At 37.3% G+C, this 57671-nt stretch carries 68 protein-coding genes and 1 tRNA gene; 4 read left to right on the forward strand and 65 right to left on the reverse strand.

Annotated features, from left to right (window positions below; translation table 11 throughout):
- Positions 1–223 precede the first annotated feature (223 nt).
- From SBH76_RS09375 to SBH76_RS09465, 19 genes are all read right to left on the reverse strand, one after another.
- Positions 224–493, reverse strand: coding sequence for a type II toxin-antitoxin system RelE family toxin (locus SBH76_RS09375; RefSeq protein WP_317977600.1), 270 nt, complete (start codon positions 491–493; stop codon positions 224–226).
- Positions 490–714 (reverse strand): type II toxin-antitoxin system RelB family antitoxin, encoded by a 225-nt coding sequence (gene relB, locus SBH76_RS09380; protein ID WP_317977601.1) that lies wholly within the window; start codon positions 712–714, stop codon positions 490–492. The genes SBH76_RS09375 and relB overlap by 4 nt, the downstream gene beginning before the upstream one ends.
- Positions 715–812: 98 nt before the next feature.
- A complete protein-coding gene (locus tag SBH76_RS09385) occupies positions 813–1451 on the reverse strand; it encodes a DarT1-associated NADAR antitoxin family protein (protein ID WP_317977602.1) in 639 nt (212 codons plus the stop codon).
- A 24-nt stretch (positions 1452–1475) separates the two neighbouring features.
- Positions 1476–2024 carry a PIN domain-containing protein gene (locus SBH76_RS09390; protein WP_317977603.1) on the reverse strand — a complete coding sequence of 183 codons (549 nt, stop codon included), beginning with the start codon at positions 2022–2024 and terminating at the stop codon, positions 1476–1478.
- Positions 2017–2763 carry an ImmA/IrrE family metallo-endopeptidase gene (locus SBH76_RS09395; protein WP_317977604.1) on the reverse strand — a complete coding sequence of 249 codons (747 nt, stop codon included), beginning with the start codon at positions 2761–2763 and terminating at the stop codon, positions 2017–2019. Before SBH76_RS09395 ends, SBH76_RS09390 begins: the two co-directional genes overlap by 8 nt.
- A gap of 12 nt (positions 2764–2775) precedes the next feature.
- Positions 2776–3111, reverse strand: a complete 336-nt coding sequence (locus tag SBH76_RS09400; protein WP_317977605.1) for a helix-turn-helix domain-containing protein — start codon at positions 3109–3111, stop codon at positions 2776–2778.
- A 181-nt stretch (positions 3112–3292) separates the two neighbouring features.
- Complete coding sequence (locus SBH76_RS09405; RefSeq protein WP_317977606.1) at positions 3293–7741, reverse strand: PolC-type DNA polymerase III; 4449 nt, start codon at positions 7739–7741, stop codon at positions 3293–3295.
- Between the two features lies 1 nt (position 7742).
- Entirely contained in the window at positions 7743–8801 is a 1059-nt protein-coding gene (gene ispG, locus SBH76_RS09410; RefSeq protein ID WP_317977607.1) for a flavodoxin-dependent (E)-4-hydroxy-3-methylbut-2-enyl-diphosphate synthase, read from the reverse strand.
- A 24-nt stretch (positions 8802–8825) separates the two neighbouring features.
- Positions 8826–9857 (reverse strand): RIP metalloprotease RseP, encoded by a 1032-nt coding sequence (gene rseP, locus SBH76_RS09415; protein ID WP_317977608.1) that lies wholly within the window; start codon positions 9855–9857, stop codon positions 8826–8828.
- Positions 9854–10993 carry a 1-deoxy-D-xylulose-5-phosphate reductoisomerase gene (dxr, locus tag SBH76_RS09420; RefSeq protein WP_317977609.1) on the reverse strand — a complete coding sequence of 380 codons (1140 nt, stop codon included), beginning with the start codon at positions 10991–10993 and terminating at the stop codon, positions 9854–9856. Before dxr ends, rseP begins: the two co-directional genes overlap by 4 nt.
- A gap of 4 nt (positions 10994–10997) precedes the next feature.
- Positions 10998–11798, reverse strand: coding sequence for a phosphatidate cytidylyltransferase (locus SBH76_RS09425; RefSeq protein WP_317977610.1), 801 nt, complete (start codon positions 11796–11798; stop codon positions 10998–11000).
- A complete protein-coding gene (uppS, locus tag SBH76_RS09430; protein ID WP_317977611.1) occupies positions 11798–12505 on the reverse strand; it encodes an undecaprenyl pyrophosphate synthase in 708 nt (235 codons plus the stop codon). Before uppS ends, SBH76_RS09425 begins: the two co-directional genes overlap by 1 nt.
- Before the next feature lie 100 nt (positions 12506–12605).
- Positions 12606–13160: a ribosome recycling factor gene (frr, locus tag SBH76_RS09435; RefSeq protein ID WP_315085432.1), complete on the reverse strand. Its 555-nt coding sequence runs from the start codon at positions 13158–13160 to the stop codon at positions 12606–12608.
- A gap of 40 nt (positions 13161–13200) precedes the next feature.
- Positions 13201–13899, reverse strand: a complete 699-nt coding sequence (pyrH, locus tag SBH76_RS09440; RefSeq protein WP_317977612.1) for a UMP kinase — start codon at positions 13897–13899, stop codon at positions 13201–13203.
- A 103-nt stretch (positions 13900–14002) separates the two neighbouring features.
- A complete protein-coding gene (locus SBH76_RS09445) occupies positions 14003–14596 on the reverse strand; it encodes a hypothetical protein (RefSeq protein WP_317977613.1) in 594 nt (197 codons plus the stop codon).
- A gap of 67 nt (positions 14597–14663) precedes the next feature.
- The gene (locus tag SBH76_RS09450; protein WP_317977677.1) at positions 14664–15368 is read right to left on the reverse strand and encodes a ComF family protein; all 705 of its coding nucleotides are present in this window, start codon (positions 15366–15368) and stop codon (positions 14664–14666) included.
- A 3-nt stretch (positions 15369–15371) separates the two neighbouring features.
- Positions 15372–17606 carry an SF1B family DNA helicase RecD2 gene (recD2, locus tag SBH76_RS09455; protein ID WP_317977614.1) on the reverse strand — a complete coding sequence of 745 codons (2235 nt, stop codon included), beginning with the start codon at positions 17604–17606 and terminating at the stop codon, positions 15372–15374.
- Position 17607: 1 nt separating this feature from the next.
- Entirely contained in the window at positions 17608–18618 is a 1011-nt protein-coding gene (locus SBH76_RS09460; protein ID WP_007591892.1) for a rod shape-determining protein, read from the reverse strand.
- A 147-nt stretch (positions 18619–18765) separates the two neighbouring features.
- On the reverse strand, positions 18766–20556 hold the full coding sequence (locus tag SBH76_RS09465; protein WP_317977615.1) for a DNA-directed RNA polymerase subunit alpha C-terminal domain-containing protein: 1791 nt from the start codon (positions 20554–20556) through the stop codon (positions 18766–18768).
- A gap of 387 nt (positions 20557–20943) precedes the next feature.
- On the opposite strand from SBH76_RS09465, the gene SBH76_RS09470 reads away from it, so the two are divergent.
- Positions 20944–21354 (forward strand): PaaI family thioesterase, encoded by a 411-nt coding sequence (locus SBH76_RS09470; RefSeq protein ID WP_317977616.1) that lies wholly within the window; start codon positions 20944–20946, stop codon positions 21352–21354.
- Positions 21355–21452: 98 nt separating this feature from the next.
- Here SBH76_RS09470 and SBH76_RS09475 read toward each other — a convergent pair whose 3' ends face one another.
- From SBH76_RS09475 to SBH76_RS09510, 8 genes are all read right to left on the reverse strand, one after another.
- Positions 21453–22505 (reverse strand): zinc ribbon domain-containing protein, encoded by a 1053-nt coding sequence (locus SBH76_RS09475; protein ID WP_317977617.1) that lies wholly within the window; start codon positions 22503–22505, stop codon positions 21453–21455.
- 50 nt (positions 22506–22555) lie between these two features.
- Positions 22556–24454, reverse strand: coding sequence for an ABC transporter ATP-binding protein (locus SBH76_RS09480; RefSeq protein WP_317977618.1), 1899 nt, complete (start codon positions 24452–24454; stop codon positions 22556–22558).
- Positions 24454–26199, reverse strand: a complete 1746-nt coding sequence (locus SBH76_RS09485) for an ABC transporter ATP-binding protein (RefSeq protein ID WP_317977619.1) — start codon at positions 26197–26199, stop codon at positions 24454–24456. Before SBH76_RS09485 ends, SBH76_RS09480 begins: the two co-directional genes overlap by 1 nt.
- A 90-nt stretch (positions 26200–26289) precedes the next feature.
- Positions 26290–26373: transfer RNA gene (locus SBH76_RS09490), tRNA-Leu, on the reverse strand.
- 54 nt (positions 26374–26427) lie between these two features.
- Positions 26428–26784 carry a 50S ribosomal protein L20 gene (gene rplT, locus SBH76_RS09495; RefSeq protein ID WP_007591881.1) on the reverse strand — a complete coding sequence of 119 codons (357 nt, stop codon included), beginning with the start codon at positions 26782–26784 and terminating at the stop codon, positions 26428–26430.
- A 27-nt stretch (positions 26785–26811) separates the two neighbouring features.
- Positions 26812–27009 (reverse strand): 50S ribosomal protein L35, encoded by a 198-nt coding sequence (rpmI, locus tag SBH76_RS09500; protein WP_007591879.1) that lies wholly within the window; start codon positions 27007–27009, stop codon positions 26812–26814.
- 28 nt (positions 27010–27037) lie between these two features.
- Positions 27038–27535, reverse strand: coding sequence for a translation initiation factor IF-3 (gene infC / locus SBH76_RS09505; RefSeq protein ID WP_007591878.1), 498 nt, complete (start codon positions 27533–27535; stop codon positions 27038–27040).
- Between the two features lie 348 nt (positions 27536–27883).
- Complete coding sequence (locus SBH76_RS09510) at positions 27884–28927, reverse strand: IS30 family transposase (RefSeq protein ID WP_317977620.1); 1044 nt, start codon at positions 28925–28927, stop codon at positions 27884–27886.
- 198 nt (positions 28928–29125) lie between these two features.
- Here SBH76_RS09510 and SBH76_RS09515 point away from each other — a divergent pair, with 198 nt between their 5' ends.
- From SBH76_RS09515 to SBH76_RS09525, 3 genes are all read left to right on the forward strand, one after another.
- Positions 29126–29380 carry a hypothetical protein gene (locus SBH76_RS09515; RefSeq protein WP_317977621.1) on the forward strand — a complete coding sequence of 85 codons (255 nt, stop codon included), beginning with the start codon at positions 29126–29128 and terminating at the stop codon, positions 29378–29380.
- Positions 29381–29410: 30 nt separating this feature from the next.
- Positions 29411–29632: a hypothetical protein gene (locus tag SBH76_RS09520; RefSeq protein ID WP_317977622.1), complete on the forward strand. Its 222-nt coding sequence runs from the start codon at positions 29411–29413 to the stop codon at positions 29630–29632.
- A 403-nt stretch (positions 29633–30035) separates the two neighbouring features.
- Positions 30036–30248 carry a helix-turn-helix domain-containing protein gene (locus SBH76_RS09525; RefSeq protein ID WP_317977623.1) on the forward strand — a complete coding sequence of 71 codons (213 nt, stop codon included), beginning with the start codon at positions 30036–30038 and terminating at the stop codon, positions 30246–30248.
- 85 nt (positions 30249–30333) lie between these two features.
- Here the strand turns inward: SBH76_RS09525 and SBH76_RS09530 are convergent, their stop codons facing one another.
- The 38 genes from SBH76_RS09530 to SBH76_RS09715 form a co-directional block, all read right to left on the reverse strand.
- The gene (locus SBH76_RS09530; RefSeq protein WP_317977624.1) at positions 30334–30762 is read right to left on the reverse strand and encodes a phage holin family protein; all 429 of its coding nucleotides are present in this window, start codon (positions 30760–30762) and stop codon (positions 30334–30336) included.
- 11 nt (positions 30763–30773) lie between these two features.
- Entirely contained in the window at positions 30774–31688 is a 915-nt protein-coding gene (locus tag SBH76_RS09535) for an endolysin-like domain-containing protein (protein WP_317977625.1), read from the reverse strand.
- A gap of 66 nt (positions 31689–31754) precedes the next feature.
- A complete protein-coding gene (locus SBH76_RS09540) occupies positions 31755–31937 on the reverse strand; it encodes a hypothetical protein (RefSeq protein ID WP_298053765.1) in 183 nt (60 codons plus the stop codon).
- A gap of 77 nt (positions 31938–32014) precedes the next feature.
- Positions 32015–32293 (reverse strand): hypothetical protein, encoded by a 279-nt coding sequence (locus tag SBH76_RS09545; RefSeq protein WP_317977626.1) that lies wholly within the window; start codon positions 32291–32293, stop codon positions 32015–32017.
- A 10-nt stretch (positions 32294–32303) separates the two neighbouring features.
- Positions 32304–33515 carry a hypothetical protein gene (locus SBH76_RS09550; RefSeq protein ID WP_317977627.1) on the reverse strand — a complete coding sequence of 404 codons (1212 nt, stop codon included), beginning with the start codon at positions 33513–33515 and terminating at the stop codon, positions 32304–32306.
- 3 nt (positions 33516–33518) lie between these two features.
- The gene (locus SBH76_RS09555) at positions 33519–34427 is read right to left on the reverse strand and encodes a phage tail-collar fiber domain-containing protein (RefSeq protein WP_317977628.1); all 909 of its coding nucleotides are present in this window, start codon (positions 34425–34427) and stop codon (positions 33519–33521) included.
- A gap of 9 nt (positions 34428–34436) precedes the next feature.
- A complete protein-coding gene (locus tag SBH76_RS09560) occupies positions 34437–34988 on the reverse strand; it encodes a phage tail protein I (RefSeq protein ID WP_317977629.1) in 552 nt (183 codons plus the stop codon).
- On the reverse strand, positions 34981–36138 hold the full coding sequence (locus tag SBH76_RS09565) for a baseplate assembly protein (protein ID WP_317977630.1): 1158 nt from the start codon (positions 36136–36138) through the stop codon (positions 34981–34983). The genes SBH76_RS09560 and SBH76_RS09565 overlap by 8 nt, the downstream gene beginning before the upstream one ends.
- Positions 36125–36439 carry a hypothetical protein gene (locus SBH76_RS09570; RefSeq protein WP_317977631.1) on the reverse strand — a complete coding sequence of 105 codons (315 nt, stop codon included), beginning with the start codon at positions 36437–36439 and terminating at the stop codon, positions 36125–36127. The genes SBH76_RS09565 and SBH76_RS09570 overlap by 14 nt, the downstream gene beginning before the upstream one ends.
- Before the next feature lie 8 nt (positions 36440–36447).
- Positions 36448–36843, reverse strand: coding sequence for a phage tail protein (locus tag SBH76_RS09575; protein WP_317977632.1), 396 nt, complete (start codon positions 36841–36843; stop codon positions 36448–36450).
- A gap of 8 nt (positions 36844–36851) precedes the next feature.
- Positions 36852–37151, reverse strand: coding sequence for a hypothetical protein (locus tag SBH76_RS09580; RefSeq protein ID WP_317977633.1), 300 nt, complete (start codon positions 37149–37151; stop codon positions 36852–36854).
- 8 nt (positions 37152–37159) lie between these two features.
- A complete protein-coding gene (locus tag SBH76_RS09585; protein WP_317977634.1) occupies positions 37160–38194 on the reverse strand; it encodes a phage late control D family protein in 1035 nt (344 codons plus the stop codon).
- On the reverse strand, positions 38181–38411 hold the full coding sequence (locus SBH76_RS09590) for a tail protein X (RefSeq protein WP_317977635.1): 231 nt from the start codon (positions 38409–38411) through the stop codon (positions 38181–38183). The genes SBH76_RS09585 and SBH76_RS09590 overlap by 14 nt, the downstream gene beginning before the upstream one ends.
- A 9-nt stretch (positions 38412–38420) precedes the next feature.
- Positions 38421–41477 carry a phage tail tape measure protein gene (locus SBH76_RS09595; protein ID WP_317977636.1) on the reverse strand — a complete coding sequence of 1019 codons (3057 nt, stop codon included), beginning with the start codon at positions 41475–41477 and terminating at the stop codon, positions 38421–38423.
- Between the two features lie 129 nt (positions 41478–41606).
- Positions 41607–41960, reverse strand: coding sequence for a phage tail assembly protein (locus SBH76_RS09600; RefSeq protein ID WP_298053734.1), 354 nt, complete (start codon positions 41958–41960; stop codon positions 41607–41609).
- Positions 41961–41971: 11 nt separating this feature from the next.
- Positions 41972–42499, reverse strand: a complete 528-nt coding sequence (locus SBH76_RS09605; RefSeq protein WP_317977637.1) for a phage major tail tube protein — start codon at positions 42497–42499, stop codon at positions 41972–41974.
- Positions 42500–42501: 2 nt separating this feature from the next.
- Complete coding sequence (locus tag SBH76_RS09610) at positions 42502–43962, reverse strand: phage tail sheath family protein (RefSeq protein ID WP_317977638.1); 1461 nt, start codon at positions 43960–43962, stop codon at positions 42502–42504.
- An 11-nt stretch (positions 43963–43973) separates the two neighbouring features.
- On the reverse strand, positions 43974–44270 hold the full coding sequence (locus tag SBH76_RS09615) for a hypothetical protein (protein WP_317977639.1): 297 nt from the start codon (positions 44268–44270) through the stop codon (positions 43974–43976).
- Complete coding sequence (locus tag SBH76_RS09620; protein WP_317977640.1) at positions 44267–44743, reverse strand: hypothetical protein; 477 nt, start codon at positions 44741–44743, stop codon at positions 44267–44269. Before SBH76_RS09620 ends, SBH76_RS09615 begins: the two co-directional genes overlap by 4 nt.
- The gene (locus SBH76_RS09625; RefSeq protein WP_317977641.1) at positions 44743–45357 is read right to left on the reverse strand and encodes a hypothetical protein; all 615 of its coding nucleotides are present in this window, start codon (positions 45355–45357) and stop codon (positions 44743–44745) included. The genes SBH76_RS09620 and SBH76_RS09625 overlap by 1 nt, the downstream gene beginning before the upstream one ends.
- Entirely contained in the window at positions 45354–45689 is a 336-nt protein-coding gene (locus tag SBH76_RS09630; protein ID WP_317977642.1) for a hypothetical protein, read from the reverse strand. The genes SBH76_RS09625 and SBH76_RS09630 overlap by 4 nt, the downstream gene beginning before the upstream one ends.
- A 5-nt stretch (positions 45690–45694) precedes the next feature.
- Positions 45695–46006, reverse strand: a complete 312-nt coding sequence (locus SBH76_RS09635; protein ID WP_317977643.1) for a hypothetical protein — start codon at positions 46004–46006, stop codon at positions 45695–45697.
- Between the two features lie 9 nt (positions 46007–46015).
- Entirely contained in the window at positions 46016–46342 is a 327-nt protein-coding gene (locus tag SBH76_RS09640) for a DUF2190 family protein (protein ID WP_317977644.1), read from the reverse strand.
- Between the two features lie 17 nt (positions 46343–46359).
- A complete protein-coding gene (locus SBH76_RS09645; protein ID WP_317977645.1) occupies positions 46360–47886 on the reverse strand; it encodes a phage major capsid protein in 1527 nt (508 codons plus the stop codon).
- Between the two features lie 2 nt (positions 47887–47888).
- Positions 47889–48536: an HK97 family phage prohead protease gene (locus tag SBH76_RS09650; protein ID WP_317977646.1), complete on the reverse strand. Its 648-nt coding sequence runs from the start codon at positions 48534–48536 to the stop codon at positions 47889–47891.
- Positions 48499–49593 (reverse strand): phage portal protein, encoded by a 1095-nt coding sequence (locus SBH76_RS09655; RefSeq protein WP_317977647.1) that lies wholly within the window; start codon positions 49591–49593, stop codon positions 48499–48501. Before SBH76_RS09655 ends, SBH76_RS09650 begins: the two co-directional genes overlap by 38 nt.
- On the reverse strand, positions 49572–49994 hold the full coding sequence (locus SBH76_RS09660) for a phage portal protein (protein WP_317977648.1): 423 nt from the start codon (positions 49992–49994) through the stop codon (positions 49572–49574). Before SBH76_RS09660 ends, SBH76_RS09655 begins: the two co-directional genes overlap by 22 nt.
- Positions 49995–49999: 5 nt before the next feature.
- Complete coding sequence (locus SBH76_RS09665) at positions 50000–50224, reverse strand: DUF6148 family protein (RefSeq protein WP_060930358.1); 225 nt, start codon at positions 50222–50224, stop codon at positions 50000–50002.
- A 17-nt stretch (positions 50225–50241) separates the two neighbouring features.
- Positions 50242–52107: a phage terminase large subunit family protein gene (locus SBH76_RS09670; RefSeq protein WP_317977649.1), complete on the reverse strand. Its 1866-nt coding sequence runs from the start codon at positions 52105–52107 to the stop codon at positions 50242–50244.
- Entirely contained in the window at positions 52061–52621 is a 561-nt protein-coding gene (locus SBH76_RS09675; RefSeq protein ID WP_317977650.1) for a hypothetical protein, read from the reverse strand. Before SBH76_RS09675 ends, SBH76_RS09670 begins: the two co-directional genes overlap by 47 nt.
- The gene (locus SBH76_RS09680; protein ID WP_317977651.1) at positions 52621–53976 is read right to left on the reverse strand and encodes a site-specific DNA-methyltransferase; all 1356 of its coding nucleotides are present in this window, start codon (positions 53974–53976) and stop codon (positions 52621–52623) included. The genes SBH76_RS09675 and SBH76_RS09680 overlap by 1 nt, the downstream gene beginning before the upstream one ends.
- Before the next feature lie 9 nt (positions 53977–53985).
- Entirely contained in the window at positions 53986–54630 is a 645-nt protein-coding gene (locus tag SBH76_RS09685) for a DNA-methyltransferase (protein ID WP_317977652.1), read from the reverse strand.
- A 323-nt stretch (positions 54631–54953) separates the two neighbouring features.
- Positions 54954–55478: a hypothetical protein gene (locus SBH76_RS09690; RefSeq protein ID WP_317977653.1), complete on the reverse strand. Its 525-nt coding sequence runs from the start codon at positions 55476–55478 to the stop codon at positions 54954–54956.
- Positions 55479–55546: 68 nt separating this feature from the next.
- On the reverse strand, positions 55547–56032 hold the full coding sequence (locus SBH76_RS09695; protein ID WP_317977654.1) for a hypothetical protein: 486 nt from the start codon (positions 56030–56032) through the stop codon (positions 55547–55549).
- Entirely contained in the window at positions 56022–56252 is a 231-nt protein-coding gene (locus tag SBH76_RS09700) for a hypothetical protein (protein WP_298053695.1), read from the reverse strand. Before SBH76_RS09700 ends, SBH76_RS09695 begins: the two co-directional genes overlap by 11 nt.
- Positions 56230–56733, reverse strand: coding sequence for a VRR-NUC domain-containing protein (locus tag SBH76_RS09705; protein WP_317977655.1), 504 nt, complete (start codon positions 56731–56733; stop codon positions 56230–56232). The genes SBH76_RS09700 and SBH76_RS09705 overlap by 23 nt, the downstream gene beginning before the upstream one ends.
- Positions 56723–56896 (reverse strand): hypothetical protein, encoded by a 174-nt coding sequence (locus SBH76_RS09710; protein WP_317977656.1) that lies wholly within the window; start codon positions 56894–56896, stop codon positions 56723–56725. Before SBH76_RS09710 ends, SBH76_RS09705 begins: the two co-directional genes overlap by 11 nt.
- Positions 56893–57279, reverse strand: coding sequence for a hypothetical protein (locus SBH76_RS09715; RefSeq protein WP_317977657.1), 387 nt, complete (start codon positions 57277–57279; stop codon positions 56893–56895). The genes SBH76_RS09710 and SBH76_RS09715 overlap by 4 nt, the downstream gene beginning before the upstream one ends.
- Positions 57280–57671: the final 392 nt, after the last annotated feature.

Below are 57671 nucleotides of genomic sequence, written 5' to 3' on the forward strand. Positions count from 1 at the left end.
AAAAAACTGGTTGGTTTTAGTAACCTTGATGCCCTCTATTTAACCAAAGCTGAAGTCGACAATTTCTTTCAAAACTGCATGCTCTTGGATACCTAGAGTACTAGGTTTTGAGAGAAACGACGGAAGTCAGGTATCATTATTTTCCATACTGTGAGAGTATAACAGCATAAAAAGAAGCTGTCAAGTGTTTTTACTTGACAGCTTGAAAATAAATACACATGCCTTAAAACAAATAGATATCTTTTCTATGTCCGACATCAATAAAGATTAAAACAAGTTTATCATCTTGTATTTCGGCTAAAATACGATAGTCTCCAACTCTATATCTCCATTGTCCGCTCCTGTTTGCAGTGAGAGCTTTACCGTGTATTCTTGGATTTTCACAGTTTATCAGATTTTTTTCAATCCATGCTTTGATTATCCTTTGAGTTTGCCTATCTAATTTTTTAAATGATTTATCAAATTTTTCTGTTGTACTTATTTCATAAATCATAAGTCAAGGTCTTTCCAAAGTTCACTGATTGGTCTTGTTTTTAGTGTACCTGACTTTTTATCAGCCTCATATTCTTCAAAAATTTTAAGATCATATTCGTCTTCAATACGTTCAAGCATAGCAATTCGGATTATCTCAGACAGAGACTTATTATTATGTTTTGCATATGATTTAAAAATATTCAATTCATTTTCCGGAACTCTTAAACTAATTACAGACATAACAATCTCCTTTCTCGTGTAATACAATTGTATTACTACATTTGTATTTTGTCAAATATGAATTATTAAAATAAAAGTATAAGTTATAAGTTATCTATTTATTTATAAACTTCACTTAAGAAAACTTTTTCATCCGAAATACATTTTTCCAATATACCGGCTTTTTTTAATCCGACTGCAATTGCAACAGATCTGGCCTGGCAGTTGATGGATTTATTCGGATTAAACTCAATATCTGTAAATGCCTCATACATATCAAGTTCTTCCAAATATTTCTTATTTTTAGCTAAGGCATTTATGTAGATCCAATTATAGAAAAAATCTTTAGGTTCGCTTTTAAAATCTTTTCCGAACAACTTAAATCCTATTACCTTTCCACTTTCTCTTAAGCGGCTATCTTTCTTTGCCTCCCACGGTTTTACATCATATAAATCTGTATACGGTCCACCATGTTCAAACACTTTACTTCCTTGAAATACACATTCAAGTTTATATTGACTCCCGTTTATACAGGTCAACAAGTTAAAGGCACTTAGGTTTATTCCAAGTTTATTATCTCCCTTAGTTGAAATCTCTAAAACATTACCTCCACCTTGTTCTTTGTAAGAATTGTGAAGAGAGTTAATTGATTTTTTCTTTTGAGTTTCAGAAAATCCTGCAAAATACTCAAATTCAATTGTTTTCTCCGTATAAAAAGGATACTTATCCTTTGCAATAAATATAGGTCTTTTTGCCATAAATTCCCCCTTATAAATTGTTTTCTATAAATTATCATTAGATTTTTTTATCTTTAAAAATTCGGTAAATGAATTAGCTCCTATTCTTCTTCTCTTAGACAACATATCTGACCATATAATATTACCTTGATCTTCTGTTATTAAATTGTCTTCGTATGCCTTAACAAGTATATCTCCCGTTGTAATATGTTTTAATGAAAATTTATCAACATAATATTTAATATCTCTTAGGTTATTACTACCCAATATTCCATTATACTTTTTGGCCAATGAAATAGATGCAGCCTCACCTTTACCTATTACTTTGTGATTATATTCAGATATTGTCGTGAGATTCCTATATAAATCGTATTCCTCTGTCATAATGTCCATTGTCATTATTTTAGCAGAACCTCTTGAAATAAGTTGATCGATTCTATGTTTTAAATGTAGAATTGAAGGCTTATTAAGTTCATCATAAACTTCCTTAGGAATAACAATTTTTCCTGAATACATTGTTTCGAGTAAACTTTCATTTTTAACCCATAAAAAAGCACTTATACAATCCGTATCAAAAAATATAGAATCAATCAAGAATAACACCGTCCTCCCCTTCAATTCCATAAACTATATCATCTCTAAAACCGTCCAACAGTATTTCTTCATATTTACCATATGAAATATATTCTTCATCTAAAAGCTTTTCGGCCAAAGCTATATAATGTCCCAATACCATTTTCTTTTTATCTTTCACTGAAGGATAATAAATTGTTGTGTCATACCCTAATCTGGCAGCGAGTATGATAACGCCTATTTCCATTGATTTTATATCTTCAGAATCAATTTCTCCTTCTTCCATCAGTCTATATAATATTGCTTTATGACTGACCCCGTAGTACTGTTCAATTTTAATAACATCTTCTATATTAAGCTTATCATTTTTATTTTTTTCCTTAATAGATTCAATCATTCCGTACAAAGATGATTGAGGTATTAAAAAATATGATGCGAATTGATCGGCTTTTCTCTCGTTTTCATCTCCCTTACCTATAGTTGTTAAACTTGCCGAACTAATACCGCTTTCATCAAAATATAAATGATAAAGCTCATGTGCAAGAGAAAATCTTTGCCTTCCTATAGACATATCCGAATTAACTACAATTACGTTTGAACTTTTTCCTTTGTAGCAAATTCCACTTATATTATTATTCAGAGGGTAAAAAACAAGTGTAAGTTTATCTATTGTCTGCACCAGTTGAAATATATCAATAGGTGATGATTCATCTTCTCCCAATTTCTTTCTAAGAAGTGCAGCTTTACTACTTATTTCCATTTTATTAATCATCTATTGCCTCGCAATTTTATCCATCTCAAATTGATTTAAAACTATCTTATTAATTATTGTCAATGATTCCAAGTCGCTCTCTGTGATATCACCGGACCTGAAGGAAATCATACATTTTTGTTCCGGATCCTCACCTGTCAAAATATAATTTGTTGTACAACAAAAAAGATAAGAAAGTTTTTCAATAACATCCGAGCTTACACTTCTATCTCCTCTTTCTATTTTTGCTATCATACTTTGATCTAATGATAAAAACTCTGCAACTTTATTTTGTGTAAGATTGGCATCTTTCCTAAGACTTTTTATTCTTTTTCCAATATCAATCAAATCCATCATAAATTACTCCTCCAATTAGATATAAATATTATAGCAATTCTTTGTCATAAAGTAAAGGTAATTAACTTTTAAAAATATGACAAGTTTTATATTTCATAAATATTTATAATAAGAAGCTATAAACAAACTTATAAAAAGCGACCGAAATCACCTTCAGTCGCTTTCATGTAATCATTACATTTTACCCCATCAAATCAAAAAACGATATCTGATTGCTCTCCGGCAAATCACCCAGTAAGTTCAAGCTGTCAAGAAGTTCGCATGTACTCTTTCCGACCTTGGCTCTTGACATAAAATCATCTTTTGAAATGAAAGGTCCGGCCTTTGTTGCATTGACTATGGACGTTGCGGCAGTCTCGCCAAGGCCTTCAATACTTGAAAGAGAAGGCATTATCTTGCCGTCATCCATTATTTGAAACTTTGTAGGATGCACTTTGAAAAGATCAATCTTTGCAAACTCAAAACCTCTTGCGTACATCTCCTGCGCTATTCTCATATCACGAAGAGTATCCGCATATTTGGCTGTGGTATCGGGATTTTTCTTATACTGAGCAATATTAAACTCAAGCTTATCCTTTCCCATACACATAAGAGAATAGTTAAATCCTGTAGCTCTTATAGTAAAGTATGCCGTATAATATGCCAAAGGATAAAATATCTTACAGTAAGCAATTCTCCATGCCATCATAACATAGGCCGCCGCATGGGCTTTAGGGAACATATACTTTATTTTCTTACAGGACCAGATATACCAATCGGGTACACCCTTTTCCTCCATATGTTCCACCCATTCGTCTGTAAGTCCCTTACCCTTTCTTACACTCTCCATTATCTTAAAGGATTCACCCTCATCAAGTCCCTGTTCTATAAGATAAATCATGATATCATCTCTGGTACAGATGGCCGTTCTGATGGTTGCCTTGCCTTCAAGTATCAAGGTCTGTGCATTTCCAAGCCAAACATCGGTACCATGTGCAAGTCCTGCAATTCTTACAAGGTCTGAAAGTCCCTGTGGCTTGGTGTCAATTAACATTTGCATAGCAAAGTCGGTACCAAACTCCGGTACTCCTAAAGCACCAAGCGGACAGTCAAGTATATCCTTCGGCTCAATACCAAGTGCCGAAGTGTTTTGGAAAAGACTCATAGTCTCCTTTGAATCCAGTGGAATATCTTTAACAGGGTCAATACCTGTAAGGTCTTGAAGCATTCTGATCATTGTAGGATCCTGATGCCCCAGTATATCAAGTTTCAAAAGATTGTGGTCAATAGCATGATAATCAAAATGTGTGGTAATGGTCTTTGTTGTCATATCATTTGCCGGTCTTTGTACCGGTGTAAATGTGTAGATTTCTTCACCATGAGGCAATACTATGATACCTCCCGGGTGCTGACCTGTAGTTCTTCTTACACCTTCACAGCCTACAGCAAGTCTGTTTATTTCACATTTTCTCTTGCTCTCATTTTTATCATCAAAATAATGCTTTACATAACCGTATGCCGTCTTGTTTGCCAGAGTACCGACTGTTCCTGCTCTGTAGGTATAACCCTTACCGAATATAACCTCGGTATATTCATGGGCATTTGGCTGATATTCTCCTGAGAAGTTTAGGTCTATATCGGGCTCTTTATCTCCCTTAAATCCAAGGAATGTCTCAAAAGGAATGTCAAATCCGTCTTTTTTTAGCTTCTTACCGCATTTCGGACAAATCTTATCAGGCATATCACAGCCTGCCATTCCTGCAAACGCCTTTACCTCAGGTGAATCAAAGTCCACATATTTACAATCACAGTAATAATGTGCCGGTAGCGGATTAACCTCTGTTATTCCTGAGGTATATGCTGCAAAGGAAGAACCTACAGATCCTCTTGAACCTACTAGGTAGCCGTCTTCATTGCTCTTTTCCACCAGCTTTTTTGCTATAATGTACATAACCGCAAATCCGTTTGAAATAATGGAATTCAGCTCTTTTTTCAGTCTGTCTTCCACTATCTTAGGCAATACTTCACCGTACTGCTCATGTGCTTTTTTATAGCAGGCATTGGTCAGATCTTCATCCGAATTTTCTATAACAGGCGGACATTTATCAGGTCTTACCGGTGATATCACCTCCACCATATCCGCAATCATTCTTGTATTTGTAACAACCACTTCATAGGCTTTTTCACTGCCGAGGTACTCAAACTCATCAAGCATCTCTCTAGTTGTACGAAGATATAGAGGCGGCTGTGTATCCGCATCCTTATATCCCTTTCCATAGAATATAATTCTTCGATATATTTCATCCTCAGGATTTAAAAAATGCACATCACAGGTGGCAGCTACAGGCTTTTCATATACATTTCCAAGCTCTACAATCCTTCTGTTGATATCCTGAAGATCCTCTATTGAATGAATATCATTTTGTTCATCTTCCAAAAGGAACATATTGTTGCCTATAGGTTGAATCTCAAGATAATCATAGAATGATACTATTCTGTTTAATTCATCATCTGTAGCATCATCTAAAATAGCCTTATAAACCTCTCCCTGTTCACAGGCGCTTCCTATAATAAGTCCCTCTCTCATCTTTGAAAGAATTGACTTAGGTATTCTTGGTCTTTTATTAAAGAAATCAATATGTGATAATGAAATTAATTTATAAAGATTTATTCTTCCGATATCATTCTTTGCAAGTATTATTACATGATTGTATTTGGTTTTCTTTACAATATCCGCATTTGTCTCACCTAAACTTGCTACCTCTGCTAATTTTGACAGCCCCCTTGCTTTAAGTCTTTTTATAAACTCCACCCATATCTGTGCCGTAGCTTCGGCATCATTTACTGCTCTATGGTGACCTTCAAGTGATATATTCAAAGCCTTACATACCGTATCCAGCTTAAATCTATTAAGATCCGGTAAAAGAAGTCTTGCCATTGCTACGGTATCTATTATAGAAGGATTGTACTCTCTGTTTATCCTCTTTGCATTCTCACGTATAAAGCCGGTATCAAAGCCTGCATTATGTGCGACTATAATATAGTCCTCGCAAAAATCCAAAAACTCCGGAAGTATATCTTCGATAACAGGGGCATTCATTACCATTGCATCGTTTATATGTGTAAGTTCCTCTATCTTAAAAGGAATAGGTCTTCTTGGATTTACAAATGTAGAGAACCTGTCAACTATCTCTCCCTTTACAACCTTTACAGCACCAATCTCTGTGATGGCATCGTTTTTGGCGGAAAAACCTGTGGTCTCTATATCAAATACTATAAAACCGTCATCCAAGGTTTTATCCATAGGATTGGTCACAAGTTCTTTTAAATCATCTACCAGATAACCCTCTACGCCATATATTATCTTAGGTGGATTCTTCACATGGCTGGCTTCTGTAAAGCCTTGAATATTTCCATGATCTGTAATTGCAATTGCATCCATACCCCAGTTTTTAACCTGATTTATGATATCGGAAGCTGAAGAAACACCGTCAAAATCGCTCATCTTTGTGTGACAATGAAGCTCCACTCTTTTTACAGGCTCATTATCTGTTCTGATATTTTCTTCAAACTTCTCACATTTTTTAATTCCCTTTATAGAAGATATAGTAAGCTCGCTGTCAAATTTATCAATCAGAGCCATACCGTTTACTTTTATGTAATTTCCCTTGACTATATTTGCCTTAACAGCATCCAACTGCTCGCCACGAACAAACATCTTTACATAAATAGAATCGCTGAAATCTGTAATTGCAAAAATATAAAGTGTGGAATCACTTCTTTCAAGATATCTGCTTTCAACTTCTATTATCTTTCCTCTGACAGTGACTTCTCCAATCTCCCCGATAAGGTCTGAGAGTTTTATAAAATTGTCCTCAAAATCTCTTCCATAAATAACATCCGGATTATCCGGCTTTTGCTTTGTATATTTAGGAGTATATCCTTTTTTGTCAAAGCCTTTGTTTCCGAACTTTTTCTTACCGTTATCATTTTGTGAAGTTGACTTGGCTGTAGCTTCATTTGGTTTTGCAGCTTCATTATTTTCACCGCTTTCCCAGGCCGCATTTGCATTTCCGGTAACAAAATCACTGTTGTCGCTTTTCTTTGTAACAGTTCGCTCGGCATACTCTATCTCTTCATTCTTTTCTTTTCTTGCAATAAACTTATGCCTTACAGTACAAAGTATTCCACATCTTTCATTAAATATTTTTTCAAGTATTCTTACAAGCTCATCAATTACACTTTCATTTAAAGGATTTTTCTCAACCGTCATGTCCATGTATGAACCGTCAAATGTTATACAGGCATTGTTTAAAATAACATACTGAGATATCTTATAGTTTTTTATTTCCAGAAGTATGCTCTCTCTATATGCCTCAAAAAGGTTCTTGGCGGTATATTGGCTTGAGAGTTTGAATTTTTCAAATATTTTAATTTTAACATTCTTCTTTGGAAACATCTTATCCTTTATAAGCTTTTCCAAATCAAGGATTGTTTTCTTCTCTATTATTCTCTCGGCAATGATATTTATTTTTATCAAAGACATATCATTGCTGGCGCTTACTTTTTCCACAAAAACAAAGTTTAAAAGTTCATCAATATGTCCTGAACACTCTAAACTTTGAAAAACATCTTTGAATTTTTTTAACATTCTATGCCTCTTTTGACAATATATCAAGCTCCTCTTTAAGGGCTGCTAAAAGTTCATTCTCAGGCAATTTCTTTACCACCTTGCCCTTCTTTATCAAAAGCCCCTCGCCTATTCCACCGGCAATTCCTATGTCGGCTTCCTTTGCTTCTCCCGGTCCGTTTACCACACATCCCATTACAGCGACCTTTATATTAAGATCATAGCCTTCTACAAGCTTTTCAACTTTACCTGCAAGACCTATCAGATCAATATTTGTTCTTCCGCATGTAGGACAGGATACAACTTCAATACCGCCTTTTCTCAGCCCGAGATTGTTTAATATAAGCTTTGCCGCAAAGATTTCTTCTACCGGATCACCTGTTAGTGAAACTCTGATAGTATCACCGATTCCCTGATACAATATAATACCTAGGCCGAGAGATGACTTTATCATACCTCTTTTTACCGTTCCGGATTCCGTAATACCTATATGAAGAGGATAGTCGGTCTTTTGTGAAATAAGCTCATGTGCCTTTACACACATCATTACATCGGAAGACTTAATACTTATAACCAGATTGTTATAATCCATATCCTCTATAATTTTAACCTTATCAAGTGCAGACTCTACAATACCTTCAGCAGTGACACCGCCATATTTTTCTATAAGATTTTTCTCCAAAGAGCCTGAGTTTACACCTACTCTTATAGGAAGATTTCTTTCTTTGCAGGCATCCACTACAGCCTTTATTCTTTCACTGCTTCCGATATTTCCGGGATTAATCCTTATCTTATCACAACCTGACTTTATAGCCTCAAGTGCCAGTCTGTAGTCAAAATGAATATCTGCAACAAGAGGTATATGTATCTGCTTTTTGATCTCGGAGATTGCCGAAGCGGCCTCCGAATTTGGCACTGCAACTCTTATTATGTCACAACCTGCATCCTCAAGTCTTAAAATCTGATCTACAGTTGCTTTAACATCCTCAGTCTTTGTATTACACATTGACTGTATAAGAATAGGCATGTCACCGCCTATATATTTATCTCCTATTTGTACTAATCTTTTTTTCTTTCTCATTATTTACTCCAATGATGTTTAGCATCATATAATCTTTCTTATATCATTAAACATTACAAAAACCATCAAAAGCATTAAGAGAGCAAAACCTGCAAAATGGATATATCCTTCCACTTTTCTGTTTAAAGGTCGTCTGAATATCGCCTCAAGGAATAAAAAGATAAGTCTTCCACCGTCAAGTGCAGGTAGTGGAAGTAAATTCATTACTCCAAGGTTTGCACTTAAAAGTAAAACCATCTGTGACAATGAAAGCAGCACAACAAATATTCCGTACGGTTTTGACTCATTCACCGTAGTCCCAATCATATTTACAATACCTACAGGACCGCTTATCTCACTAGCTCTTGCTCTACCTCTAAGAAGGTATATAAGTGAATCAACAGTCATGGAAATGGTATATTTCACTTCCAAAACAGAATACTTAAGTACAGAAAAAGGATTTTTCAGCTTTTCATATCCCGAGCTTTTTATACCTATCATATATTGAGAGTATTCCTCATTATACACAGGTGTAACGGTTATTGTTTGTTTTTCATTATTTCTTTTTACTGTAAGTGTAATATCCTTACCCTGATTCATAAACAGATATGTGGAAACACTTCTGTAAAAGTCAATATCTCTTCCGTTGATTTTTTCTATCTCATCGCCTACCATAAGCCCTGAGCTCTCAGCCGGAAGTCCTGATACAAATCCGCTTATAACAGGTTTATCCACGCCTACATTTGCAACTATAAATATGGCAACTAAAAATGCCAAAATAAAGTTAAAAAAAGGTCCTGCCGCAATAGTGGCAATTCTACCTAAAAGCGGTGCACTGTTAAAGCTTCCCGATGCATCTTCATCCTCATCTTCTCCATACATGGCACAGGAACCGCCAAGCGGTAAGAGTTTCAGTGAGTACCTGGTCTCTTTCCCATTTACAGAAAAAATTCTAGGTCCCATACCTACAGAAAACTCTACAACTTTTACTCCTGAGAGTTTGGCAAAAAGAAAATGTCCAAACTCATGTATTAATACTATTATTCCAAAAATAATCAGTGCAATAACTATATTCAAATTTTTATCCTTTCCAGATATTCTTCGGTACATTGTTTCAATGATAGGATATCCTCAAGAGACGGATTCTCCTTGAACTGATGATTTTCTATAGCAAGACCTATGAGACGCGGTATATCTGTAAATCCAATCTTTTTATTTAAGAATTTATCTACAGCCCATTCATTGGCGGCATTTAAAACTGTAGGTGCACTTCCACCCTGTTTGCCTGCCGATATAGCCATCTTAAGTCCTTCAAATACATCCAAATCAGGCTTTGAAAAGTTTAAAGTTGAAAGTTTTGAAAAGTCCACTCTTTCCTCAGATATATATCGTCTCTCCGGATAAAAAATAGCATAGGAAATAGGCAACTTCATATCAGGTGTACCAAGCTGTGCTAAAATTCCGTTATCTTTAAACTCTACCATAGAATGAATTATGGATTCTTTTTGTATAACCACTTCAATATCATCAATATCCACATCAAATAAATGCGACGCCTCTATTATCTCCAATCCCTTGTTGATCATTGTAGCAGAATCGATGGTGATTTTTTTGCCCATACTCCAGTTCGGATGCTTTAGAGCATCTTCAAGAGTAACATTTTCTAACTCTTCCTTACTGAATCCTCTAAAAGGACCTCCTGAAGCGGTAAGCAAGATCTTCTTGATAGGATTGTTCTTATCAAGGCATTGAAAAATAGCACTGTGCTCAGAGTCAACAGGATATATATTTATACCCATATCCTTCGCAAGAGGCATTATAATATGACCTGCACAAACAAGTGTCTCCTTATTTGCAAGTGCAATATCCTTCTTTGCCTTAATTGCCGCAATGGTAGGTTCTATACCTATCATGCCTACAACAGCCGTCACAACTATATCCGCATCACAAACAGTGGCAACCTCTATCAGTCCTTCCATACCGAAGCACACCTTTACATTCAAATCCTTTACTTTATCTGAAAGAATTTTAGCATCAGCTTCCTCCCATATGGCAACCACCTTAGGTTTGAACTCTCGTATCTGCTTTTCCAGTAAATCTATATTTTTGTGTGCGGAAAGTGCTACCACTTCCACATCATTATTTATTCTCACTATATCAAGTGTTTGTGTTCCTATGGATCCTGTGGACCCCAAAATAGATATTTTTTTCATTTATTTAACCCAAAAAATATATTGCAAAAAAGATTGCAGGAGCGGTGAATATCATACTGTCAAATCTGTCTAGTATGCCACCATGTCCCGGAATCAAATTTCCATAGTCTTTTATATCATGATTTCTCTTTATAGCCGAGGCAAGTGCATCTCCAACCTGTGATATTACAGAACCTATGGCACATGAAGCCGCACAGGTAAATACAGGTGAGAAAGTACTTGTAAAATGTCCCGACAATATAAATCCGAATATACCTCCTATAAGAGCGGCACCTAAAACTCCGCCTATACTGCCTTCTACAGACTTCTTAGGACTTAGTACAGGAGCTATTTTGTGCTTTCCGAAAAGTGATCCTACCGCATATGCACATGTATCCGAGCCCCAGCTGGATATAAGTATCAGCCATGCAAGATACTGTCCGTCCTCATATGTTCTGGTATTGTAAACATATGAAAACAGTATCGGAATATACATCACTCCCATAAATACAAGCGATATCTCCTCGGTCTTATACTTTGGAAATGTAAATACATATATTGCAAAAATAAGCATAAGAAATGCTATCACTGAAAAGAATATATATTGATTTAATTTAAAATAAATCAAACAATAATATATCAATGAATACAAATATCCAAGATATGCAATATTTTTCTTATCAAGGTCCAAAGCTCTGTAAAACTCAAATAAACCTATAACGGAAATCAATGCGGATAATATTATAAGCGGTAAATTACCGATATAAAAAGCCAAGATAGCCACTATCAAAAGTCCTATTCCACTTATCAGTCTGGTAAAAAACATTAACGACCTCCAAATCTCCTCTGTCTTTTGCTGTAGCTCTCAACAGCCTTCAAAAGCTCTTCCTTATCAAAATCCGGCCACAAGGTATCCGTAATATAAAACTCACTGTATGCTATCTGCCAAAGTAAGAAGTTTGAAACTCTGAGCTCACCGCTTGTACGAATAAGCAAATCCGGATCCGGTAAATTCTTTGTATCTAAATATGAGGATATAAGCTCCTCATTTATATTCTCTTTTGAAATAACTCCGGCAGCGGCATCATCTACTATATGCTCTACAGCTCTTTTTATCTCATCTCTTCCACCGTAATTTATTGCAAAGGCAAAAGTCATACCGGTGTTTGAGCTTGTTGCATCCACAAGCTTTTGTATTCCTTTTCTGATATCGGGATCAAATCTGCTCTCATCACCGATCATTACAGCCTTTACATTGTTTTTATTTGCAACATCAATAAGCTTCACCATGTAAAATCTGAGAAGCTTCATCAAAGCACTTACTTCAACTGCCGATCTTTTCCAATTCTCTGTAGAAAAAGCGTATACTGTAAGACACTCTACTCCAAGTCGTACACAATCCTCAACAGTTTTTTCAAGTGCCTCACATCCGGCTTTATGTCCCATTGCTCTTGGCAGGTTTCTTCTTTCAGCCCATCTGCCATTGCCGTCCAGTATTATGGCAATGCTTTTCGGTATAACTAAGTTTTCCAAATTTATACTCCATTCACTTTAAACTATAAAACAAGAAGGTGGAAGCCCACCTTCTTAAACTTTAGAAACTATTTGTCTCTACTGATATGAAGTCGGCTAATTAAACTGTTAATATTTCCTTTGACTTGTCTTCAATAGCCTTATCTACTCTCTCAATAGCCTTATCTGTAATCTTTTGTATTTTGTTTTCGCCGTCCTTTAAATCATCCTCTGTAAACTCTCCGGCCTTTTCAAGTTTTTTGATGGCATCTATAGCATCACGTCTGATATTTCTGACAGCAACCTTACATGCCTCACCTTTTTTCTTTACATCCTTAACAAGCTCTTTTCTTCTCTCCTCTGTAAGCTCAGGGAAGATAAGTCTGATACATGAACCGTCATTTGTAGGATTGATACCAAGGTCCGACAAATTGATAGCCTTCTCGATTTCCTTTAAAAGAGACTTCTCCCAAGGTGCTATCTGTATAATTCTTGGCTCAGGAACTGAAATGTTTCCTACCTGCTGAATAGGTGTAGGTGTTCCGTAATATTCAACTTTTATTCTGTCAAGTACATGAGGGTTAGCTCTTCCTGCTCTGATTGAAGCGTATTCCTCAAGCAAAACATCGATAGATTTAGTCATCTTCTCTTCAAACTTTTTAATACTCTCTTGCATAAAATCTCCTTAAAATTATGTTTATTAAATATAATACAATTTACACTGTCACAATTGTTCCGTTTATCTTACCGTCAAGTGCATTTTTTATAGAATTCTCTTCATTTAAATCAAACACTGCAAGCGGCATCTTATGCTCAAGACACATTACTGAAGCGGTCAAATCCACTACAGCAAGTCTCTTATTAATAACTTCCTGAATTGTAAGTGTGTCATACTTCTTGGCATTAGGATCTACCTTCGGATCTGCATTATATACTCCGTCAATAGACTTTGCCAAAAGTATCATATCTACATCCATCTCTATAGCTCTTAAAACTATACCTGTATCTGTAGAGAAGTATGGGTGACCTGTACCTCCACCGAAGAATACAACCTTGCCCTCTTTAAATCTTTCATTTACTCTGTCTTTTGAAAATATCTCCGCCATATCTCCACATGCAAATGCTGAAAAGATTGCAGTATCTATTCCCTCTGAACGGAATATCTCAGATACATAAATACAATTCATAATGGTTGCGAGCATTCCTATCTGATCCGCTTTTGTTCTGTCTATAGCCTCAGATGTTCTGCCTCTCCAGTAGTTACCTCCACCGATAACAATACCTATATTTGTACCTGCAGCCAAAGAAGGCTTTAATTGCTTTGCAATATCTCTTACTTTATCTTCGTTGTAACCGCCCTCAGGTTTAGCTAAAGCTTCACCGCTCAGTTTCAACATTACTCTTTTATTTTGCATAGATTCTTCTATCCTTTTTACTTGGAATTATGACACAAGTATACCATAGGGAAAATAGTTATACAATGTCAAAATAAACCCTTAAAGTTTGCACAAAGAAAATTTATTTCCACTCAAAACTCTTTGCCATCAGCTCCGCCGCCTTGTTTACAGACTCATCATTGTCAAAGTTTGACATAAATACCATCACATATTTTTTATCTCTTAATATATAGTATTGACGATCTATCTCATCACTGTCATTAAACTTGATATCAAAGATATACATTATATCTCCTGCATCGGTTTTTCCCGATGAACCGTAAACTACAGCATCCATACCGTATTGTTTGATTTGCATATTTAACTGCCATGTGGTAGACTCGGCAAACTTTTCACTTTCATCCAAGTTGTAATTTTGATGTCCGGTATTTATAGAGATATTATTTGGTCTTGCATCATGTTCATGACCCTCCACAACATAAAAATATCTTCCGCCTCCCGACTGTTCCTTTGCTTCACCGAATCCGTCAGCCACGATAAAGCTTCCAAACTCCTTCTCAACTCTCTTTGAGTCTTTAGTGGCGGCATCATCTTTTTGTGTAGCAGCCACCGTACTCTCATCCGCTTTTGCAGTCGCCGCTACATCCGCCTGTTTATTTCCACAAGCAGAAAGCATTACGATTATTAAAGGTAACAGATATAAACTCTTTTTCATAAATTATGTCCTCCCGGAAGTTAAAATGTAAGGTTTTAAGAACTGTAAACCTAAGTATATTGTACTACTAACTTATACTTCCTGTACATATGGTTAAGAAATAAATTTTATTTGCTCCAGAATCTTTTAAGACTTTTGCGCATTTTTCTATGGTTGTACCTGTAGTATATACATCATCAACAATCAAAATATTTTTAATATTTTGGGGTAAATCCTTTACCATGAATGCATTGTCAAGATTGTGAAGCCTCTCCGTTCTGCTTAAGCCCTTTTGATCTATAGTCTTTTTTATTCTGCAAAGGCAGTCATGTAATACAGGAATATCCAAATACTTTGATAAATCCTTTGCCAAAATATCGGACTGATTGAATCCTCTCACCCTCTTTCGTGAGCTGTGAAGGGGAACAGGCATGATACAGTCAATATTTGAGACTTTAATAAACTTTTCATAGCGAATTGCCATTAGCTTTGCAAAGCCTTCAATATACTCTCTTTTGTTATCATACTTAATTTTAAGTATGATATGCCTCATCTCATCTGTATAATTACAAAGTCCTCTTCCGGCTTCAAACTCTCTGTCTAAGTTACACTCGTCACAGTAAGCGGAATCTTCTGAAATTATTTCCTTACCGCATTTAATACAGTAGGGTTCTTTCACAAAAGGAAGCTTTTTTATACATGCCTTACATATAAGATGACCTTTTTCATTTACTATCTCTTCACACACAGGACATCTTCTCGGGTAAATAATATCAACTATGTTTTTAAATATGTCCTAATCCTCCTTAGATAACATTGAAAGCTCAATTATTTTGGATTTTAAACCGGTATATCTTGCCATCTCCTTAGTGTTTTGAATCATACTGTAAAACACTTCGGGGATACCTACAAGTACCACACATTTTTTTGCTCTTGTAACAGCCGTGTATATAAGATTTCTGTTCATAAGCATTGCAGGTCCCTTATAAATGGGAATAATTACAGCCGGATACTCGCTTCCCTGTGATTTATGAACAGTAATAGCATATGCAAGTTCAATTTCGTTAAACTCCGAAAACTCATAATTTGAGACCTTACCGTCATCAAAACAAACAGTGAAGCTTTCTGAAAACATATCTATTTCTTTAATTATTCCGGTATCACCATTATAAACTCCAAGTCCTTTATCCACAGGCATATGTTTTTCATTGTATACGAACCACTCTTTTTGGTAATTGTTTTTTATCTGCATTACCTTATCGCCTTCTCTAAAGACTGTGGCATCATATTCTTTTTCTTTTTTGGAGTTACTTGCAGGATTAAGTTTATTTTGTAAAAATGAATTTAACAGCTCCACTCCGAGAGGACCCTTTCTCATAGGTGTCATAACCTGAAGTTCATTTGTAGATGCTGTTACATATGAAGGAAGTTTATCTCTTATAAGGGAAATAACGGAAGCCATTACATGCTCGGGATTACTCTGTTTGATAAAAATAAAATCATTACTTTTCTTACCCAGATCAATCTCTTCATTTGTCATTATTTTATGAGCGTTTACAACAATATCACTTCCTGTGGACTGACGGAATATTTTATTCAGCCTTACAACATTAAAGCAATTTGAATCGATCATATCTTTTAACACTGTTCCCGGTCCTACACTTGGAAGCTGATTTATATCTCCGACCAAAATCAGTCTGGTTCCTATTGCTACAGCCTTTAAAAGTGCATTCATCAGGAAAATATCCACCATACTGACCTCATCCACTATAAGTACATCTGACTCAAGCGGATTGTCTTCATTTCTCTCAAAATGAGTACCTATATTGCTTGAATTATCACTGTTATTAGGTGTTATTTCCAAAAGTCTGTGAATGGTTTTCGCTTCATATGATGTAGCTTCAGACATCCTCTTTGCAGCTCTTCCCGTAGGCGCCGCGAGCGCAATACTTTCGCCTTCGCTCTCAAAGTATTTGATAATAGTATTTATAGTTGTAGTCTTTCCGGTTCCCGGTCCTCCGGTGATTATTATAAGACCGCTGCTTATGGATTCTATTACCGCCTGCCTTTGTAAATCATCAAGAACAATACCTTCTTTGTCCTCAATCTTTAGAATTTTCTCTTCTATCTTTTCTATATCATACTTTGCTTTTATATTGATATCTGTCAGCATTTTTGCTACCGCCAGTTCAGTATAATAGCACTGCGAAAGATAAACTTGAGTTTCTTCATTTTTCTTCACAACGATTCTTTTTTCCATCTGCATCTCTGAAAGTAAAGAATCAAAGTCAAATATATTTTCACCAAATAAATCAAGGAATTCAGCATTTAAAACCGTATCAGGCAGATATAGATGTCCGGACATCATGGCATTTGACAGAATATACTCCACTCCTGCAATGGCACGAAACTTGGAATCGGCTGTAATACCGACCTTTTTGGCAATATCGTCTGCAATCTTAAAACCTATACCGTCTATATCATCTGCAAGCTTGTATGGATTGGTCTCTATTATGGTATATATTTTACTTCCGTATTCCATGTATATCTTTGCGGAAAGCTTCATGCTGATACCGAACTTTTGCAAAAAAATCATAGCATCACGCATGGACTTTTTTTCCTGTATCTGTTCGCTTATTGATCTTGCAAGTTTTTCACTTACACCTTTGACTTCAGCCAGTCTTTCAGGTTCTTCTTCCATCACTCTTAGAGTGTACATCTTGAATTTTTTAACTATTCTTTTTGCCAGTGCCTCGCCTACACCCTTTATTGCGGAAGATTCCAGATACTTTTGTATACTGTCAAGTTCTCTAGGCTCTATGATTTCGTATTCATCGACAAAAAGCTGCTCTCCATAGTTTGGATGCAGCTTCATATTTCCCTTTGCCTTTATAAATTCGCCTTCAGCGATATAGTTGAAGGTACCGACAAGGACATAGTCGTCATCATCGGCCTCCACGCTGAGCACAGTATAGCCATTTGTTTCATTCCTATAAATGATTTTTTCGATATAGCCTGATACTGTTGACATATTATTTTTTAGAATCTCCCTTATTACCGGTTCTGAATTCGATAAACTTACCTGTACCTATAGCAACAGCTGTCAAAGGATTGTCAGCTATCACTGTATTGATACCTGTCTTTTCCTCAATAAGAGCGTCAAGACCTGAAAGTAATGCACCACCGCCGGTAAGTACAATACCTCTGTCATATACATCGGCCGCAAGCTCAGGTGGTGTTCTCTCCAAAACATTGTGAACCGAATCTACAATCTGCATTGCAGGCTCTCTGAGTGCCTCTAAAGTCTCATCAGAGTTAACCTCTATAGTCTTTGGAAGTCCTGTTACAAGGTTTCTACCCTTAACTTCCATAGTAAGAACCTCAGGTCTTCTGTATGCTGCACCGATATTAATCTTAATTTCTTCCGCTGTTCTCTCACCGATTAAAAGATTGTGCTTCTTTCTCATATATCTCACTATAGACTCATCGAAATCGTCACCTGCAATCTTAATTGAAGTACTTACAACAGTACCTCCAAGAGATATAACTGCGATATCCGCTGTACCTCCACCGATATCAACTATCATGTTTCCTACAGCCTTCTCAATATCAATTCCTGCACCTATAGCGGCAGCTACAGGCTCCTCAATAATCTTAACTTCTCTTGCACCTGCAGAATATGTTGCATCCTCTACAGCCTTCTTCTCGACCTCAGTAGCACCTGACGGTATACATACTGCAATTCTCGGCTTTCTGAAAGTCTTCTTTCCTACCGCCTTGTCGATAAAGTACTTTAACATCTTTTCTGTTATTGTATAATCTGAAATAACACCCTGACGAAGCGGTCTTACCGCCACAATATTTCCCGGTGTTCTTCCGATCATAAGTCTGGCTTCTTCACCTATGGCCTGTATCTTGCCGTTTTCTCTATCTATAGCTACAACACTTGGCTCTTTTAAAACAACACCCTTGCCCTTTATATAAACTAAGATACTTGCTGTTCCAAGATCTATACCAATGTCATTGGATGTAAACCAAAACATATTCTCCTCCAAACTACTTATTATAAATTTTAATGTAACACACTGTATACTATTCTACAACAAATAATGAAATTAGCCAATATCAATATTTAGAAATAAATTATAAAGAAATACGATATTTCTATGTAAAACCGCTTTTGACTAAAATTATGAGGCAAAAACTTGAAAACCGATTGTTGATTTCTTCTCTTCAAAAACAGTTGTATCACAAAAATCTTCCCTTTTTAATATATATTCAATATCAGCCTCAACTTCATCTCCTCCGTAATTTCTTAATGCGAAGTTTAAAACTGCCATTTCTACAAGATTCCTGCAAAATCTTCCGTTTCCGTTTTCAACATTTTTTGTAGAGCTCGCACATATTTCTTTAATAAACTCATTTGCATTAATGTCTATTGAAAATCCTCTTTTACCTGCTTCAAGATCACAGATATCTGACAGTTCATCTGTAGTATAGTCGTCAAATCTCACTCTAAAAGGTACTCTTGATCTAAGTCCGGGATTTCGCAAGAAAAACTCATCCATCTCATAAGGATAACCTGCGAATATTACTATAGTGTCCTTTCTGTTGTTTTCCATCTCCTGAACAATCATATTTATAGCTTCATCACCGAATTCTCCCCTTCCTTCTTCCAAAAGAGAATATGCCTCATCTATAAAAAGCACTCCCCCCTTGGCCCTTTGGAATATACTTTGTACCATGGGAGCTGTTTGTCCCACATACTGTGCTACAAGATCGGCTCTTCCTACCTCTATAAACTCTCCTGTTTTTATAATACCGATTTCTTTCAGTAATCCTGCCACAATCCTTGCTACAGTGGTTTTGGCAGTACCCGGATTTCCGACAAATTCCATATTCAAAGTTATAGGCTCTAACTGTTCTCCCTTTTCTTCCATAGCTTTTCTCATCTTTGCAAACGCCAAAATCTTTTTTACTTGATCCTTTGCAGCCTTTATACCCACCAAAGCCTGCAATTCATCCATATAATTGCGCTTATCCGCTATATCATCAAAAATGTCTTCAGGTATTGGAGGAAATTCGGCAGGATCCATATTTTCAAATAATTCATCTTCATACGAACTTACATAATTCTTTTCAACAAGCTGTGCTCTGATTTCCGCAACATGTTTCCTGCCGAGGTTTTTAACCTTAAGAAGTTCCATATCAGACATCTCAAGAAGCTTCTTTATAGATGTTATATTTGCCTTCTTTAATGAATTATAAGATCTAACCCCCAATTCCAGATTGTCGATGGAGTCTTTATCCAACTTTTGTTGCATACCAAGTACTTTCAAAAGAATGATAATATAATCTCGTAAATTCTTTTTACTTATATTATTATCACTTGCTTCATCTCCTACCTCTTCTAAAACACAACCCTTAAAGACCATACTTATAAGTGATTTAAGCTTTTTGGATATTCTTTGCGGAAAATCAAAAACAATACTTCCAACATTACCATCTTTATTTCCTCCGGCTTTAATAATCACACTGATATGTCCTCCAACCTCACTTATCTCCTTACACATTGCCTCAAAATATTCGGATTTAGGAATCATATATATTATGTCATCATCTATAAAATTCATATTCATACTCTCACAGGCAATCGCTCTATACTTTACTCTGTCATTCTTGGAGAATTTATCTTCCAAAATATACTTGTCAGGAATTACCTTTGCGTAATTACCGAAAATCCAGTCAAACTCATCTGTAGAAACCTTCTTGTCCGCATCCAAGTATATATAGTTTTTATAAGGCTCACCCTGATTCATTACAATTTCAAATCCCAAAGTCTCACCTTCTTTTAAATACATTCCATAGGTCATAAATCTGTCACTGACACCATATATCTCACCGTTAAATTCACCTGTATATACTATTGATGTTGAACATAAGAATTCTTTACGTATTTCATTTGTTTTATTCATTGCCATACCTCTTTTCTTTTTAAAATTATTTTGTTATTGTCGCAGTCTGTAATAACTCTTCCTTGGCATGCTCACTTTATTAGGTCTTCGCATACTTCACCGGCCGGCCGTCATTTGCATCTGCGGATTTAATTTTCAAGGTGCAAAAAAGCACAGCAAAAAGCCATTGCCTTTAAAATTGACGCACTACCCCTAGGTAGTACGATTCATTCTAAAAACAATGGCTGAAATATAAATCAATTAAATTTTACCTAGATATATTAGCACATGTATTTCATTAATACAATACATATTATTAAAGTGTAAAATAAAAATGATATTCTTATACGGTACATTTTATTGTATAATTATTAAAATCAATCGGATTAAATGCCGATTATCAGGAGGATGCATATGGATTATGAGAAACTGAAATCATTTAGAAATATAAACAACAACTTTGCAAAATTACTTGGCATAGAACTTACCGAGCTTTCAAACGGCTATGCCAAAGCTGAAATGAAAGTCACAAAAGAACTTTTAAATCCCATAGGCTCAATACATGGAGGCTGCCTCTATACCATCGCCGATATAGCAGGCGGTGCCGCCGCAAGTTCCTACGGAATACATGTTACCACAATTGACGGAAACTTCCATTATCTGCGTGCCGGCTTAAATACTAAAGAACTTTCCGCTACCGCCACGGAAATAAAGAAAGGAAAGAAAATCTCCGTCTACAATATATCTGTAAAAGATCAGGACGATGTCGAGCTTGCAATCGGTATATTTTCATTTATGTCGCTGGGGAAAGAGATAGATATATAAATATACAGTATAACAAATATGATACAAAATAACGGCCAAAGCTACCCGCTTTGACCGTTATTCTATCTTAAATATTAAATTTCATACATCAATTATTATTACATGTTTGAAATCATCCAATAAACTATAAAGTCTATAGATAATCTTAATACAACGCTTAATACCGTCCAAGTTAAAAATCCTATTAAGGCAACCTTCAGTGTAGCTTTTGCTTTTTTAGGATACATACTCTTCCATGCAAAGTATAGAGTCAAACCTATTACAGGAATAAAGAAACATAAAACATTTATACCGGTACTTGGTTCATCGAGTTCATTGGTATTTGCCGTGTTTTCAACGGTGACATTTTTTATAGCATTTTCATTACCGACTGTATTTACAGATTGTTTTCCACATACACTCATACTCCACATAATGAAGAAAATACATACTTCATATACATAAAAAGATATTGTCGCTATAATCCAACAAAGAGTACTTAAACTTGCAAGACTGAATAAGTCCTCAAATATCGTAGTAAATTCGTAGCAAGTAAGATAAATTGTACTTACCGTATGGCGCAATACTGTTAAAATCAATATAAATCCACAAAATTTAATAAGCGTTTTATTTTTGCTTAATGCCAGTATACATAGCACAACAAATACGACACAATCATCGATTGCGGCCACAAAACTTGTAGGATATATAAATACAGCTTTTAACAAATCAGAAAACATAAATCCACTTCTAAAATATCGGTAGTAAAGAAATATTACCGGTATCGAGGAAATTATGTTGAATATCTTAGGTACAGCCAATATTATTTTGTTCTTTGAATTCAGAACTAAAAGCCCTACTATCATCACTAAAGAAATAATACATAGCAATGAAATATAAAACGGAACACCCATCATTGTTCTTGAGCTGTCAAATATGTCAACAATATAAATCATAAATCTTGATAAGATGTAAATACCGGCCGAAACTAAAGCTGCTTTTTTGAAATAGCTCGGTATTTCTGTATTTCCGTATTTTTCTACGTTATTATGTGTTTTATCCGGCTTATCTTTACTTAATGTAACATTGCTTTCGCTTTGTACAGGCACACCGCAAAAACCGCATACTTTATCACTATCTTCGAGCTGTTTACCGCAATTTGAACAAAACATATATGCACTCTCCTTAAATTACAGGTCTAAAAATATATACTACATTTTTATTATACCACTTTTCCCGTATAAAGTTGATAATATCTTCCCTTTTGTTCCAATAAGCTTTCATGTGAGCCGCGCTCTATTATTCTACCCTGCTCAAGTACCATTATTACATCCGAGTTTTTAATGGTTGAGAGTCTGTGGGCAATTACAAATGTAGTTCTTCCTTCCATCAATGAGTCCATACCGGCCTGTACAAGCTGTTCTGTTCTTGTATCAATTGACGAGGTAGCCTCATCCAAAATAAGTACAGGTGGATCTGCCAAAGCCGCCCTTGCAATGGAAAGTAGCTGTTTTTGACCTTGTGACAGATTTGCACCTCCCTCATGAAGGAATGTATTATATCCGTCAGGAAGTCTTTCTATAAAGCCGTCGGCATTTGCAAGTCTTGCAGCCGCTCTACACTCCTCATCCGTAGCATCAGGACGTCCGTATCTGATATTTTCCATGACGGTATCTGAGAAAAGATTTGTTTCCTGAAGAACCACACCCAAAGATCTTCTAAGGTCATCTTTTTTTATCTTTTCTATGTTTATACCGTCATATCTTATCTTACCGTTTTGAATATCATAAAATCTGTTTATAAGATTTGTTATTGTGGTCTTACCTGCACCTGTAGAACCTACAAAGGCAATCTTTTGTCCCTTGTTTGCAAAGAGATTTATATCATGTAATACTATCTTTTCAGGTACATATCCGAAGTCGACATTTTCAAATACAATATCTCCTTCAAGTTTTGTATATGTGATTTCGCCGTCAGAATGTATATTCTTCCATGCCCAAATACCGGTTCTTGATTTTGACTCCGATATATTTCCTTTGCCGTCTATTTTTGCATTTACCAGTGTAACATAGCCTTCATCTTCTTCTACAGCTTCATCCATAAGTGCAAATACTCTCTGACTTCCGGCAGCCGCCATAACTACCGCATTGAGCTGTTGCGATACGGTCATAAACGGTCTGTTAAATGCTTTTACCAGTGAAAGGAATGCGGCTATAGTTCCTATTGTTACACCGAAATGACCGTTTATAGCCAGATATCCTCCGACTACGGCTATTACTACATAGCTTAAGTTTCCTATTTGTGCAACTATAGGCATAAGTATATTTGCATATCCGTTTGCTTTTGAAGCAGCCACACAGAGATCTTCATTTATACCCTTAAATCCCTCTATGTTCTTATCTTCATAGTTGAATACCTTTACAACCTTTTGTCCGCTTATCATCTCTTCTATATATCCGTTTACTTTTCCAAGAGTAGCCTGCTGTATACCGAAATATTTACCCGAAAGACTTGCGGCCTTACCTGAAGCCTGTACGGAAATAATAATCATAATAACCGATACCACCGTCATCATAGGGCTTAAAATAAGCATTGTTACAAATACGGCAACAAGTGAAATCAATGCTTCCACCAGCTGTGGGAAGGATATTCCTATAAACTGTCGCAATGTATCCGTATCATTGGTGTAGATTGACATGATATCACCATGTGAATGTGTATCAAAATATCTTATAGGAAGTTTTTCCATATGTGCAAAAAGATTTCTTCTTATCTCACGCATGGTTCCCTGTCCTACATTTACCATTATTCTATTGTATGTATATGCGGCTAACACACCGGCTGTAAATATACATATCAGTTTACCTATCTCAATTGCAAGCGGAGTAAAATCAGGATTACTTTCTTTTGTAAGAGGAATTATATAATTATCTATAATATCCTGCATAACGGAAGCACTCAGAGAACTTACTACCGCCGATATCAGTATTCCTATAATTACAATAAAGATACTTTTTTTATAGTTCTTTAATACAAGTGATATTACTCTTTTCATGCTGTCACTTGCAACAACCTGTATAGTTTGATTTATACCGCCTTTTTCTCTATTTATTCCCGACATTATGCACCTGCCTTATCAAAATCCGCATTGCCTTCAGACTGCGCATTTGCTGTGGATCTGTAAATCTCATTAGTCTCAAGCAATTTTTCATGTGTATCAAATCCGACAATCTTACCGTTATCCATTACAATAATCTTATCAGCCTCTTTTATGGATGATATTCTTTGAGAGATAATGATTTTTGTAGTATTCGGTATCTCTTCTTTGAACGCTCTTCTTATCTTTGCATCTGTAGCGGTATCTACAGCAGATGTAGAGTCATCAAGTATCAATATCTTAGGGTTTTTAAGCAGTGCTCTTGCAATGCAAAGTCTCTGCTTTTGCCCACCTGATACATTGCTTCCGCCACGCTCTATCCATGTATCATACTTTTCAGGCATTCTTTCTATAAACTCATCCGCACAAGCAAGTTCACAGGCTCTCTTTATCTCATCCAAAGTAGCGTTTTCATTTCCCCAACGAAGATTGTCGATTATACTGCCTGAGAAGAGTACATTTTTTTGTAATACCACACTTACCGCATCTCTAAGACTCTTTATATCATAATCCTTTACATTCTTTCCGCCCACATATACTTTTCCCTGTGTGGCATCATAAAGTCTTGGAATAAGATTTACCAAAGATGTCTTTGAACTGCCTGTACCACCGATTATTCCTATAGTCTGGCCTGATGCTATATGAATATTTATATTTGACAGTACAGGCTTTCCGATACCTGCTTTATATGAAAAGCTTACATTATCAAAGTCGATGCTGCCGTCCTTTACCTCTTTAGACGCATTTTCCTTTGACTTAATATCACTTTCCTCCTGCAAAACTTCAGCAATTCTCTTTGCACTTGCTTCAGATAAAGTAATCATTACAAATGCAAACGAGAGCATCATCAGGGATATAAGTATACTCATTATATATGAAAAAAGAGATGTAAGTTCACCTGTAGTTAATGCTCCGGCTACAATTCTTTTTGCACCGAACCATGACAGCGCAATTATGCAGGCATATATTGTAAGCATCATCAAAGGATTGTTTAATACAACAAGTGATTCCGCCTTTACAAACAACTGATATAAATTTGTTATAGCCTTATCAAACTTGGATATTTCCTTATCTTCCTGTACATATGATTTTACAACTCTTATACCTGAGATATTTTCCTGTACATTTGCATTCAATGCATCATACTTTTCAAATACCTGATTAAAGAGTTTAAAAGCTACGGCGATTATAAGAGCAAGGGCTGTAGCTAAAAAGAATATGGCAACAAAGAATATAACAGACATATCTTTTGATATAGATACAGTCATAATCAAAGCAAAAATAAGTGTGGCCGGAGCTCTCATCAACATTCTAAGTATCATTTGATATGAATTTTGGACATTGGTTATATCTGTAGTAAGTCTTGTAACAAGACTTGCACTTGAAAATTTATCAATATTTGAGAAGGAGAAATTTTGAATATTTCTAAACATACCTTCTCTCAAATTTTTAGCAAATCCTGCTGAAGCATTTGCACCGTAAATACCCGCGGCTATACCGCATATAAGCCCAAGAACGGCAAGCGCTATCATAATTGAACCGTATTTTATTACCGCATTGAAATCATTAATTGCAACACCTTTATCAATAATAAATGTCATCATATACGGTATAAGTAATTCAAATATTACTTCACCAATTATAAATACAATTGTGAGCAGGGAAGCAAGTTTATATTCTTTTATATATTTTGCCAGCACCTTTAACATATGTTTTCTCCTCTCTAATATAAAAAAAAATTGCACATAATGTACAATCTTTTAAAACGAAATACCTCTAAATATTCAAGATAAATTTCATGCAGAAAAAGGGACTTGAACCCTCATGATATTGCTATCACACGGACCTGAACCGTGCGCGTCTGCCAATTCCGCCATTTCTGCTTATAACGCCACGTAAGATTTACTTACGTGGCAAGTATAATACAATACTAATTATTATGCAAGCTTAGATTTTGCAACTTCTGCCAACTTAGCAAAACCTGCAGCATCATTTACAGCCAACTCGGCAAGCATCTTTCTGTTCATATCAACGCCTGCAACCTTAAGTCCGTGCATAAGCTTTGAGTATGAAAGACCGTTGATTCTTGCAGCCGCATTGATTCTTGCGATCCAGAGCTGTCTGAACTGTCTCTTTCTCTCTTTTCTACCTGCATAAGCACTTGCTAAAGCTCTCATTACAGACTGCTTTGCAATTCTGTACTGCTTTGAACGAGCTCCTCTATATCCCTTTGCAAGTTTTAAAACTCTATTATGTCTTTTCTTTGCATTTAAAGCACCTTTAACTCTTGCCATTTAAAAACCTCCTAACCCTTTGTCAACTTATAGATATGGTAAAATTTTCTTCATAACTTTTGCGTTTGTAGCATCTGTTACGATATCTTTTCTAAGATTTCTTTTTCTCTTTGTTGACTTCTTAGTTAAGATATGTGACTTATAAGCTTTGTTTCTTACAAGCTTACCTGTTCCTGTTTTCTTAAAACGCTTCGCTGCTGCTTTGTTTGTCTTTAGCTTTGGCATAATGAATCCTCCTTTTATTACAATATCTTTAAGCCTTCTTTGCTGATAAAAACATTACCAAACTTCTTCCTTCTGCCTTAGAAGGTTTGTCAATTGTTGCCACATCTGAAAGAGCCTCGGCAAAATCATCCAAAATATATTTTGACTTGAACATTCTTGCCATCTCCCTGCCTCTGAATCTTAGAGTAACTTTAACTTTGTTTCCCTTTTCCAAGAATTTTCTGGCTGAACCGACTTTAGTATTAAGATCATTAGTGTCAATATTTGGAGATAAACGAACCTCTTTTACTTCTATTGTCTTTTGCTTTTTCTTTGCTTCCTTATCTTTTCTGGCAAGTTCATATCTGAATTTACCATAATCAATAATTTTACAAACAGGGGGTTTAGCTGTCGGAGCAATAAGAACCAAATCCAAGCCTGCTTCCTCTGCTTTTTCCCTTGCCTCATTTATTGAAACTACACCTAACTGTTCACCCTCTGATGAAATAAGACGAACTTCTTTAGCTTTAATCTGTTCGTTAATCAATTGTTCGCTAATACCTTTATACCTCCATTTTCTTTACCAATATAAAAAGGCAGATAGAAAACTATCCGCCCAAATAATCATTTAATCAAAAATCAAAAAATGCTTATATGAACCAAAGTCACTCCTGTGCTAAGGTGAGGCGAACCTGCTTTCTTTCAACGTGTCTATACTATCAGTTTTCTTTTTGTTTGTCAATAAGTTTTTTTGTTTTTATGGATGTACGTAAAGTCAAGCATTAAATGCAAAACTTTTAATGCTTTATTTCTTTTCATCTTATTGCACTAATCTCTCTTTTTTTATTTTGAATTAAGAGACACTATCTACCCATATCATTTTTATTTGCCTTACTTATGCTATTATTTTCTTTATTTCATCATTAAAAACTTCTATTGCAGACCGACCTTCAAACAATTTTCTCGGATAGTTGTTAATCCAATCTTCTACTGTCTGAATATCAGAATCTGTCATGTGGTCGAAGTTTGTTCCCTTCGGAATTTTTCTCCTGATTAGTTTATTTTGATTTTCATTGCTACCTCTTTCATATGAGCAGTAAGGGTGGCAGTAATAAATTTTTGTTCTGTCACTATCTAAACAGCGACTTGATTTTTGCATTCTTTCCCAGTCAGCAAACTCGGAGCCATTATCTACAGTTATAGTTTTAAATATATCATTAAACTTCTCACCCCATTTGGCTTCTATTTTATTTAAGCTTTCACAAACTTGTTCTGTGGTATGCTCCTTGAGCAAACAAATTATTTCTATTCTGGATTTTCTCTCTGTAAGGACCAACAAGCTGTGCTTGCTCTCACCTCTTTTTCCAATTACACTATCCATTTCCCAGTGACCGAACTCTTCACGAGTATCTATTGTTTCCGGTCTCTTTTCTATACTTATTCCTCTGACTCCTCTTGATTGTCTTTTTATTTTTCTTACTTTCTTTTTTCTAATTCCCTTTACCGGAAGTGTCTTGTTTGTGATTCTTAAAAATATACCTTTATCTATGTAGCTGTATAAAGTTGGTTTGCTTATAGTGGTTTTAAACTGCAGACCTTGCGTTGCAATCTCTAAAAGAACAGCTTCAGGAGAGTATCCATCATCCGCTATTCTATCTTCGATATAACTTGCTAATTCATGATCACACCCTATTTTCAGTTCCGGTCCTTTTGCCTTTAAATTTGCCTTATATTTTTCTTCAGCGATATCCGGTGAGTATCTTTCTTCTTCCGTCAGATCTGAATTGGTATGTGTATATCGTCCTCTTTTTAATTCTCTGTAAATTGTACTTATATGTACACCGATCTGATCAGCTATCGATCTCCGACTAATCCCTGCTTTTTCAAGTGCCTCTATTTTTAGTCTATCAAATCTACTTAATTGTTTAAACCTTCGCATATCACCACCTCCAATTAACTCTAATATTGTTACTTAAAGTTATAAAAATCAATACTTATTTTTATGAAATAACCAACAAACATATCACCAAAACGTTGATTTAAGTTTGTACATTATTAATGTTATATATAACTTGAAGTTATATTCAAGTCAAGGTAAGATACACGAACCTAAAGGATTGAAAAGGAGATATTTATTATGAAATGGGTAGTTATTATGGTTGGAAATGGAACGGATGGCGATCCTGAAAATGGATTTCGAGGACCATCATGGTTTAAAGACCTTATCGAAGCGAATTGCGAAAATGAGGCAATTAAAGCTGCAGAGGCTGAGTGGAATGACTCATGTGAGCCTAATCGCTTTAGTTGCTCCGGTGCAGAAGTTGCAACCAAGGAAGAAATTGCCGAATACAATGAGATGCGTAACATGTGGGAAAATCCACCATTTGTGTAAAAAGGAAGATATTATCAGGAGGATTCAGCAATGAAAAAACAAGGAAGTATCACAGGGTTAGCGCAAGAGGTTTTTATGGAATACGTAGAAAAGAGTAGCGCATACGATTTTACAATAAACCAACTACTAATTGATATTACAAATGAATTTAATGCTGTTTATGACAGTGCCGACGTTGATTTTACTATTGAAAGTTTACCTTTGACCGCTCAAGAGGAATTTATAAAAAGAGCATTTCAACTTGTAGTGTAGTCTACTATATGCCTTGCTGGTGGGTGGTTAAACCAGATTTTATATTTCATCTGATATATAGAACTTATTTTAACTCTAAGCCACCATTGTTCGGTCCCAAGTCCGGAATGAAAAAGTGTGAGGGGAGCAAGAATTATGCCGTGTCTGAGTGTTGGTTGACAGGTTTGACTGGTTTTTAATGTGAAAGCCTTAAAAGTAGGAGGAGTTATTGGCACTGCCGATTACCTATTGCAACTTGTTGATTTTGTTTCCTGCTTTGCAGAGGAAGGTTAGGTGATGTGTAGTTAGAAACGATGCTTCTACCAATGAGCAGTATCACTGGTCACTCTATCCATTCGAGTGAAATCGAAGGGCGACATGGCTTAATTCATTTTTATTGTTTATGAAAGGGTACATTTAAATTATGATTCAAAAAGACAAATTATTAGGAATAATGCATGCTCATGGTGATAAGTGCAAGGATTTGGCAGAAGCCATCGGCATGTCAGTTCCAAACTTTTCAACTATCTGGAATGGCAGAAGTGAGTTCTCTATAAAATATATTCGTAAAATTGCAACTCGTTATAATTTATCAGCAAATGAAGTGTATGAAATCTTCTTATTTCCGGGGAAATAAAAAGTTATATAATATTTTAATGCAGGAATAACAAAAAGCCTTGCACTGGAAGAGTGCTATCACTCCCAGGCAAGGCCTTTTTAATTTATTTCACTACATCTCCATCGGAGCTTTTCTTTAAAATATCTATAGCCTTTGCAATCGCTACCGGAATCGGAATTCCCATCAGTCCAGCATTCTCTATGATTGAAATGCTTTCATTTACTATGAATGCTATTATTACAGCATCCTTTATGTACGTAGTCTGCATCACTATATCAAGTCTGACCGCTACTAAAACTATTAGAAGAGCTACTCCCTTCCTACATAGCCCCTTGAACCCTGCTCTGGATTCAAGAGCCCCATTCTCCGACTTCTTGCTCTTCTTGAAAATTCCAGCGACTATTAGTCCTGTGACATAATCAACTGACATAAAAATCATAAGAGTGATAAGGGCATCACTCCATCCTCCAAAGGCCATGGCTATAAATCCTCCCACCAATCCAACTGCTGAATATAAAACACTTGCTCTCATAAGCTCCTCCTTTACTTTACTAATTGATACTTTGACAAGTCAGGATCCGTGGTGTCAAATTCTTTTTTATATTCACCATCTGAATCCACCCAATAATACATATTTTTATCCTTGCTCTTAATGTATGAGTTTCTCGCCATAAGGCCTGACTCCTGTAAATAGTAACTCTTGCCGTTAAGGTCCACCCATTGACCACTCAACATAGCTCCGTCTATATTGAGATAGTACCAATCTCGTCCTTGTTTGAACCACCCGACTATCGTGTAGCCTTTCATATCAAATACATACCAGCGACCATTTATCAGCGACCAACGGCCTGCAATATAACTGTTCGGACTATCTGCATACCACCATTGTCCATTATGATTTTTATTCCATCCAAGCTTAAATGCAGGCTTTTTTTGTGTCTCAGCACTTGCCTTTACTCCATTTTCAAGTGCAATGGCAGTATGGTGGAATTCATACAACAGTACGTCTCCTCTTCGTAAATACTCATCGGTAATAAGATACTTAGGTGCTTCAAGCAATTCAAACTCACCTGTCTTTAACAATGCAGCAGCTTCATTTCCTGTGTATATACTTCCGGACAACTTCACGCCTGCCACATTCACACAAACCGCCACCAGAGCCGAACAATCAGTTTCACAAGGTCTATTTACTGCTTTTATATCCCAGCCATTTGCTTTACAAAGATCATATAAAGTGGTTCGCTCATACTGATCATATCCAATATTTTCGTTTCTGCACGCATCCTCCATTGCTGCCGCTATCCTTCCTGCGATTGCAGAATTTTTTGGTCTGAGAACTTTATTCCACGGGCGATTATACCACTCTCTAATCGCCACTTCCTTTTTGTCCTGATCTCCTGCCATGCCTCCACTATACTTTCCACGCTCATCACGGCTTGCTTGTCCAATTTTAATCATGGTTTAATCCTTTCTTAAAATCTAAAATAAAGAAGCACCCTGTTGCCAAGGCACTTCTAATTACTTTTAGTCTGCATTTGAAGGTGTAGCAGGATGCTCCTGAGCGTTCCCTTCAATATCTTCCCATACGCCTAAATCAATAGCGACCTGCTTAACATATAACTTTAATCGCTTAGGTACATCTGAATAAGTGCACTTTCCATCCAAAATCAACTGTACATAAAATAATGCTAAATTTTTAAACTTCATATCTCTTTCTTTCCTTTCTGAAAAACAAATAATATAACCTAATAATATGTATAGCTTTGTACATAGCCATATCATTGTTATTTACCACTCTCTTCATCATCGCCAAATTGAGACGCTATCATTTCCATCATTGCCTTCTCAAGCGTAGTTATTCTGCTACTGTTTTTAGCGGTTTCACTGATAGGATTATCTTCAGCAATTATAGAGTGTTCTTTCTTACTGACATCTACACTTACTAAAGTTTTCCCACTCTCCACGTCAAACTCAGCTATTTTCATACTCTCAATATCTAACGGAAGCGTAGTTGAGAATACAATTTCTCCGTTATTTCCATTGTAAAATACCGTATATTTCATTTATATCTCCTTATGTAGCATAATTTCCAGCCCACTGGTGGCTAAAGCCTTCTGTTATCAGGAAATTCATTGACAAGTTAAAATTCATTGTACCTCTATATTTTAATCTAAAATCATTGAATCCATTTCCTTGTCGCTCTAGCAGTCCATAGAATATCCCAGCTCCAATTTTAATTTCGAATGATGCTCCGTTATCAAAAGTTGAAACAGCTATAACACAAGGGCAAGCTCCTCCATTCGAGTTTTTATAATATCCATCAGGTGCAATTCCCCAAACTATAACTTTCATAAATAGCCCGTTGTATTGTAGAAACTTATTAGGAATATGAATCTCCTTCTCTACAGTATTTACAGTTAAGTTTAAGTGTGTGTCTGATAGCCATGTAGGACTTATCAAATCAATATAATCCCTTGTTCCTGTTATGCCGTTAATGTTTATATTCTTTACTAAATTCTGAGGATAAAAATTTGGACTTGCTAGAAAAACATAGCTCGCATCTTGTATAAAGTGTTTATCCGGTATTCTTGTGACAATACCTCTGCCTCTATTTGCACCAGAAGAGTCATCCCACACAAATCCCTCACCATTTAATGCAGTGATAACACCACCTGTGGTGCAAATCCACCGTGGTATCGATCCTTCAAACTTTATTCCCTGCTGGCTTGAAGCAGTTTGCCATTGCAACACTGAATCTGGACCAGCTGTACCAAAAGCTTCTGCAGGTATATCTACATGTGGATTATTATCTTCTCTAGCGTAGTAGGCATTGCCATGGCCTAATATAGCCCAAAACTTTCCTCTCATTGCATCAATTCCCCACCCACTAGAAGCATTAAGGCTATAATCATTTACCTTGGTATCTATAATTTTAATATTGCCTTTTACCCCCAGATAAGTAGCAGTTTCAAGCATTTTATCTGCCGCTAATTTAAGTAAACTTTGAAGTTTTTCAAAAGTCACCCATACCCAAGGATTTCCGTTGTTTCCATGATAATATCCTTCAGGTACTACTACAGATATTCTTGAATTCACCCAATCAACAACATCAGGCCTCGCAACAATATCACCTGCTCCTCTGTTCGGAATAATCCCTTGGACAATCACATCATCGCTATCTGAAGTGATTGTCCTGTATCCTTGCAAGACCTGTGCCTTAGAGGCTGTTACATCACTTGATGTTACTCCCCCGGAACCACCTTTCATTAATATTGCTTTTGCCATGAACTACCTCCCTTTTACTCCAAGCAGCACATCTACTTCAGGTCTTTTCCTGAAGCAAGAAACTATCATATATCCGTCATAAGTATCTATGCGGTCTATGCAGTCATAGGACTTCCACAGCCTTTTAATGGTATTTGCATCAGTTGTTCCGTTATTAATCAAGTGACTCACTATCGGAGTGTCGGTTGACTTCATCCCCAGCATTTCAATTCTCAGAGTATATGGTGCTGTTTGTGTGAATGCATTTGCTCTCATCCATACTTCTGTAGTCTTACTTAGCATGTTGATCACGAATTTAAGGCCTGCCACTAAAGCACTTAATGCACTCTTGATTGTTCTTTTTGCACCTATTTCAGTTATGTCTGTAATGGTTGTATTTTCAAGCCACCCATCCGAAAGAACGGCCTCTGCTATTACTCCACTATCTTTGTCTATAAATCCTTCTATCTGCTGTGTGGTAGCATAGACTCCTTCAGGTACAGTATACGAGAATCGTATTTCGCTTGCTCTTGATACCTTCAGATACATTTCAAGAAGTATTGATGCAGGTGAACTTGCCTTGCTTGGAATAAAATCTGCATTTATAGCTGTAGCTATCGCAATCAGTTTTTCTGATCCATCAATCTCTGCGTAGACTCCATACTCTGTGATATCATATCCGACTGTAATATCATCATTTGTGATTAAGGTTTGTATTTTTACCGTTGTATCATCAACCAATTTTACATTCTTTATTGGGAAGCTATTTTTGAAGCTTTTAAGTCCGGTAGCATTATCTAAATTTTCAGTTCCGGTATATGCTCCATTCCCGGCTTTAATGCTTTGAAGTTTTAAGAATTGCTTACTGGCCAGTGCATTGTTGATTGCACTTATACCTGTGTTGGTGACCACGGTTTTTCTAAAATTTGCCATTTATCCTCCTTATTTGATTACTGTTTTCGCAGTTTGTACCATCCCAATACCGACATACAAATCCATATCCAGTTTGCAACTTTGCTCAACACTTATAAGCGAAGAACTCATGTTTTTTATCTTAGATATAATTTCTTGAAAATAACTAAGGGATGAATCATTTAATTTTGCTGATGTCAGTATCTTAAAAGTACCTGGAGCGCCACCAAAGTTAAACCACTCAACAACCTCTCCTTCGCCAAGAACTGTATCAATAAGCTCGTTTACTGCACCTATTGTTCCTGCTTTTTGATGCCATATCAATGAACTTTGAACAAGCTTTCTTTTTGTCTCAATAGGCAAATCATTTTTATAATACTGAGTTCGGGACTCTAATGCCATCAAATCGAGGAGTTCATCATCCATATGTTCAATATCTGCATACAGCACTGTTTGAGCTGATGTAACAATAAGCTTTGCCATTGCTTTTTTATATGCATAGCTTATCGCTGCAATATCAGGATCTGAAGATAGTAGGTATGGCAAGACTGAAGCAGGCTCTCCATCTTTGTACTTAATCATTTTCAAGTCCTCCATATGTCACCGACTGAGCTTCCAAACTTGCGACAGAATCCTCATCAACAATTGTAAAAACAGGCGAAGTTATATCTACCCTTTTTGCCCCTGCGTTTAAAATTTTCTGCCTTAAAACATCCGGGTTTATATCTCTACCGATTTCACTTTTCTGCCAATTTATGTAATCATTTATCGCTGCTACAACATTTAGCTGAATATTTGCCGCTCTGCTTTGATCACTTGAATTTACATAGTAAGTAATATTGATAGAATATGTTTTCTTTACAGGTGCAAGAACTTCTATGCTGTCAGTAAGCGGTTTAATACTTGGACTTGATAAGTATTCCTTGAGTCTGGCAATAGACTCGCTTTCAGGGATAGCTCCATTCTCAAGTAAATATCTCACCCTTACCACTCGTGGACTTGGACTTGTAATCCTTACACTGCTTACACCGGTATAAAATTGCCTTACAAAGTACTCATATGAATCAGCAGAGCCTGCAGATGAATATGCAGCAGGAGCCATATATATCCTTTGCCTTAGTGACTCATCTGATTCTATATCTGCTCCACCTTCAGGCTTGGTAATATTTTTTGCCTCATCAATAAAGGCTATAATATCAACTAATGTGTTAAGGTCACCTATATCGTAGTTGTTTGTCATTTGTCCAACGCTTGTACATGTTGCAGGAATATCTACACTTAGACTTCCTGCAGGTATCTCTGAATATTCATCTGTTGCGAAGTATACATTATCGCCTGCTGTCACTCTTGTACCCTTAGGTATACCTATAGCAGATGTCCTTTTTGACTTCATAGCAAACCTTATTGTTGTCGTGGATCCTGCTGCAGGCTTTCTATGAATATGTTTTATAGCACCCAAATTTTCAAGATACTCACCTCTACTATACTTAAGTAGCCCCATCTTTCCTGCATCATCCATGTACATATATCCTTGGTATATAAAGTAAGCACCTGCAAGAAGTATTATCCTGCGCTCATCAGCCTTTCCAAGTACAATATCTTTCCCGGTAAGTTCTTTATATTTTTCTTTGAACCATGAGACCATATCATCTGCAAGCTTTTCCATTGTGTAATTTTTTATAAAGGATATTTCAGGATAATCAATTACCCCTTTTAAGCTAGTATTCTCCATTCCCTACACCTTTCTCCAGATATACTTTTATTTTTGTTTTTCCATCTTGGTCATGAAAGAAGTCAACACTACTCACAGATACTCTAGGTTCAAAAGATTCAACTTTTGCAACCATATCAGTCACTATGTCATTCTCAAGGTCAACGGCAATTTTAGAAACATTATCTATTGAAAGTCCTAAGCCTCTAAGTAAAGGCACAGTACCTTCAGATAGTCTGAAGATATTATTCAAATTTCTAAGAATATCTTTTATTTCGATGTCCTTTAGTTCATCTAAAAATTCAAATTGAATCTCATTCATCTCATCTCCTATCTGTACTCAGTCATAGTGACATCAAACTGCGCACTTAACAGTTCACCTTTTTGGAGCACAACTCCAAAGCTTTCAGATACATTTGTAATCATTGCTTTTGAACAGATATTTCTTCTTCCAATGACAAGTGGAGCAATAACTCCAGCTGACATATAATTTACCAGCTTTTTTTCAAGCTTTTTCGGAGACATACCTCTTGTGGCTCTTACCTTTATAGTAAATGTAATTGACTGTAGATTATTTCCGAGTAGCTCAACTAAAGGTTTACCGCCTATTACCTGATGCAGTGTAGTTCTAATTCCAAAATCTCTTTTAAATCCATTGAATGTAAGGATTCTTTTATCACTTGTTTCAAATTTAAGATAAGGACCCCAGTTTCCAATCTTTGCCATTTATCCTCCTACTTAGCAATGATTTCTGCTAAAGTTATGCTTCCTGTTGAGTCGGTAAAACTTATAGCACCATCGTTTACATTGATTGTTGCAGTTGGATCATCACCTGCATAAAATTTCCCAAGAACTACTGCCATGGAATTGTCATTGCTCATGTGGGCAACCACTACAGCATCATCCTTTTCGAATGTCTGTTTTATCCCTGCAAAAGCCAATACCGGAAGCTCTGTGGTTGTTTTTCCTGTGTCAGGATAGGTTACAGATACTCCACCGGTTCCAATACTGCTTACAAATCCTATTCTTATCATAGATCCTCCTATAACCTTGTAAATATTCTGTAGGCACTGACTTTCATTTTATGCCCGGAACCTCCTGAAAGGTCATGACTTACTTTTGTCACATAGTATTTACCATCAATGCGCCCCATTCCTTTAATCTCTATATTGCATGAAGCAACTATGTTTGCATTGCCCAAGGCTGTGAACTCCAATGTCACTGCCTTTTCGTTTTCAGCATTTACTTTTGCCTTTGCAGTTCTCTCAGCTTCTTCCTTGCTATCGGCTTTTTCATTCAGAACAAGGATTCTTGGTTCTTCGCCCACAGTAACAGATATTATCTTTGTTTTTTCTTTTTTGTTCTTAGCCTTTTTATCGACCTGAGTGTATGATATTTTTGCACCGGTATATGTGCCGATTAATGTTGAATTCCAACTCCAGTCCTCAAAGTCTGTCTCTGAAAATGTAGCCGTTATCCCTCTTGCCTCATACATACTCTTATCAAAAATAACAAGTCCCTTTTTATATATCTTAATAAATAGACCTTGATCACTGCATAGCTTTGCTATAAATTCACTATCAGATTGTTCTTCCTGATCTACTTTCTCAATTATCGGTTCACCTGCCCAGAAGTAAAGATTCTCCATTCCATACTTGCTTTTTATCTCTTCAGCAATCTGTTTAACAGTTACCTTTTCCCAAGTCTTACTAACCTTTCCAGTTTGGAATCCCAGTCCTGCAGGCAACGATACTCCTTTTATGCTACATTTATGTCCACTGCTTCCACCTGAATATGTAATATCATCTATTGTAAAGTTTCCGCAATGATACAATTGATAGATACTGTTATTTGTCATGTTATGAAAGAATATTGTCACATCCAAATCATGTTCTTTTTCCGGGACAAAGCCTTTTCCCAATGCCCACTCCATATTTCTATCACTAAGATTTATAGTTATTTCATCAGCATTGCCAGAGTCATTATCTGTATAAGATAATGACTCACAACGACTTGAAAGACCAACTTCAACTCCATCATATAATATCTGATATGTTACCCTCCTAGCCTTTTGCATTTAGCATTGCCCTCCATGCTGGATAATCACTTGGGACAGTTTCACTTATTGCAAACTCTTTATCGGGGACAATGAGTTCCACTCCTGCAGGAAATACGAAGTAATCAAGTTTATCTCTATTTAAATCCATAATCTTATCACACATATATTCATTCCCATACAGTTCATAGGCGATCTGGTCCCAAGTCTGACCTTGTATTGTGACGTACCTCCTCATTTCAACCTCCTAGAACCTTGTTCTTCCCTTATCCTTCATCCACTGTCTCATGAGCTTGTCAAATTTATCCTGCGACATCTCCTCGGCTTGAATAATATCCTCTTTTGATACCGAACCCTCGAATTTGTACACCGGTGCGTAATTTATTGACACCGCTCCACCATCTCCACTCGCTCCTGCTACTGCATATCCGGAGGCAGCTATTCTATCACTAAGAGTTGACAGAGGAACTCTGCTCGCCCCCATCTGGGAATCCTCAATGCGTTCTGCGAGAAGTTTTACAGATGCACCTATTGCACTGTCGATAAATCCTCCCATTTTGTTCCACAGATCTGATAATGGAAGAATTGCTTCGGCCCCCGCTTCACCGCCAACCATAGCATTATTCCCATTTATTCCAAACATTGTAGGACTGGTCATTATTCCACCATCTTTGTACCACTCAACCCCCATTGTTGGAACTTTTGGAGGCATAAGACTAAAGTCTCCCTTGATAGAGAAGTGTGGCATCTTAAGTTTAGGGAGCTCCCATTTAAAGTTGAAGAATCCTTTTATCGCATTTACAGCACCTGATACAATGCTTTTTGCCGCCTCCAACTTTTCGCTAAATGCATTTTTTATTCCATCAAGGATTCCAACAACAGTACTCTTTGCTCCCTCTAAGTGAGTAGTGAAAAAGTTTTTTATTTCAGACAACTTGCCATTTGTGGCTACATTTACTGCACTGAGAGCTCCAATCACAACCCCCTTTATTGCATTAAGAGGTGCAAGTGCAAGTGAGCTCAACGCTCCAAAGGCTCCTGAAAAGATACTCTTCAGTCCTTCAAGAGCCTGTGACCAGTTCCCGGTAAATACTCCTTGTACGAAATCTATGACACCCTGAAAGACCTGCTTAACCCCACCGATAACTCCATCTATTGTCGCTTTCCATCCATTAAAAACTCCTTCAATGAATGCAAAGGCGACTGGGAATTTATTCTTAAATCCTTCTATAGCATTTCCGATAGATTCCTTGATTGCATTAAACTTCTCTCCAAGCCATGCTCCGAGTTGCCCTGCTTTTTCTTTCACAGTATCCCAGTTCTTCCAGAGTAGAACTCCAATAGCAATTATTGCACCTATTGCCAGAATCACTAAACCTATTGGACTGGTTAGGAAAGCAAATGCCGCACCAAGAGCCCATGTAACCCCTGCTCCGATTGTTGCCGTAACATTCCACACTGCGTGTGCTGCCGCAAGAGCATATGTTTGAACCACGCTTGCCGCCTTAACTATTGCATCCTGAATATACATAGCTTTTATAGCAAGAGTCAGTGCCATATCCTTGGCCTTTGCAATATTTAATATTGTAAGAGCTTTTGCCGCAGAATAAACTCCTGTAACAAACTTATAAAACTTTACCGCTGCTACTGCAGTTCCAATTGCTGTGATTGTAGGAAGGAATCCATCCCATTGCACGAATGCATCAGCTACATCTGTCACACCTCCGACTACTTTAAGCAGAGCGTCAGTAATGTTAGGAATAGCCGTTTCTGCTATATATGTTATCGTAGGCTTTGCATTATCAAAAGCTTCAAGAAACTTCCATTTCAAATCACTCAAAAGATCCAGAATAACATCAAATGTATGTTCATTTTCTGCTATTTTATCCATCACATTACCAATCGCATTTTTCAAAGTTCCTATGAGAAATCCTGCAACTTCTTGCCCTTTACTTATAAAATCCTGTGCAACCTCTATGGTGCTTTTTACCGACTCAGGCAGTTCAATTCCGAAAGTATCGCTCATCATATTGCTAAATGAATCTATACTTCCCTCCCCACCTGTGAGCGTAACTAAGAAGTCCATAACGCCTGAGGACATATTTCCAACCCCGGTCATAAAATCATCTATTGGAAGCTTGTTTATCATTCCAACAAAGTTTTCTGTGATTTTAGGAATAGTATTGGATAGCCCATCCATTATTTTAATAGCATGTGGTCCAAAAGCCTCGACCATAGAAATTTTAAGATCACTTATTGCACTTCCAAATCTTGCAACTGCACCTTTTAATGTGTTAGTAACTCTAGCATCCATCGTATCAAGTGCACCCGAAGAATTATTAAGATTATCTGCCAATGCATCCCATGCCGAAGCCGCACCATCAGCTCCTTCTTTTACACCATCCAGTAGATATCCGAACTTTGAATAATAGTTTGTTCCTGCGATTGCAGCCATGTAGCTGTTTTTTTCCTCTTCAGTTAATCCAGCCATAGCCGTATTTAACTCGATAAGGATTTGACGCATATCTCTCATATTGCCTGCGCTATCATAAACAGCAACGCCAAGGTCATTGAACGCAGCCTTTGCTGCATCTTTAGTTGAAATACGAACCAACATAGAATTTAAGGCAGTACCTGCCTCTGCACCCTTTACACCGTTGTTCGCCAGTATGCCAAGTGCGGTTGCCGTCTCCTTAAAATCCATACCTGATGCCCTTGCAGCTCCACCACACCCGATCATCGCATCCATCAAGTCTGCAGATGTAGTATTTGCTTTATTATTTGTCATAACTACTACATCAAGGTATTCCTGCAGTTCATCTATGCCGACTCCCATTGCACTCATTGAGTCTGTAACCTGATCACTTGTAGTTGCCAAGTCTGCCTGCGTAGCTTCTGCCAGTTTTAGAACAGGCGTGAGTGCTTTCGTACTGGTCTCAACATCCCAGCCTGCAAGTGCCATATAACCAAGTGCATCAGCCGCCTCAGAGGCGGTGAAGGTGGTAGCTTTTCCTGCTTCTCTTGCAGCTTTTGACAGCTTTTCATATTCACTTTCAGTAGCACCGGCTATACCTGCTGTATTCGCCATTGACTGTTCAAATTCAGAATATTCACTGACCGCATCTCCGATAAATTGTCCAACCTTTATTGCAGCAAAAGCTCCTGTAATCATAACAGCCGCTTTTTTAGCCATTCCTGCAAGGTGGCTAATTCCATCTTCTGTCATGCCAAGGCTCTGCTTTAGAGAATTCTCAACTTTTCCTGCTATGCGAATGGCCAGCTCTTGTTCGTTGTTCCCTGCCAATTTCCCCCACCTCCTCTGCAATTTCTATTAATTCAAAAACAGACAGGGATAGAAAAAAATCCATCCCTGTCTGTAAAGCCATAGCAAGTTGTATGGCAAGTTTTCTTAATTTTTTACCATCATCAGGTCTTATCCCTCTCCGTAAAAAAAAGAGGTTACCCTGTTCTTCACCTTAATTGCATCTTTAGGATGCAGAGACTTAAAGAATTCAACCGGAATCTTTGTTGCTCTCGCTGATATGATACAAGCATATTCAAGGGACATCTCAGGCAAAAAGGAAAAACTGCCACTCTTTTCAAGTATCTTATTTGCTGCAATCATATCTGTTGCACTCATGTTTTCTAAGCCACTCAAGTCAAGCTCTTCATACTCTCTATCTTCAAAGGTATACTTACGTGAGAATTTAATAATCATAGAGGTGTCATTTCCTGACACCTCACCCTGAGAACCTTCTACATTAACTACTTTATTTTTATCAGCCATATTTATCTCCTTTAACACTGACTTCTTATCTTAGCCAGTAAATCCTTATCATTAACCTTGTACACATTGTTCAGCTTATCAAGCTCAATTCTCTTCTTTCCATCATGCTCTATCATGATGTATGCTACTTCTACAGTAACAGAAGCATCCATTGTTCCGCCCTGTTTAACAGTTCCACCTGTAAGCTTCTTTTGTCTGCCTCTTATTACTACTCTCATTCCCTTTGTGTCTATGCCACCGGTTCCCTTTACTGTGTATTGCTCACTTGCTCTTAGAGTTAAGTCAAGAGTTTTTGTCGGAGACATAAGCTTGAATGCATCCTCATCAAGTATTCTGAAAGGGATCTCTATTTCCATACTTCCAAATGAACCGATTACAACCTCTTCAAGCTCACCAAGTATACCGGGACCGCTTAATGTCTCCGTAGTTCCTTCAAAGTCAGGTAGAGTTATCTCTCCCGTTAATCCGACAAGGGCTGTACCTTTGTAGTAAAGATTAAAATTATTTATTACACCGGGTATTCCAAGTACTCCTGCCATAATTAGTTACCTCCTCCATTTAGTGCTGTAGCCAACATCGTTGGATCAAATTCAAGGACATTCACGATATTTTCTGCAGGTACATAAGGTGCAAGATATTGGTGGAATTTGATTTTTCCATTTAAAATATCTGTGATTTGATTGTCCTTTTCATCAAATACAATTTTTGCACCTGCACATTTGCTCTGAGACACATAAGAATTACCTCTAATGTTCTCACTATCAACAATTGATTCAATCAAGCGGTAATTTGCAGGATCGTCAACCTTATGGAAATAAGTCAGAATAAAGCTGTTGCTCCACCATGAGAAAAACCTTCTGCAACAGAACCATCTATCCTTAGGATCTGTTATCCCCGGATATGCTGCAGTATTATTTCCCCAGCTTCTCCATCCGCCAACATTAATTGCAGTAACGATTCCCTCTCCATTAAGAGCTCCTGCCTGATCCTGATCAAGTACTACTTCTGTACCGTCATCAAGAACCATTCCTGATATTCCAATCAGTTTATTTGAAGGTGAGAGATTTGGAACATCATCATTTGTGGCATCAGTGTATGCCACCAGTGCGGCAAATATCGCAGAGTATGCATATTGCTTTGTACCAACCTTGATTTGCGGCCAAAGCACCACGCTGTGCTTATTTGTATACCCATGCTGCTTTTTCCATGTACCGACATCAGTATATTTCTTTGCCCCTGTTGATGTGCAATCAACATCTATAACACATTCACAGCTAAATACACCATTTATTTCTGTACACTTAGCACCGAGGACAACTCCTACCTCCGGTATATGTGACCATCCTGGAGCGAGCAATAATCCGGGGACTAATCCGAACTTAGGATAAACCTGTCTTATCAGCTCTATTCCTGTCTCCTTGTCTGTAGCAGCATCGTATCCGCCCACCACATCTTTTGCTCTTACAGCGGTAGGATCTATGCTCGTAGATTTTACTGTTAGAGAGCTTGCAGATGCATGCGTACTACCCTCTATTAGTGATATCAGCACTGATCCATCCTCTGAGAAGGTTGCAATGTAATCCACATCCTTTTTGAGAATTGCAGAGCCATTCTTTACAACTAATGTGTCAAGCAATACACCTGCTGTTTCAATTTTTGCCTGCTTAGCTACAACATTAATTGGTCCTTCAGGATTATCCTTTTTGTGCTTTTTAGGATCCAAAACATTTATAAATATAATCGGTGCAACATTAAATACCCTAAAACTTGCATCCATACTTTGGCAGAGCGTATACTTTTTAAAGTCATCACTATAACCAAGCTTAGATACAGCCTCTGCAAAACTATACGCAATTAATGGTGTATTTGTAACACTGTACGGGTCCTTTGCTAAGTTGACCGGTGCAGTACCTACAACTACCTGCAGTCCTGCTGTACTTGTAATTGGAGCAATAATGCTTGTGGCCTGCTCCTCAACTCTAATTCCGTGATAATAAGTCATTGCTTATCCTCCTATTTGTAATTGGCAACCTTTTCATATAATGAAAAAGTTACACCTGTCTTTGTATCAATATCTCTTAGTGCGACAGCTGCACTTTCTATTGGAATCAACAAGCCTCTAATTGCAGGCTCCTTTTCAATTGCAGCCTTTAGAGACTCTGTCAATCCGTTGTTCAACACTGTTCCATGACTTGCCACTCCTACAATGGTAGGACCAACATACATCAATACTTTCTCATCCTGTACAACTGCCTCTGGCTCATTGCTATCCACCTCAGTTACCACTGTATTTTTTTTTGATTCACTCATGTGTATTTATCCTCTTTTCTTATAGTAGCCGTTCTAAAACTCATGCTGATAGCTCCAAAAAAATAAGGGAATGACTCCTCTTCCTGGAGAGCCCATTCAAAAGGGTGCTGGTCGTCATTTAAAAACATGAACTGTTTTGACAAGATAGGATTTTTTAAAAATCTCTCTTCAATTTTCTGTATTATTTCTAGCAATGTCGTATGACCATTATTATTCAAATCATCATCAAAACATCCGAGAATTAACATTACCTGAACTTCTTGTGCTTCTACCCATCCCTTAACTTTTCCTTCTAAAACTCTAACAATAATATATGGGACTGGATCCGGGGCATCCTCATCTTCTCGAATTGGAAGATTTTGAGCATGTATATTTAACGGCCCATACTTACCAAGAGAATCCTTAAATAAATCTTTTTCAAAAATACCACTGATATCTTTCATTAATTCTTTTTGAAGATTTCCTGCAGTCATTACCTACCTCCAAGTATCCTATTCGTTTCCCTGCTTATATGTTTTTTTAGGCTTTCCTGTATCTTAGGCTTTACAATCCCATAAACTTTCGCCTCGTTCCCAATCATTCTAGGAATTGAAGGACTGTAAAACTCCTTAAGCTTAGTTGTGTCCCCACCGGTTCTTCTCCTCTCGGATATGCCTTTCGTGTATCTGCCGGGGGGATCTCTTCTAACTACAGCTGTATGTCCTGAATGATACTTCACAACAAACGCTTTCAATTTATCGTTCAATGACAAATCCTTTAAGGCTCCATCTTTGTACAGCTTACCCCTTGCACTTGCTCCTCCGCCATGTCTCCTATACTTAAAGTCTGATAAAGCTGTAGCCTTACCGGTTATCTTTAAAGTCGCAACAAGATTTGAAGCAGTTGCATTTTTCTGCCTAATTGCTTTTTTAAATCTTGGAGATTTTACAGCGTATGTCTCTCTCGCTTTATCTGCCAGAGCTGTCTTTGCGTCTCTGGCAGTAGCGTTTAAGGCTTTTTTTATAACATTAGGCACTTGATTTTCAAACAACAAAAGTTTTGCTCTAATCCTTGATACATCTACTTCATCAACTCCGAACTCAATCATTTGCTTCTATTTCCCTCCAATGTTATCGTATAAAGGCCATACTCATCTGTAGAGTCAACAACTAAATAGCGCTTGCCATCAAGCATGATTTGCCTTCCGATTGCAGGCAACGGTCCGAAGTCCTTCGCTTTCACATAAATCAGCTTTTGCTTAACATACACCCCATCCATATTAGACTTCGCTTTCTTTTCTCGCTCTATAACTTCGTTGTCATCAATCTGAATCGGCATATCCCTTCCATCCACATTGTGGATATCTGAAAATTCCGAAGTATTTATAAATATGTTATCAATGTCCTGATTTATAATTTCTTTGAATGACTTTCGTACCATTATTCCTACTTTCTTGCCCTGGCAGTTGTCTTTGGAACTATTCCCACAAGATTTTCATCTGTCTCTGCACCTACCGCATCTCCGACAAGCCCTGCCTCTGCAGACATAGGAATTGCCTTTGTAGGCGAAACCACCTCTGCTTCCACTACACTATCTGCAGTGCCATCCGACTCGATTCCTTCATCATCTACCCACTCTGCAGTTTCTGCATCAATCCAAGCTTTCACCATATCAGGATCATTTGCAATCAACTCCTCACCTACTTCATACTGCTTTGACAGATAAAGTATCGGATATTTAGCTATAAGCTTCTGCATAGTGACCTCCTATCCGATTTTTACTTTGATAGATGTAGCACTTGCTGCTGTATCCTCTGCCGCATAACCTGCCACTGCATTGCTTCCTGCTGTCTCAGTTATTCCGTTTCCATCAAAGTATACCGTTGTACCCATTTTGATTTCATTTGTTCCTGTCTTTTTAAATTCGTATACACCTGCTACATGAAGAACTCCTGTCGCCTTAGGATTAATATCATCACCTGCGATACCAATCCTTGTTCCGATTTTTACAACAGTACCAACTTCAATCTTGCTGCTTCCGGTATTTGTATAATCGAGAGCCTCACCTCTCTGAAAATATGTAGCACTTGCCATTGTTATTTACCTCCTTTTTATGCCAGTGGATCGCCAACCACTATTCCGTTGTTCCTAACCGCACCTCTCCAGTCCATAACTGCAACACCCCAGTCAAGATATATATCCCAAACGAATCCAAGCTGTCCTGGTGTTTCCATTCTGCGTATAGTTGGGATTTCCTGCCCGTTGAGGTAATCAACTTCAATAAAGTCGGTATCATCCTGATGTCCGATTAAGAACCAAGGCATTGTCTTTCCATATCCACCGCAAAGCGCATTAATTGTAGGCTCTTCCACAATTTCGATTGAACTTGCATATCTAAAGAGCGGATTGACTGCCTGAGTGTTACCTGATGTGTTGATTGTCGGACTGTTAAAGATTGTAAACACATCAAATCCCATTCCTGACGGAACAACGAGTGTTGCCGGTCTCACAATTATTGCATCTCCAAACTCATCCAACTGACCCTGAAGAGCCAAGATCATCTTTTGCATTGACTCTCTTGTTATTCCTGTCCCTGTTGCCAGAACATTCTTGTGGCTGTTTGAGAAGAGCGGAGTTCCATCATATATTGCCGGGTTTTTAAGCAAAATGTTGTAAACCTGCTTATTTATTGTTTTTCTTGCACTAGCAGCATACTTAGCAGGAATTTTAGTTACAAGATCGATATCATCATTGATAAATGCCTGCCTTGTAAGGGTAAACTGTCGACCATATGTCTTGAGCTTTCTTGTAGGACGCTTTACATCATTAAATGTATCATGCTTAAGCTCACCTCCCTCGGGCACCTCAAGAAACTCTCCTGCAGGTCCTGCCAAGTAGTTATTATCATTTGTCTTAAAATCCTTTAAGCTTCCCTTTTTTGTCCATCTGTCAAAAGTTACAGCAACAGTCTTATGTCCCTCTACATATGCCTTATTAATGGCATTGTCTAAAATTGCCGGGAATGCAGCAGTCGGATTATAATACTGTCTCTGAAGCATTCCAAAAAGCTCATCAGATGTTCTTCGATTTAAATTGCCATCTCCATCTCCTGAAAGACACTCAATAGCCAAGTCACGAAGAGACATTCCCATCATCTGCCTTGATCCATCAGCAGGATTGTTGAGGCTCATTCCACTTCTAAGAAGCAATGCATCAGCAGCCGCCTCTCTGAATTTATCCTCTGCTGTTTTGATTACATCAACACCTCTTGCCGCAATTGGAGCACCATTCTTTCTTACATGATCAAGAGCAGCCGCTCTCACAGCATCAACAGTTGCCTCCCCATCAATGTATGGCTTCGCATCCATTCCAAACTCGCCACAAATATCTGTGATAGTTCTTATTCTGTTTCTCTCATCCTGAAGTGCTCTCTGAACATCAGTATTTGAATCCGCACTTCCAGTCTCTTCATTCTGCTCCTCTGCTGAAATCTCTACATTTAAAGTTTCAATTTCCCTTTGAAGAGAATCAAACTCAACCTGCTCTTCTGCAGTCAAGTCTCTTCCTGCATTCTTTGCAGCATTAACTATTTCCTGCTGCCTTGATAGCTTTGCCTGTCTTTGTGCTTTCTTGTTCATAATTAGTTACCTCCTTGAACATTTGTTTTATTTATCTGAATCTGTCTTTCAAACCAATCCATAGAGCGTTTTGCCTTAAATACCGGTTGCTCAGACAGTTCCCTTCCAACTCCAACTGTCGGATCTGCAGGAACACTTACTATTGAAATTTCATAAGGTGTCCACTTCCTTGCAATTGCAGCAGGACCTATGGCCTTACCATCAGCCGACTGTTTGCCTTGTGCCACTTCTTCCCAAGATTCGATTTGATATCCTACCGATACTCCTTTAAGAGTACCGTTGGCAACCTTTTGGAATATGCGCTCAGATTCCTCATCCGAATCAAACTCGACTTCTGCCATTCCTCTTCCGCCTTCAATCCACGCTTTAGCAATCTTTCCGATTACTGCATCACGATTGTGGTTAAAAAGTAGGCAGCCAATCTCATTAATTCTTGTTAAATCCACAGCACCTTCCGAGTGATCCAAAACTTCAGCACCCCAGTATCTTTGATAGGGTTCTTCAGACGAAAAAGAGAGGATAAACTTTCGCTCATTTCCCTCTCCACTTAATGCCCTTATGCTATTTTCAACCATCTCTCTTCTTGCCGCAGTCCTACCATTCTCAACAGGCTTATCTCTTTGCTGTTGAATCATCTTCCTCGTTTTCATAGAGTTCCTCCTTTGTTTTATCAAAAATCACACTTCCCATGTCAATTCCAAACTCTCTGGCATAATCAAGAACATCTGCGATTTCCTCGATTTGCTCCTTCCAATCTTTTCCTTGCTCTGCCGCAATCTGTTTGAATGTTTTTTGCCCGGTATTAAGTGCAATCCTGTTCGCATTTGCTTCCTTTTGCGGATCAATCCACTTTTTAGGAGCTATGATCCACGTATGGTCCAGATATTTATCTTTATTTTTCCAAAAATCTTTTATCTGAATATTCCCTGATAACCACAAGGATATAACAAATGTCTCAAATATTTCATCCATTACTTCAGTGAGCATTTCCTTTTCTTCTGCATAAGTCATCTCATCCTCTATAATTCCCTGCCTTGTTGAAGAATAATTGCTTTCACTCATATCACGGCTTGTTGCCTCATAACTGATACCCTGCCCTGCACCGACAAGTCTTTGCTGGAGCTTTATATAGCTTGCAGCATCTGTAGCCTGTCCTGCAGGGTTGACTACTTGTATCTCATCTCCTGCATTAAGCTCCTTAATCATTCCGGGTGTTATGGATTTGCCTTGGTAATCATGCAACGATCCTTGACCTACTCCAATTCCTCGTCCAATCCCTGTAGTTGGTATTGTTTTCTTTATAAATACTGAAAGGCAGGCCGCTATTCTCTCTTTTACTGATACCGCCACCATGAACTCATTTGCATCACGAATTCTTGTGATTGTGGGGCTCATATCACTCATTTCTCTTATCTGTGACGGTCTATGCTTTGTATAAAGGAATATAACATCCTTTGCCTCAATATAGACAGGCGTTGTCAGTGCCAAATTGTCAACAGGATATTGCCTGATCCAATACCCAGCCGGTCTATTAAACTCATTCAATTCTATTCCGCCAACCACCTTGTTGCCTATATTTTGTGGAGTCATCTGTGAACTATCCAATTCATCCACCTCAAATGTCTGAAGTTTAAATGGCAAAAAACCATCACTGGTGTATCTCTTTACTATAAGGATTCCACCGTCTATTTTTTTCTCTTCATGCACATTCTCATCATCTGAGTAAATGACTGAGTTCCTGTAACATCGCAATTCTGTTTCTTACACCACTTTTTCCATGCAGTTTCTATTGAATCATTTAATTCATCACTTCCGGTTTTCGCCTGAAGAATATAACCTCCACCGATTACATTTCTCTTATAAGCTCCAATGACAGAATTCATCATATCTGAATTCCGTTCCAGATCTCTTGCCCTCGCCCTGACATTGTCACGGCTATATTTATCTGTATACTCTGCAGATTGATTTACCACTCTCCAATTAGCATTCCCTCTTGAGTAGTCACCTGCATCATAGCTCCTCATTTCATAAAGACTCTGCCTCCATGCCTCTCTTTTCGCTCCCCACTCAGGAGAGATAAAGGATATAATGTTATCCAACCAACTCACACTTATTACCTCCCACTAAATATCGCAACATAGGTGTCATCCAGCAGGTGATTACCATTCTCTGATTGAACCTGAGCCATCAAATCATTCTTCATTTTGTATAATAGATTCAAATCAGCTCTTGTCATTTGCCTTGTACCTATCTTGTACGACTGTCCACCGACAAGGACTGAGTATATCGCATTATTAACTTCTTCAAGCATTTCATTTGCCGTATAATTGTTATTCATTGCAAATCTCCTTAACCTTAAATATTCCAGTTCTCATTTGTTCGAATCCATTGTTCTTCAGGAAAGTGCTTTGTATCATCTTGCTTTGTGCTCTTCTCTACATTCTCAACAACATTATCAAGATGCATTGTTCTCACTCCAAGAATATCCGCTGCACATAGTGCATAAACCTCGCAGTCAAGATAGTGGTTATCAGCATGAGCTGTTTTTGGTCTCCACTCTTGCTTAACTACACCTTTCCCATTTTTAACATTAACCTTGTGTTCTGCAGTTACTTGTGTCGCATACTCCATATCACAATTTTTGTACACCATCCATGAACCGGTTCCATTATCTTTCCTCATACGTCCTGCAATCATATCCTTATATTTACCGGTATCAACAAGTACAAGGTTCATTCCGTAAGCTTTGCTGTCAGCCTTGTTTACTTTAGATAATTTATAATGAGTAAGCATATTATTTGAAGCGCCCTTACTTGGTAATGCCCACTCGGAGTTGTTTGCACAGAAATCATATACCCTATCGGTATCATTACCTGAATCTATCAATGCGAGTGCAACTACAAGAGGAGTACTGTCAGGCATCTGGTACGACAAATTCATTATTCTTTCCACTTCCTGGAATGAATATGCTTGGCCATGTGCTATATTTTGACTTGTGAAGAAGTCTCCCCATGCTCTTATGCTCCAATAAAAGCAGTTTTCCTGAACATCCACTCCTGCAGTAAGAACCTTTGTCCACTCAGGAACAATAAACTCTTCATACTCTGTCTGTCTTTCCATAACGAGATCTGCACTGGTCTTAAGTTTTGTATCCTCCCAAGGCTCTGCCAGCCAGCTGTTTACAAAGTTTTGCAGCTTCTCGGGATCATCATGACTTTCAAGGAATTCTTTTGCAACCTCAGAGAACCTCACAAAAGGCGAATACAATGTATTCATCCAGAATGCAACTTTTCTTGCGAACTTAGTGTTCTCCTTGACAACTCTCCATTCTCCAAGTCTAAGCATATCCGGTTTATCTCTATCTGTTATTATGCATCCACATTCTTGGCACACATACGTTGCGAACTCTGCACGGTCTGCATAGCTCATATCCTCACCCTTGGGGAATTGGATTTGTTTCATCTTTAATTCAATATACTCTCCACAATGTGGACATGGCACAAAGTAATGCTTTTCAATATCAGCATCTTCCATAGCTTTCCATATATGCCCCTCTCTTAAGGTGGGCGTACTCGTCAGGAATATTTTTTTATTATGGAATGTTTTTGTTCTCTCTCTTGCAAGAGAAATTGGATCCGCCTCCTTCTTACTTGCACCGGGATACTTATCTACCTCATCAAGGAATAAATATCTTATAGCTCTACTTGAAAGACTTGAAGGAGAGTTGGAACCTGCCAACGTTAGATACATGCTGTCAAACTGCAGTTCCAGTTTTGTTGATTCATTTTCTGAAAACCTACTTTTTAAATTTGGCGATGCTTTTATCATTGGTTGCAATCTTTTGTCTGAAATCGACTCTGCAAGTTTATCAGTTGGGTACACTATCATTGTAGGAGCAGGGTCCTGTTGTATGATATATCCAACCATGTTCTGCAGGCACTCAGTACCACCTACCTGCGTTGGCTTCACATATACAATTTCCTCAGTTTCGTAATTATTAAACTCATCCATGATTCCTTGTAAATATGGAGTATGCTCCGTTCTCCACGGTCCCGGCATAGCGGAGGTTTTAGCATCCAATATCCTGTACTTATCCGCCCATTGCGTAACGGTTATATTTTCAGGTGGCTTTAAAAATCTCAGTGCTTCTTTCTGATAATTTGTAATCTCGAATTTACGGAACGGATTTCTTGCCACTCTTTTTCTTTTCCAATTCTTCATGGGTACAGCCTGCCACCACGAAGCCGTCCATTAATCTTATTACTTCTGAATTCAAATCTTTCTCTACCGCTCTAAGCTCTAAAGGATCACAATGACCAATGATTCTTCCGGTCAGTCTACTCGGCAAAGACAAAGCAAATTTTTTAAAAGAGGTAAAAAAACGGACATAGTCCATCTTTACCTCTTCGATATCAATATACTTTCCTGATGCTATCTCTGTCTTTAATCTATGCATTTCTCCTTGCGATTCCTTCAAGGCTATTTCTGCCTGCAGTTTCTGTTCCTTCAGCTCCATTTCTTTTTCCGACTTACTTTTCCCATATGCCTTGTCAGAAAGATATTTTATATATCGTTGAATTGTTGGAGCAAGTTCATATCTATTTCCCTCAGAGGTCTTTGTTGTCGCTATTATGCCTTCTTGTGTAAGCTGTTGAACTCTTCTGACTGATACTCCAAAAAGTGTAGCTATGACTTCCACTCTATAAAAGCCACTTTGTTGCTGTTCTTCTGCCATCAGCCATCACCTCCGGATATTTTAACTGCACTCTGCCCGGTATATTCCTCCCATCTTTTCACAATTACATCGCAGAACTTTTCGTCTAACTCCATTAAGAATGCTGTTCTCCCAAGTTGCTCTGCCGCCATCAATGTACTTCCACTTCCGCCAAACAAGTCAAGAACATTCCACCCCGACTTACTTGAGTTACTCATAAGTCTACCAACCAAGGTCACAGGTTTCATTGTTGGATGAATATCATTTCTGGCAGGTTTGTTTTCATAAATCACCGATGTCTGGTCTTTATACTTTCTATGTAAATCTTTGATATATGCTACAAGTTCAGCCTTCTTCATTGCTTCGAAGTCTACATCATCTTCTAAAATAACAGTATCCTGAGTTCTATCATTAATGAAATAGTGCGCTGCACCCTCTTTCCATCCATAAAGACACGGCTCATGCCTCCATTGATAATCCTGTCTGCCCAGTACAAATGTGTTTTTCTCCCATATCAAGCACTGCGAAAGCTTCAACCCTGCATCAAGGAATGCCTGTCTGAATATATGCCCGGTACTCTCAGCATGGAACACATATATAGCTGCACCCTCTCTCATAAATTCATATGCACTTTGATATATTTGAAGCATAAAAGAATAAAAACTCTCATTATCCATGTTGTCATTTTTTATTCTGCTATTATTTCTATGTCCCTTCTGAAGATATGTATCCAGCATTTCTGCCTTGTCCCCATAGTTTACGTTATATGGTGGATCCGTAATAATTAAATCGGCTAATTCACCTTTCATAAGAACTGCTACATCCTCTTGAGATGTAGAGTCTCCACACATTAATCTGTGACGACCCAATTTCCATACATCACCAAGTTTCGTTTTCGGCTCTGAAATCTGCTCAAGCATTTCGCTCTCGTCAAAGTCATCATCTATTGCTTCAGGTTCAATTGCAAGTCTATCAACCAAATCCGTTAACTCTTCAGATTCAAATCCGGTTAATGAAATATCATAATCTCCAAGGTCTAAATCAAGCAACAAATCCTTTAACTTTAACTCATCCCACTCACCGGTTATTTTATTAAGGGCAATATTGAGAGCCTTTTCTCTTTGCTTGTCTAGGCTGACAACTACTACATCCACCTCTTCATATCCTAAATCTTTTAGGACCGTGCATCTTTGATGTCCACCAATAATAGTGCCATCTTCATTTATAATTATCGGATCTACATATCCGAACTCTTCTATGCTTCTCTTTATCTTCTGATACTCACTGTCCTCAGGTGTCAATGCCTTCCTCGGATTATAGTCTGCCGCTTTTAAATCAGATAGCTTTCTTCTTTCAGTAGTTAAGTGTTGATTCATTTTACTCTCCTATGCCTCCTCTCTTATTGCTTTTTGTTTTGTAAAAAGCTCCCATCTATTAATTATGCCTTCGCAATACTTTTCATCTAATTCCATCATGTAACAAGTTCTTTTAGTTTGCTCTGACGCTATGAGAGTAGTTCCACTCCCTCCAAATAAATCCAATATCAAATCACCTTCATTTGTAGTCTGAAGAATCGCTTGTCTTGCCAATGATTTTGGCTTTTGAGTCGGATGTATATATTGTCCAGCCTCATCCGGAGTGTGCTTCCAAACAGAACCTGTTCTTTTTCCCACAATTTCCCTTCCTTGATTTGCAACCAAAGCCACTTCATAGTCAGTGCTGAATGTATGCTTTAAGTCACCCATCCCACCTCTTGCTTTATACCAAATAATCATATTTGTTATATCAAGATGCTTAGTGAATTCTGGTATCCATAAATGCAAGACTCTCCATGTCGTAAACACAAATACAAACCCATTACAAAATTTGGGAATAAATTCAATAAAAGGAAGTATTACATCATCATTTTGTATTACCTGAAACTTTTCACTTTTAGTTCGTTGGTTACTTTGGAAACTTATACCATATGGCGGATCTGTAAATAACATATCAGCTGTTTTGCCATCCATAAGTCTTTCTATATCATTCACATCTGTGCTATCTCCACACATTAGTCTGTGACGTCCAAGTCGCCAGACTTCATTCTTTTTCACTTTTAACATGCTTAGTCCTTTGGGTTCGTAACGAAATGTAAAAAATATTTTCATTTTTTTGGGGGAATGGACTGCGCTGTTTTCCGCCCCGCATGCCCCACCCCCTCAGGTAGTACCTACCATTTTTTTGATGCATTCAGTATTTTGTATTAAAAAAGGACATAGCACAGGTCTCCATCGACCTTATGCTATATCCCTTTCGTTATACTCCATGCTACTATAATAACACATATAAAAGTCTATTTGTGTCTACTCTTTAGTCACTCTACCTTGTCTATCGCACCTGTCTCTTTGTCCACATTGTACTCTGCGTACTTCTCTCCTGTGAACAGTTTCTTTGCATCCTGCTCTTCTCCGTCTATGTGTTCATATATCCTTACATTTATTTTATCACCCACACTTGTCACACAGGCTGTTGTATTAAGCGTGTAATTTACTATTGCATGTACTTCCTGATCACTCTTAAAATACATTTTATAATAATCAAGTACATACTCTTCCACTGATTTCTCTCCGGTAACCTTCGCAAGTCTCGCATTGCCTGTTGCATCGTTTTTCACGTTGTCAGAAAATATTACATCCACCCCATCGATTGTCGCTGACTTCCCTGTTGTTTCAGTTTCTTTTTCTGAGCTGTCGGAAATGGTTAACGACTCCACCGTCTCCTTTTTATCATTTGCAGGCTTATCATCTCCTGCAGGCTTCTTTGCCATTATCCCTATAATACATATAACAATAATAGCAATTAAAATTACAGCCATCACGTTTCTCCTTTTTTGATTCATACCATCCTCCTTGTATTGTTGTTGTGACTTCAACAATACCACCCTATGTTCTATAAAGTCAATACACTTTACTTGTTAGACTCTATATACTTTTGGAGAGTTTCCTGAACCTTAACACACCCAAGTAGCATATCAATCCCTGCATTATAATAGTTATGGCAAGAAGCTTTTGAATAGCTCATTCTTGCAATTATAAATTTCCAGGGTAAGCAATCTATATGTCTATACTCAAGCACACTCCTCTCCACAGAGTCAATCGGTAGGAAGTCCATTACTTCCATCACAGCAAGCATTGCCCTCTGAACTTCCACCTGTTGCTTCATAATCCTATCTTCAATCTCTAATGCTCTGACTACATAGTCCTCAGTCTTTGATGTTGTGCATCCTGATTGGCCTCCAGGCATAGGTGAATAATTTATCCCCTTTGCTTCCACCATCTCTTCCCTGAAATTTTTTAATCTAACTTCCAGCTGTTTTCTTTTAAGCTTAGCCTTATAATATTGCTCTAGATACTTCTTCATAGCAACAATCAACTCTTTGCTATCAGTTTGCATTAGACACTCCTTTATTGCAAAATCTTTTCCTCAGCATACACTCTGTACACATTCCTACATACTTCAAATCCCTTAGCACTCTTGCCTGAGGAGTTTCAAAACATTTGCACCCACATACCGGACATTGGGTTAACTTCCAGCCTTTCTTACCTACTGCCTGCAGTCCAATATTTTTAAGTAGTGGCATAGAATAAATTTTATTTTCTTCTTTTTGCTCCATCAAACACTCCTTTGATTTCATCTTTTAAAATCTCAGCCACTTCCTTTTCCGAAGTGACTACATATGCTTTCGCTCCTGCCTTGTTAAGCAAATCAATTGTTTCTTTTTGGATCTTACTTAGTTTTCCAATAAAAGGCCTCTTCACTTCAAACCCGTAATATTTGCCATTCACTATGCAAGTAATATCCGGGATTCCCTGCCTTGAATATGGGCCTGCTGCTTCTTTCCAGATAACTGCATCAGGAATATTCTTACAGATCCATTCCATTATCTTTTTTTGGAAATACGGTTCTTTTGGCATGTGTTCTCTAATAAAAACTTCTGCCTCGTAGTTGTTCTTTATTTTTTCATATCTTTGCTTCACATATGCTACAAGCTCATCATAAGTTTTAAACTTTGTATAATCAATTTTTCCACGGGTATGGTATATACCCCCTACCGCAATATCAGCAGTAGGATCCTTGTATCCTTCACTGTTCATTACTGCCACCACTCCTTTTATGTTTGGCATATTCTATAACCAAAACAGTCCTTAACTTTTTTAGTGAATCTTTTTCTAATACCATACGTGTCCAAGGTGAATGCCTATTATCATCTTCCTTGACTTTTTCATTAAGCATTTCCAATATTTCCGCCATACTCATTGTTCTGTCTCCTCTAAGTACTTGCTGTAAATTTCATTGATTCCCTCTTTGACAGCTTTAGTTAATTCAACCACTTTATCTATATCATATTCTTTAAATATTAAATCACTGCACTGCCTAATAATCCCTTCATCCTTTTTCTTTTCGACAAATTGACTTATATCTTCCAGGCATTTATATCCCCTTTCATCTTTAACAATCAGCAAATCTTCTATCAGCATCTCATCTATAAGATCATCTGCTCTTTTCTTTATTTCATTTTTTAAAGCCATGTATGATTTCTTATATTTTGTAATTAACTCCTCCTTAGAGATATTTGACTCATTCTTCTTAAGTTTTTCTACAAGTCTTTTAAGCTCATCAACATGATTTTTTAAATCCATCTGCTACTCACCTCTTTTCAGTTACACACCTATTAAAAATATTAGGTGTGTAGTAAAAATGGCTTAACTGCGTGGGTTTCAAGGCAACTACACACCTACACACCTAATTTTTGATATACACCTTGTTTTTTTATAAAATCTTGTGACTAAGTAGTCACACTTTTCGTCAAAAAATATATTGGTATATAAATGTGTATATAGGTGTGTTAGGTGTGTATATATGTTATAAAGCATTATTTTAAGCCACTTTTAGCTACACACCTAACTACACACCTGGCTACACACCTAATTTTTTTTCGAATTAGGTGTGTAGTTTGTTTCGTCAAAATAAATATATTAGACCACCTTTACTAATATATTTTTATTCATTCATACAGTCACAAAATTTACTC

The sequence above is a fragment of the Lachnoanaerobaculum sanguinis genome, from assembly GCF_033242365.1.
Classification (GTDB): domain Bacteria; phylum Bacillota; class Clostridia; order Lachnospirales; family Lachnospiraceae; genus Lachnoanaerobaculum; species Lachnoanaerobaculum sanguinis.

What these genes read in the sequence shown, in the direction of transcription:
- SBH76_RS09510 (WP_317977620.1), bottom strand. Translation starts at nt 28,927, where the DNA reads ATGCGAAGGTTTAAACAATTAAGTAGATTTGATAGACTAAAAATAGAG.
- ispG (WP_317977607.1), bottom strand. Translation starts at nt 8,801, where the DNA reads ATGAGAAAGAAAAAAAGATTAGTACAAATAGGAGATAAATATATAGGC.
- SBH76_RS09470 (WP_317977616.1), top strand. Translation starts at nt 20,944, where the DNA reads ATGGATTATGAGAAACTGAAATCATTTAGAAATATAAACAACAACTTT.
- SBH76_RS09710 (WP_317977656.1), bottom strand. Translation starts at nt 56,896, where the DNA reads ATGAGTATGGCGGAAATATTGGAAATGCTTAATGAAAAAGTCAAGGAA.
- SBH76_RS09590 (WP_317977635.1), bottom strand. Translation starts at nt 38,411, where the DNA reads ATGAGGAGGTACGTCACAATACAAGGTCAGACTTGGGACCAGATCGCC.
- rplT (WP_007591881.1), bottom strand. Translation starts at nt 26,784, where the DNA reads ATGGCAAGAGTTAAAGGTGCTTTAAATGCAAAGAAAAGACATAATAGA.
- SBH76_RS09705 (WP_317977655.1), bottom strand. Translation starts at nt 56,733, where the DNA reads ATGAACAGTGAAGGATACAAGGATCCTACTGCTGATATTGCGGTAGGG.
- rpmI (WP_007591879.1), bottom strand. Translation starts at nt 27,009, where the DNA reads ATGCCAAAGCTAAAGACAAACAAAGCAGCAGCGAAGCGTTTTAAGAAA.
- SBH76_RS09405 (WP_317977606.1), bottom strand. Translation starts at nt 7,741, where the DNA reads ATGTTAAAAAAATTCAAAGATGTTTTTCAAAGTTTAGAGTGTTCAGGA.
- SBH76_RS09445 (WP_317977613.1), bottom strand. Translation starts at nt 14,596, where the DNA reads ATGAAAAAGAGTTTATATCTGTTACCTTTAATAATCGTAATGCTTTCT.
- SBH76_RS09565 (WP_317977630.1), bottom strand. Translation starts at nt 36,138, where the DNA reads ATGGAGAATACTAGCTTAAAAGGGGTAATTGATTATCCTGAAATATCC.
- SBH76_RS09680 (WP_317977651.1), bottom strand. Translation starts at nt 53,976, where the DNA reads ATGAATCAACACTTAACTACTGAAAGAAGAAAGCTATCTGATTTAAAA.
- SBH76_RS09715 (WP_317977657.1), bottom strand. Translation starts at nt 57,279, where the DNA reads ATGGATTTAAAAAATCATGTTGATGAGCTTAAAAGACTTGTAGAAAAA.
- SBH76_RS09665 (WP_060930358.1), bottom strand. Translation starts at nt 50,224, where the DNA reads ATGAATAACAATTATACGGCAAATGAAATGCTTGAAGAAGTTAATAAT.
- SBH76_RS09535 (WP_317977625.1), bottom strand. Translation starts at nt 31,688, where the DNA reads ATGATTAAAATTGGACAAGCAAGCCGTGATGAGCGTGGAAAGTATAGT.
- SBH76_RS09575 (WP_317977632.1), bottom strand. Translation starts at nt 36,843, where the DNA reads ATGGCAAAGATTGGAAACTGGGGTCCTTATCTTAAATTTGAAACAAGT.
- SBH76_RS09615 (WP_317977639.1), bottom strand. Translation starts at nt 44,270, where the DNA reads ATGAGTGAATCAAAAAAAAATACAGTGGTAACTGAGGTGGATAGCAAT.
- SBH76_RS09580 (WP_317977633.1), bottom strand. Translation starts at nt 37,151, where the DNA reads ATGATAAGAATAGGATTTGTAAGCAGTATTGGAACCGGTGGAGTATCT.
- SBH76_RS09605 (WP_317977637.1), bottom strand. Translation starts at nt 42,499, where the DNA reads ATGGCAGGAGTACTTGGAATACCCGGTGTAATAAATAATTTTAATCTT.
- SBH76_RS09530 (WP_317977624.1), bottom strand. Translation starts at nt 30,762, where the DNA reads ATGAGAGCAAGTGTTTTATATTCAGCAGTTGGATTGGTGGGAGGATTT.
- SBH76_RS09520 (WP_317977622.1), top strand. Translation starts at nt 29,411, where the DNA reads ATGAAAAAACAAGGAAGTATCACAGGGTTAGCGCAAGAGGTTTTTATG.
- SBH76_RS09650 (WP_317977646.1), bottom strand. Translation starts at nt 48,536, where the DNA reads ATGAAAACGAGGAAGATGATTCAACAGCAAAGAGATAAGCCTGTTGAG.
- SBH76_RS09585 (WP_317977634.1), bottom strand. Translation starts at nt 38,194, where the DNA reads ATGCAAAAGGCTAGGAGGGTAACATATCAGATATTATATGATGGAGTT.
- SBH76_RS09400 (WP_317977605.1), bottom strand. Translation starts at nt 3,111, where the DNA reads ATGATGGATTTGATTGATATTGGAAAAAGAATAAAAAGTCTTAGGAAA.
- SBH76_RS09475 (WP_317977617.1), bottom strand. Translation starts at nt 22,505, where the DNA reads ATGTTTTGTTCAAATTGCGGTAAACAGCTCGAAGATAGTGATAAAGTA.
- SBH76_RS09635 (WP_317977643.1), bottom strand. Translation starts at nt 46,006, where the DNA reads ATGCAGAAGCTTATAGCTAAATATCCGATACTTTATCTGTCAAAGCAG.
- SBH76_RS09555 (WP_317977628.1), bottom strand. Translation starts at nt 34,427, where the DNA reads ATGGCAAATTTTAGAAAAACCGTGGTCACCAACACAGGTATAAGTGCA.
- SBH76_RS09630 (WP_317977642.1), bottom strand. Translation starts at nt 45,689, where the DNA reads ATGGTACGAAAGTCATTCAAAGAAATTATAAATCAGGACATTGATAAC.
- SBH76_RS09610 (WP_317977638.1), bottom strand. Translation starts at nt 43,962, where the DNA reads ATGACTTATTATCACGGAATTAGAGTTGAGGAGCAGGCCACAAGCATT.
- SBH76_RS09690 (WP_317977653.1), bottom strand. Translation starts at nt 55,478, where the DNA reads ATGAATCAAAAAAGGAGAAACGTGATGGCTGTAATTTTAATTGCTATT.
- relB (WP_317977601.1), bottom strand. Translation starts at nt 714, where the DNA reads ATGTCTGTAATTAGTTTAAGAGTTCCGGAAAATGAATTGAATATTTTT.
- SBH76_RS09425 (WP_317977610.1), bottom strand. Translation starts at nt 11,798, where the DNA reads ATGTTTTTTACCAGACTGATAAGTGGAATAGGACTTTTGATAGTGGCT.
- SBH76_RS09395 (WP_317977604.1), bottom strand. Translation starts at nt 2,763, where the DNA reads ATGGAAATAAGTAGTAAAGCTGCACTTCTTAGAAAGAAATTGGGAGAA.
- SBH76_RS09570 (WP_317977631.1), bottom strand. Translation starts at nt 36,439, where the DNA reads ATGAATGAGATTCAATTTGAATTTTTAGATGAACTAAAGGACATCGAA.
- recD2 (WP_317977614.1), bottom strand. Translation starts at nt 17,606, where the DNA reads ATGTCAACAGTATCAGGCTATATCGAAAAAATCATTTATAGGAATGAA.
- pyrH (WP_317977612.1), bottom strand. Translation starts at nt 13,899, where the DNA reads ATGCAAAATAAAAGAGTAATGTTGAAACTGAGCGGTGAAGCTTTAGCT.
- SBH76_RS09515 (WP_317977621.1), top strand. Translation starts at nt 29,126, where the DNA reads ATGAAATGGGTAGTTATTATGGTTGGAAATGGAACGGATGGCGATCCT.
- SBH76_RS09550 (WP_317977627.1), bottom strand. Translation starts at nt 33,515, where the DNA reads ATGGCAAAAGCAATATTAATGAAAGGTGGTTCCGGGGGAGTAACATCA.
- SBH76_RS09700 (WP_298053695.1), bottom strand. Translation starts at nt 56,252, where the DNA reads ATGGAGCAAAAAGAAGAAAATAAAATTTATTCTATGCCACTACTTAAA.
- SBH76_RS09465 (WP_317977615.1), bottom strand. Translation starts at nt 20,556, where the DNA reads ATGGCAATGAATAAAACAAATGAAATACGTAAAGAATTCTTATGTTCA.
- SBH76_RS09540 (WP_298053765.1), bottom strand. Translation starts at nt 31,937, where the DNA reads ATGAAGTTTAAAAATTTAGCATTATTTTATGTACAGTTGATTTTGGAT.
- SBH76_RS09480 (WP_317977618.1), bottom strand. Translation starts at nt 24,454, where the DNA reads ATGTCGGGAATAAATAGAGAAAAAGGCGGTATAAATCAAACTATACAG.
- SBH76_RS09695 (WP_317977654.1), bottom strand. Translation starts at nt 56,032, where the DNA reads ATGCAAACTGATAGCAAAGAGTTGATTGTTGCTATGAAGAAGTATCTA.
- SBH76_RS09545 (WP_317977626.1), bottom strand. Translation starts at nt 32,293, where the DNA reads ATGAAATATACGGTATTTTACAATGGAAATAACGGAGAAATTGTATTC.
- SBH76_RS09460 (WP_007591892.1), bottom strand. Translation starts at nt 18,618, where the DNA reads ATGTTTTGGTTTACATCCAATGACATTGGTATAGATCTTGGAACAGCA.
- SBH76_RS09485 (WP_317977619.1), bottom strand. Translation starts at nt 26,199, where the DNA reads ATGTTAAAGGTGCTGGCAAAATATATAAAAGAATATAAACTTGCTTCC.
- dxr (WP_317977609.1), bottom strand. Translation starts at nt 10,993, where the DNA reads ATGAAAAAAATATCTATTTTGGGGTCCACAGGATCCATAGGAACACAA.
- frr (WP_315085432.1), bottom strand. Translation starts at nt 13,160, where the DNA reads ATGCAAGAGAGTATTAAAAAGTTTGAAGAGAAGATGACTAAATCTATC.
- SBH76_RS09375 (WP_317977600.1), bottom strand. Translation starts at nt 493, where the DNA reads ATGATTTATGAAATAAGTACAACAGAAAAATTTGATAAATCATTTAAA.
- SBH76_RS09670 (WP_317977649.1), bottom strand. Translation starts at nt 52,107, where the DNA reads ATGAAGAATTGGAAAAGAAAAAGAGTGGCAAGAAATCCGTTCCGTAAA.
- SBH76_RS09640 (WP_317977644.1), bottom strand. Translation starts at nt 46,342, where the DNA reads ATGGCAAGTGCTACATATTTTCAGAGAGGTGAGGCTCTCGATTATACA.
- SBH76_RS09560 (WP_317977629.1), bottom strand. Translation starts at nt 34,988, where the DNA reads ATGATTAAGTACAAAGATGGAGAGCCTGCTTCAGTCTTGCCATACCTA.
- SBH76_RS09525 (WP_317977623.1), top strand. Translation starts at nt 30,036, where the DNA reads ATGATTCAAAAAGACAAATTATTAGGAATAATGCATGCTCATGGTGAT.
- SBH76_RS09625 (WP_317977641.1), bottom strand. Translation starts at nt 45,357, where the DNA reads ATGATTGAGTTCGGAGTTGATGAAGTAGATGTATCAAGGATTAGAGCA.
- SBH76_RS09620 (WP_317977640.1), bottom strand. Translation starts at nt 44,743, where the DNA reads ATGACTGCAGGAAATCTTCAAAAAGAATTAATGAAAGATATCAGTGGT.
- SBH76_RS09675 (WP_317977650.1), bottom strand. Translation starts at nt 52,621, where the DNA reads ATGGCAGAAGAACAGCAACAAAGTGGCTTTTATAGAGTGGAAGTCATA.
- SBH76_RS09600 (WP_298053734.1), bottom strand. Translation starts at nt 41,960, where the DNA reads ATGGCTGATAAAAATAAAGTAGTTAATGTAGAAGGTTCTCAGGGTGAG.
- SBH76_RS09385 (WP_317977602.1), bottom strand. Translation starts at nt 1,451, where the DNA reads ATGGCAAAAAGACCTATATTTATTGCAAAGGATAAGTATCCTTTTTAT.
- SBH76_RS09645 (WP_317977645.1), bottom strand. Translation starts at nt 47,886, where the DNA reads ATGAACAAGAAAGCACAAAGACAGGCAAAGCTATCAAGGCAGCAGGAA.